At 47.6% G+C, this 57,671-nt stretch carries 48 protein-coding genes, 1 pseudogene and 1 riboswitch (2 of these 50 running past the window's edge); of the genes and pseudogenes, 30 read left to right on the forward strand and 19 right to left on the reverse strand.

Annotation, left to right across the window (positions count from 1 at the left end):
* From KDN34_RS06600 to KDN34_RS06650, 12 genes and pseudogenes are all read left to right on the forward strand, one after another.
* Nucleotides 1-1,723: the 3' portion of a molybdopterin-containing oxidoreductase family protein gene (locus tag KDN34_RS06600; RefSeq protein ID WP_212596099.1), read on the forward strand. The gene continues 962 nt to the left of window position 1, outside the view; the window shows 1,723 of its 2,685 coding nt (coding positions 963-2,685); the start codon falls outside the window, past its left edge; its stop codon occupies nt 1,721-1,723.
* Nucleotides 1,724-1,726: 3 nt separating this feature from the next.
* Nucleotides 1,727-2,371: a 4Fe-4S dicluster domain-containing protein gene (locus KDN34_RS06605; RefSeq protein ID WP_212596100.1), complete on the forward strand. Its 645-nt coding sequence runs from the start codon at nt 1,727-1,729 to the stop codon at nt 2,369-2,371.
* The gene (locus KDN34_RS06610; protein ID WP_212596101.1) at nt 2,364-3,197 is read left to right on the forward strand and encodes a dimethyl sulfoxide reductase anchor subunit family protein; all 834 of its coding nucleotides are present in this window, start codon (nt 2,364-2,366) and stop codon (nt 3,195-3,197) included. The genes KDN34_RS06605 and KDN34_RS06610 overlap by 8 nt, the downstream gene beginning before the upstream one ends.
* Nucleotides 3,198-3,275: 78 nt before the next feature.
* Nucleotides 3,276-4,492, forward strand: a protein-coding gene (locus KDN34_RS06615; protein WP_407695771.1) for an IS3 family transposase whose coding sequence is annotated in 2 segments (ribosomal slippage) — nt 3,276-3,591 and nt 3,591-4,492 — 1,218 coding nt in all. Because the reading frame shifts where the segments join, the coding sequence is not laid out codon by codon here.
* A gap of 101 nt (nt 4,493-4,593) precedes the next feature.
* Complete coding sequence (locus tag KDN34_RS06620; protein WP_212596102.1) at nt 4,594-5,307, forward strand: TorD/DmsD family molecular chaperone; 714 nt, start codon at nt 4,594-4,596, stop codon at nt 5,305-5,307.
* 150 nt (nt 5,308-5,457) lie between these two features.
* The gene (locus KDN34_RS06625; RefSeq protein ID WP_212596103.1) at nt 5,458-6,009 is read left to right on the forward strand and encodes a 4Fe-4S dicluster domain-containing protein; all 552 of its coding nucleotides are present in this window, start codon (nt 5,458-5,460) and stop codon (nt 6,007-6,009) included.
* Between the two features lie 163 nt (nt 6,010-6,172).
* A pseudogene (locus KDN34_RS17515) lies at nt 6,173-6,733 on the forward strand (4Fe-4S binding protein); the annotation flags it as partial.
* The gene (locus tag KDN34_RS06630) at nt 6,716-8,350 is read left to right on the forward strand and encodes an FAD-dependent oxidoreductase (protein WP_407695794.1); all 1,635 of its coding nucleotides are present in this window, start codon (nt 6,716-6,718) and stop codon (nt 8,348-8,350) included. The pseudogene KDN34_RS17515 and the gene KDN34_RS06630, both read left to right, overlap by 18 nt.
* 7 nt (nt 8,351-8,357) lie before the next feature.
* On the forward strand, nt 8,358-9,494 hold the full coding sequence (locus KDN34_RS06635; protein ID WP_212596105.1) for a 4Fe-4S binding protein: 1,137 nt from the start codon (nt 8,358-8,360) through the stop codon (nt 9,492-9,494).
* Nucleotides 9,495-10,156: 662 nt separating this feature from the next.
* Nucleotides 10,157-11,542, forward strand: coding sequence for an FAD-binding oxidoreductase (locus tag KDN34_RS06640; protein ID WP_212596106.1), 1,386 nt, complete (start codon nt 10,157-10,159; stop codon nt 11,540-11,542).
* A 410-nt stretch (nt 11,543-11,952) separates the two neighbouring features.
* Nucleotides 11,953-12,372 (forward strand): DMT family transporter, encoded by a 420-nt coding sequence (locus tag KDN34_RS06645; protein WP_228730475.1) that lies wholly within the window; start codon nt 11,953-11,955, stop codon nt 12,370-12,372.
* Nucleotides 12,373-12,599: 227 nt separating this feature from the next.
* Entirely contained in the window at nt 12,600-13,481 is an 882-nt protein-coding gene (locus tag KDN34_RS06650) for a DMT family transporter (protein ID WP_212596108.1), read from the forward strand.
* A gap of 121 nt (nt 13,482-13,602) precedes the next feature.
* On the opposite strand, the gene KDN34_RS06655 is transcribed toward KDN34_RS06650, so the two are convergent.
* Nucleotides 13,603-14,346 (reverse strand): class I SAM-dependent DNA methyltransferase, encoded by a 744-nt coding sequence (locus tag KDN34_RS06655; RefSeq protein ID WP_212596109.1) that lies wholly within the window; start codon nt 14,344-14,346, stop codon nt 13,603-13,605.
* A gap of 237 nt (nt 14,347-14,583) precedes the next feature.
* Complete coding sequence (locus KDN34_RS06660; protein ID WP_212596551.1) at nt 14,584-16,341, reverse strand: M61 family metallopeptidase; 1,758 nt, start codon at nt 16,339-16,341, stop codon at nt 14,584-14,586.
* Between the two features lie 275 nt (nt 16,342-16,616).
* On the opposite strand from KDN34_RS06660, the gene KDN34_RS06665 reads away from it, so the two are divergent.
* The 4 genes from KDN34_RS06665 to KDN34_RS06680 are packed head-to-tail and all read left to right on the forward strand — an operon-like array spanning nt 16,617 to nt 18,349.
* A complete protein-coding gene (locus KDN34_RS06665) occupies nt 16,617-16,991 on the forward strand; it encodes an HIT domain-containing protein (protein WP_212596110.1) in 375 nt (124 codons plus the stop codon).
* Nucleotides 16,988-17,482, forward strand: a complete 495-nt coding sequence (locus KDN34_RS06670) for a PaaI family thioesterase (protein ID WP_212596111.1) — start codon at nt 16,988-16,990, stop codon at nt 17,480-17,482. Before KDN34_RS06665 ends, KDN34_RS06670 begins: the two co-directional genes overlap by 4 nt.
* Before the next feature lie 5 nt (nt 17,483-17,487).
* Nucleotides 17,488-17,943, forward strand: a complete 456-nt coding sequence (locus tag KDN34_RS06675; protein WP_212596112.1) for a PaaI family thioesterase — start codon at nt 17,488-17,490, stop codon at nt 17,941-17,943.
* Between the two features lie 13 nt (nt 17,944-17,956).
* Entirely contained in the window at nt 17,957-18,349 is a 393-nt protein-coding gene (locus tag KDN34_RS06680) for a YcfL family protein (protein WP_212596113.1), read from the forward strand.
* Nucleotides 18,350-18,431: 82 nt separating this feature from the next.
* On the opposite strand, the gene KDN34_RS06685 is transcribed toward KDN34_RS06680, so the two are convergent.
* From KDN34_RS06685 to KDN34_RS06700, 4 genes are all read right to left on the reverse strand, one after another.
* Complete coding sequence (locus KDN34_RS06685) at nt 18,432-18,989, reverse strand: isochorismatase family protein (RefSeq protein WP_212596114.1); 558 nt, start codon at nt 18,987-18,989, stop codon at nt 18,432-18,434.
* 413 nt (nt 18,990-19,402) lie between these two features.
* The gene (locus tag KDN34_RS06690; RefSeq protein ID WP_212596115.1) at nt 19,403-19,690 is read right to left on the reverse strand and encodes a helix-hairpin-helix domain-containing protein; all 288 of its coding nucleotides are present in this window, start codon (nt 19,688-19,690) and stop codon (nt 19,403-19,405) included.
* Between the two features lie 46 nt (nt 19,691-19,736).
* Complete coding sequence (locus tag KDN34_RS06695) at nt 19,737-21,005, reverse strand: O-acetylhomoserine aminocarboxypropyltransferase/cysteine synthase family protein (RefSeq protein WP_212596116.1); 1,269 nt, start codon at nt 21,003-21,005, stop codon at nt 19,737-19,739.
* Nucleotides 21,006-21,117: 112 nt separating this feature from the next.
* Nucleotides 21,118-21,900: an AraC family transcriptional regulator gene (locus KDN34_RS06700; RefSeq protein ID WP_212596117.1), complete on the reverse strand. Its 783-nt coding sequence runs from the start codon at nt 21,898-21,900 to the stop codon at nt 21,118-21,120.
* Nucleotides 21,901-22,007: 107 nt separating this feature from the next.
* Here KDN34_RS06700 and KDN34_RS06705 point away from each other — a divergent pair, with 107 nt between their 5' ends.
* From KDN34_RS06705 to KDN34_RS06715, 3 genes are all read left to right on the forward strand, one after another.
* On the forward strand, nt 22,008-23,009 hold the full coding sequence (locus tag KDN34_RS06705) for a bile acid:sodium symporter family protein (RefSeq protein WP_212596118.1): 1,002 nt from the start codon (nt 22,008-22,010) through the stop codon (nt 23,007-23,009).
* A 135-nt stretch (nt 23,010-23,144) separates the two neighbouring features.
* Nucleotides 23,145-23,747: a glutathione transferase GstA gene (gene gstA, locus KDN34_RS06710; protein WP_212596119.1), complete on the forward strand. Its 603-nt coding sequence runs from the start codon at nt 23,145-23,147 to the stop codon at nt 23,745-23,747.
* A 187-nt stretch (nt 23,748-23,934) separates the two neighbouring features.
* Nucleotides 23,935-25,653, forward strand: coding sequence for a phospho-sugar mutase (locus KDN34_RS06715; RefSeq protein ID WP_212596120.1), 1,719 nt, complete (start codon nt 23,935-23,937; stop codon nt 25,651-25,653).
* Between the two features lie 59 nt (nt 25,654-25,712).
* Here the strand turns inward: KDN34_RS06715 and KDN34_RS06720 are convergent, their stop codons facing one another.
* The 11 genes from KDN34_RS06720 to KDN34_RS06770 all read right to left on the reverse strand — a co-directional run bounded on the left by KDN34_RS06720 (nt 25,713) and on the right by KDN34_RS06770 (nt 41,069).
* Nucleotides 25,713-25,895, reverse strand: a complete 183-nt coding sequence (locus KDN34_RS06720) for a YgaP family membrane protein (protein WP_212596121.1) — start codon at nt 25,893-25,895, stop codon at nt 25,713-25,715.
* 213 nt (nt 25,896-26,108) lie between these two features.
* Complete coding sequence (panP, locus tag KDN34_RS06725; protein ID WP_212596122.1) at nt 26,109-27,752, reverse strand: pyridoxal-dependent aspartate 1-decarboxylase PanP; 1,644 nt, start codon at nt 27,750-27,752, stop codon at nt 26,109-26,111.
* Nucleotides 27,753-27,939: 187 nt separating this feature from the next.
* Nucleotides 27,940-29,097, reverse strand: a complete 1,158-nt coding sequence (locus KDN34_RS06730) for a glycerate kinase (protein ID WP_212596123.1) — start codon at nt 29,095-29,097, stop codon at nt 27,940-27,942.
* A gap of 56 nt (nt 29,098-29,153) precedes the next feature.
* Nucleotides 29,154-30,512: a GntP family permease gene (locus KDN34_RS06735; protein WP_212596124.1), complete on the reverse strand. Its 1,359-nt coding sequence runs from the start codon at nt 30,510-30,512 to the stop codon at nt 29,154-29,156.
* A 172-nt stretch (nt 30,513-30,684) separates the two neighbouring features.
* Nucleotides 30,685-31,830, reverse strand: a complete 1,146-nt coding sequence (locus tag KDN34_RS06740) for a sugar diacid recognition domain-containing protein (protein ID WP_212596125.1) — start codon at nt 31,828-31,830, stop codon at nt 30,685-30,687.
* A 5-nt stretch (nt 31,831-31,835) separates the two neighbouring features.
* A complete protein-coding gene (locus KDN34_RS06745; protein ID WP_212596126.1) occupies nt 31,836-32,444 on the reverse strand; it encodes a uracil-DNA glycosylase family protein in 609 nt (202 codons plus the stop codon).
* A 10-nt stretch (nt 32,445-32,454) separates the two neighbouring features.
* Entirely contained in the window at nt 32,455-33,057 is a 603-nt protein-coding gene (locus tag KDN34_RS06750) for a hypothetical protein (protein WP_212596127.1), read from the reverse strand.
* Between the two features lie 347 nt (nt 33,058-33,404).
* Complete coding sequence (locus tag KDN34_RS06755; protein WP_212596128.1) at nt 33,405-35,489, reverse strand: MtrB/PioB family decaheme-associated outer membrane protein; 2,085 nt, start codon at nt 35,487-35,489, stop codon at nt 33,405-33,407.
* A gap of 12 nt (nt 35,490-35,501) precedes the next feature.
* A complete protein-coding gene (locus tag KDN34_RS06760; protein WP_407695795.1) occupies nt 35,502-36,461 on the reverse strand; it encodes a DmsE family decaheme c-type cytochrome in 960 nt (319 codons plus the stop codon).
* A gap of 99 nt (nt 36,462-36,560) precedes the next feature.
* On the reverse strand, nt 36,561-38,567 hold the full coding sequence (locus tag KDN34_RS06765; RefSeq protein WP_212596129.1) for an OmcA/MtrC family decaheme c-type cytochrome: 2,007 nt from the start codon (nt 38,565-38,567) through the stop codon (nt 36,561-36,563).
* A 318-nt stretch (nt 38,568-38,885) separates the two neighbouring features.
* Complete coding sequence (locus tag KDN34_RS06770; protein WP_212596130.1) at nt 38,886-41,069, reverse strand: OmcA/MtrC family decaheme c-type cytochrome; 2,184 nt, start codon at nt 41,067-41,069, stop codon at nt 38,886-38,888.
* Between the two features lie 631 nt (nt 41,070-41,700).
* Here KDN34_RS06770 and KDN34_RS06775 point away from each other — a divergent pair.
* From KDN34_RS06775 to glnS, 3 genes are all read left to right on the forward strand, one after another.
* Nucleotides 41,701-41,940 carry a FeoA family protein gene (locus KDN34_RS06775; protein ID WP_212596131.1) on the forward strand — a complete coding sequence of 80 codons (240 nt, stop codon included), beginning with the start codon at nt 41,701-41,703 and terminating at the stop codon, nt 41,938-41,940.
* Nucleotides 41,933-44,227, forward strand: a complete 2,295-nt coding sequence (gene feoB / locus KDN34_RS06780; RefSeq protein WP_212596132.1) for a Fe(2+) transporter permease subunit FeoB — start codon at nt 41,933-41,935, stop codon at nt 44,225-44,227. The genes KDN34_RS06775 and feoB overlap by 8 nt, the downstream gene beginning before the upstream one ends.
* Before the next feature lie 168 nt (nt 44,228-44,395).
* Nucleotides 44,396-46,066, forward strand: a complete 1,671-nt coding sequence (gene glnS / locus KDN34_RS06785; RefSeq protein WP_212596133.1) for a glutamine--tRNA ligase — start codon at nt 44,396-44,398, stop codon at nt 46,064-46,066.
* A 60-nt stretch (nt 46,067-46,126) separates the two neighbouring features.
* Here glnS and KDN34_RS06790 read toward each other — a convergent pair whose 3' ends face one another.
* Nucleotides 46,127-46,390: a hypothetical protein gene (locus KDN34_RS06790; protein ID WP_212596134.1), complete on the reverse strand. Its 264-nt coding sequence runs from the start codon at nt 46,388-46,390 to the stop codon at nt 46,127-46,129.
* An 84-nt stretch (nt 46,391-46,474) separates the two neighbouring features.
* Nucleotides 46,475-47,803: an MFS transporter gene (locus tag KDN34_RS06795; RefSeq protein WP_212596135.1), complete on the reverse strand. Its 1,329-nt coding sequence runs from the start codon at nt 47,801-47,803 to the stop codon at nt 46,475-46,477.
* A gap of 258 nt (nt 47,804-48,061) precedes the next feature.
* Between KDN34_RS06795 and KDN34_RS06800 the strand changes: the two genes are divergently transcribed.
* The 8 genes from KDN34_RS06800 to KDN34_RS06835 all read left to right on the forward strand — a co-directional run.
* Nucleotides 48,062-50,128, forward strand: coding sequence for a TonB-dependent receptor plug domain-containing protein (locus KDN34_RS06800; RefSeq protein ID WP_407695796.1), 2,067 nt, complete (start codon nt 48,062-48,064; stop codon nt 50,126-50,128).
* Nucleotides 50,129-50,167: 39 nt separating this feature from the next.
* On the forward strand, nt 50,168-51,250 hold the full coding sequence (locus KDN34_RS06805; RefSeq protein ID WP_212596136.1) for a sensor histidine kinase: 1,083 nt from the start codon (nt 50,168-50,170) through the stop codon (nt 51,248-51,250).
* A complete protein-coding gene (locus KDN34_RS06810; protein ID WP_212596137.1) occupies nt 51,225-51,749 on the forward strand; it encodes a response regulator transcription factor in 525 nt (174 codons plus the stop codon). Before KDN34_RS06805 ends, KDN34_RS06810 begins: the two co-directional genes overlap by 26 nt.
* A 267-nt stretch (nt 51,750-52,016) precedes the next feature.
* Entirely contained in the window at nt 52,017-54,092 is a 2,076-nt protein-coding gene (locus KDN34_RS06815) for a TonB-dependent receptor (protein ID WP_212596138.1), read from the forward strand.
* Nucleotides 54,093-54,379: 287 nt separating this feature from the next.
* Nucleotides 54,380-54,491: riboswitch (TPP riboswitch) on the forward strand.
* A gap of 58 nt (nt 54,492-54,549) precedes the next feature.
* Nucleotides 54,550-56,712 carry a TonB-dependent receptor gene (locus tag KDN34_RS06820; RefSeq protein ID WP_228730441.1) on the forward strand — a complete coding sequence of 721 codons (2,163 nt, stop codon included), beginning with the start codon at nt 54,550-54,552 and terminating at the stop codon, nt 56,710-56,712.
* 47 nt (nt 56,713-56,759) lie between these two features.
* Nucleotides 56,760-57,020, forward strand: coding sequence for a hypothetical protein (locus KDN34_RS06825; protein ID WP_212596140.1), 261 nt, complete (start codon nt 56,760-56,762; stop codon nt 57,018-57,020).
* 2 nt (nt 57,021-57,022) lie between these two features.
* Nucleotides 57,023-57,655, forward strand: coding sequence for a nicotinamide riboside transporter PnuC (gene pnuC / locus KDN34_RS06830; protein ID WP_212596141.1), 633 nt, complete (start codon nt 57,023-57,025; stop codon nt 57,653-57,655).
* Nucleotides 57,655-57,671, forward strand: partial view of a phosphotransferase gene (locus tag KDN34_RS06835; RefSeq protein WP_212596142.1) — the 5' portion only. The gene runs 1,003 nt beyond the window's last position; the window shows 17 of its 1,020 coding nt (coding positions 1-17); the start codon lies at nt 57,655-57,657; the stop codon falls past the right edge of the window. The genes pnuC and KDN34_RS06835 overlap by 1 nt, the downstream gene beginning before the upstream one ends.

Below are 57,671 nucleotides of genomic sequence, written 5' to 3' on the forward strand. Positions count from 1 at the left end.
TGAATTAGTATCAGATGGAGACAGCAATACATTTGTTATTTGGGATACTACATCTAAGTCTGCAAAGCCGTTGACTTATCCTTGGGATGAGAAGCTAATTCCTGCTTTGGAAGGCGAGTTTAATGTGGGCGGCGAAACTTATAAAACGGGCTTCCAGCTGCTAAAAGATCGTGTTGAACCATATACCCTAGAACATGCTGCTAAAATTTGTTGGCTTGAAAAAGATAAGATTGAACAAGCACTACAACTATATATTCAAGGCCCGTCTGGTATTTCTTTGGGGGTTGCAACAGATCAACATCCAAACTCCACTCAGGCAGCAATGTCTATTTGTATTCTTGACTCAATTATGGGGAACGTTGAAAAGCCCGGTGCACTGATGCAGCGGCGACCTCACAGCGGAACAATGGAACCTTCCACATATATTGTTCCAGAAGCCAGAAAACTATTAAGCGAAGAGCAACTCAATAAGCGTTTAGGTGCAATAGAACATAAAGGACTATTGCAATGGGGTGCAGCTCACATACCTACAGTTCTAAACGCAATTTTAACGGCCAAGCCATATCAACCACGGGTTTGGATTGAGCGTTCAGGGAATAAATTTGCTGTATTAGGAAATGCATCCTCTTGGCTTCCAGCAATAGATAAAGTTGATTTTATTGCACACATGTACATGTATCCAACGTCATTCTCCAGTTATGCAGACATGTTATTGCCAGCAGCCGAATGGCTTGAGACCAACATGTTGGTTGAATCATTAAATATGTTGTGTGGTCGCCAGGCTGTAACTCATACATGGGAAACCATGGATGAAACCTTGTTCTGGTCCAAATTGGCAAAACGGCTAGCAGATATGGGACATGAAAACTGCCAAAAGGCTTTTGATGCCGAGTTTATGGGACGAGATCTGCCTTACTGGAACACCATGGAAGAGCTGCTAGACGCGAGACTTAAGCCTTTGTCCATTACCTGGAAAGAGTTCATTAAGAAATCGCCGATGGAATTTATGCCGTATGACAAATGGCACCAGTATTATGTTTATAAACAAGTAGATCCAGAAACTGGTTTGCCTGTTGGATTTAGTACTCCATCCAAAAAACTTGAACTTTACGGTGAGCGCTTCATTGAGCTTGGTCGTACTGGACGCCCTTACGCTACCTATGACTTACCTCCGGCTTCGCAAGATTATGATGCTTTGCCGTATTACGCTGAACCTCATGAGAATCCGAATGCCGATGTTGGTAAAGAATTTCCATTGGTTATGACTAACGGGCGTTTGCCTATGTTCCATCACGGCACCTTGAGAAACGTTCCTTGGTTACGTGAAATCTACCCAGTCCCTGAGATTTGGATCAATCCGGTTGCTGCCAAAAAATATGGGGTTGAGCAATCCGATTGGGTTTGGGTTGAATCTCGGCGTGGCAAAACACAAGCCAAAGCTCGCGTGACAGAAGGGATAGCGCCCGGCACCGTTTATATGGAGCGTTTCTGGTTCCCTGAAACATTGAATACTGAAAGCCACGGCTGGAAAGAAATGAACGTCAACGTACTATCCAAAAACGATGCACCGTTTAATGACGTTTGTGGTACCTACACGTTGCGTGGGTATCAGGTGCGTGTCTACAAAGCAGATTCGGCACCTGAAGGTGTTTGGACAGAGCCGGAACAATTCGCTCCATGGCTACCAAATCCTTCAGACCCAACTCCAGAAGCGGAGGCTTAATCGATGGTACAAAAGACATTAGTGATCGATTTAGATCGCTGTATCGGTTGCTACTCCTGCGAAGTGGCATGCAAGCAAGAAAATAATGTGGCGCTCGGTGACTATTATGGGAAAGTGCTCACCGTTGGTCCCGTCGGAGAATTTCCTAACTTACAACAGTACTTTTTGCCAACAGTATGTCAGGAATGCCGCGACGCACCTTGCGTAAAAGTCTGCCCGACAGGTGCATCTTACAAGGCCGATGATGGAAGCATATTGATTGACAAGGAAAAATGTATTGGTTGCCGTTATTGCATGATGGCCTGCCCCTATGGCGCACGTTCTTTCAATGCTGAGGAAAAAGTGGTTGAGAAATGCACCATGTGTAAACACCTCACCGATGTAGGGGGCGAGCCCGCATGTGTCAAAGCGTGCCCGGCTCAGGCGAGGTTTTACGGTGACATCGACGATCCAAAGAGCATTGTTTCCCAAGTAGTTGCTAACGCAGGTGCTGAAAATGTGCACTCACTTCCTGATCGGGGAAATCACCCTACAGTGCGTTACATATTGCACAAAGAAAATGCTGAATGGCAGGCGATAGAACCAAAAGAAACCTGGCGGGAGTTTCACCAACCACCAAGAACTGAGGGAGAAAACAAAAATGGGTAATGAATGGGCATTAGTCTTTTTTACATCCTTTGTCGCATTAGGAGCTGGCACCTTTATGGCAGTAGGCTTTAACGAATGGCGGGGTTTTGATCCTAAAGTTCGTTGGTCAGGAGCCGTTGCAGCCATTATTCTGCTTTCACTTGGTGGTTTTTCGAGTGTGATGCATTTAGGCCATCCGGAACGGATCTTTGGTGCCTTGGGACACCCAACATCAGGGATTTTCATGGAATCTTCCATGATTGGACTGACGGCGTTATGCATTGTGGCCTACTTAGTGGCATTGAAACGTAACGCGGCTCTAGGCACTTTGAGATTTATTGCCTCCGTTGGTGTCGTGCTGGCCGCTATCCTCGCTTTTGCCGTGGGAGATTCCTATATCATGGGTGCTCGCCCGGCATGGGATACCTTGATTTTACCGTTGATATACCTAATGACAGCTGTGGTGGCTGCATGCTTTGCGTATAACATCATGCACAAGCCAAACCTGTCTGTTGGCGATTCTATTACTACTAAGTCACTGACCCTGTTAGCCTTATTAGTTATGGCGGTATTAATCATTGCTTATGTGGTTCATATTTCATCTGACGATTTCCCGGACTACAGTCGGTCTGCAACACGGATATTGTCAGGCGATCTGGCGCCATTGTTCTGGGCAGGTATCGTGCTAGTTGGCATTGTTATCCCCGCGATATTGGCATTGATTAAACCTGCAAACAATTCACGTTCAACCTTAGCCATAATTGCACTGGTGTGTGTGTTTATTGGCGCAATTTCATTCCGTCTGATGATGTTCAAGCTAGGTACATCTGTTTGGCAATTCTTCTAAGACATTGTAATAGCCCCCAATTAAAACGGACACTCATTAGTTAAGCGATAGGCTTAGACCTATCTTTAAGGAGTGTCTATGGAACGTATTGAAATTATTACTGGCGAACAACGTCGCCGTCGTTATACTCCGCAAGAAAAAGCAAAGTTCGTTGCCATGACTATGCAGCCGGGCTATTCGGTTTCGCTGGTTGCCAGGCAAAACGGCATAACCCCGAGTCTATTGTTTAAGTGGAAAAAGCTCATGCAAGATGGTGGTATGTCTGCTATCCAGTCTGGTGACGAAGTCGTCAGTGCTGCAGACCATAAGGCGCTTCAAAAGAAAGTGAAACAGCTTGAGCAGTTGCTCGGCCGTAAAACGATGGAAACCGAAATTCTAAAAGAGGCGCTGGAGATAGCCCAGTCAAAAAAGTTGATATCGCGCATGCCATTGCTACCACCGGACGATTCCCTGTCCTCCGAGTAGCTGCGGCTCTTGGCGTGTCGCGTTCGAACTTATACCAACGTTTGTCCGTGCGCCGAGAAGGCCGCTCAGTACGCTACAACAAGGCTGATGATGCGCTGTTATTGCCGTTAATAATCGACATCTGCGAGGAGCGTGAAAGCAACGGCTATCGCCGGATTACTGCGCATTTAAATCGCCAGTTGAAAGCAGAGCAGCATGTAATTACGCGAGTGAATCCAAAACGCGTCTATCGCCTGATGCAACAAAACAACTTGCTGTTACGCAAACATACCGGTCGTGTAAGTGAGCACCGCGCTCATGACGGTCAGGTTATTACGTTGCACCCAAACACTCGCTGGTGCTCAGATGGCTTTGAAATAACGTGCTGGAACAAAGAAAAAGTGCGCGTGGCATTTAGCTTAGATTGCTGTGATCGTGAAATTATGAGTTATGTAGCCACAACGACGGGTATCCGCGCTGACATGGTTCAAGACATTTTGGTTGAAAGCATGGAACAGCGCTTCGGAGATGTCCGAGAGTTGCCACATACCGTCGAATGGTTAACCGATAATGGCAGTTGTTATATCGCCGAAGAAACACGGCAGTTCGCCAAGTCACTCGGTTTTAAGGTGTGCACGACGCCAGTTAGAAGCCCGCAAAGCAATGGCATGGCAGAAGCTTTCGTGAAGACGTTTAAACGAGATTATGTATACCTGAACGACCGTCCAGACGCAGCCACGGTGCTTGCAAAGCTCGCTGAATGGTTTGACGATTACAACAATTACCACCCACACAGTGGATTGAAAATGATGTCACCTAGAGAGTATCGAGCTCTTAAAGTGGCGAGTTAAGCTGTCCGTTTTGGTGGGGGCAACTACAGACATTAACTATGTGGTAACTGATAGCAGGGAGTTATTCACTCCCTGCTATATAAAAAGAAAAGGAATATAAGATGGATCAGAATGCGGAATATGCAATGCTCATTGGTAATCGTGAAGAGCTATATCTATTGCTAGGGCGCTTATACAAGTTAGAAGTGGATGAATCATTACTAGAAAGACTGGCCGAAATGCAGTTTCCTAAAAATAGTGGTGACGCCGAGCTCAATGAGGGATATCAACTACTTACCAATTATCTAAAACATCAAAAAAACGAGACCGATCTGGCGGTTGACTATGCCAGAGTTTTTTTAGGTGCTGGCATCTATTCAGGTTTAGTGGCTCACCCCTATGAGTCAGTCTATACCAGCCCAGAAAGACTCGTTATGCAAGAGGCATGGGTAGATGTGGTAGCGACATACCATGCTAATGGATTAGATAAAGCAGCATCACTGGATATTCCAGAGGATCATATAGCATTGGAGTGTGAGTTTATGGCGTATCTTTGCCATAAAATTCAACAAGCGATGTCGAAGGATGACTGGTCAACAATTACCCGTGCCATTGATACCCAAAAAGAATTTTTGCAAAAACACTTACTCAATTGGGTTCCTAACTTCTGTGAAGATATTCAGCGATGTGCTTCCAGCGATTTTTATAAAGCTGTCGCTAAGATAACTGATCGGTTTTTAAAACTGGATCTGGATATCTTGGAAGAATTGAGCCCGAGCACAGCGGTCTTGGTAAACCCAGACTACCAGAACGAACAATTAAACGTTCGTATTTAGTCACCATTTCAGAGTAAGGAAACTCAGTACAAGCGCTTATCACGTGACGCTTTATTGCTGAGCAGTGCCAATATGAAAAGTCCGCAACAATCTGCACAAATGGGAGATGCTGCCAAATCATTTATCAGGCCCAGTAGGCGGAGATTTCTGATGGGGATCGCCGCCATCAGTAGCATGCTAGGACTGGGCTGGATAGCGACCTATCTTGCAAAGAAGTGGTTACTCCGCCCACCAGGTGGTCAGAACGAGGCTGAATTTCTCGCTAAATGCATAAAATGCGACCGCTGCCGTAGCGTATGCCCGACGTCAGTTATTGGAGTCGCTCATGTGGAAGACGGGCTGGCAGAAGCCCGTACTCCGATCATGAAATTTCATGATGGCTACTGCACCATGTGCGGTAAATGCACCGAAGTTTGTCCCACTGGAGCCCTACAACTTTTTGACGAAAGAACTGTAAAGATTGGGCTGGCAACCATTACAGATACCTGTATTGCCTGGAATGCCGACGGATGCACCGTATGCTTCGATGCCTGTCCTTATGGCGCAATTTATCTGGATGCTCACAATCGACCAGTGGTCGATGCTCAAAAATGTAACGGTTGTGGGAAATGCGAAAAAGTCTGTCCGGCGTTGGTGTTACGTTCCTACGTAGGTGGAAAAACTCGTGGCATTGAAGTCAGGCCCAGAGATGGAGAGGTTTAAGAGCATGAAATCACGTAACCCTTCTTTTTGGCGGGCATTTACTATCAGCTTATTTATTTTGATAGGGATTATTGGTCTGGCTTTTAAAACCGGCACCGGCACGATCTCTGCGTTTGGCTATCGAATGATTGATGCCATCTGTCCATTAGGTGGCTTAGAAGCGATGTTGGCAAGTCACAGCTTCCTGCCACGTGTAGTGATTGCCCTGACCGTATTGGTCATCATCGTAATATTCTTAGGCCGATTTTTTTGTGCTTGGGTTTGTCCAATGCCGCTGTTTCGCAGTTGGTTCCCTCGTCTACAGCAAAAACATCAAATTGTTGCATCGACCCGACCCACTACCGAGGTAGTCGAGCCTGCATTGCATTATCCTATGACTCAAAATCAGCCAACACACCCTGTAGCTGACAAAACGTCGGGCGCACAGTCATTACCCCATGCGGAAACGCCAAAAACAAAGTCAATATCCAATAACACCTCCTATTTTGTTTTAGGGGGAACATTACTATCAACAGCTATTTTCGGTTTTCCGGTATTTTGTCTGATATGTCCCATTGGTCTGACCTTTGGTTCGATTATCGTGATATGGCGGCTCATCGGATATAACGAGCCAACATGGTCACTGATTGCTTTTCCGTTAGCATTAATCATAGAGCTATTTTTATTACGCCACTGGTGTAAAAATATCTGCCCACTGGGAGCGTTGATGTCGCTGCTCAGTAAACTTAACCACTTCTGGCGTCCGACAGTTGATCAGCAAGCCTGTCTTCGCAGCAAAGGACTCGATTGCCAGTTGTGTACCCAAGCCTGTTATGAAGATATTGATTTACACCACCCTGAACAATCAGCCCCCCGAGCTCGATGCACAAAATGTTCGGAATGTTCTGCTGCTTGTCCAGTACACGCAATTTCTTTTCCTTTCTCCCGTTGGCTGAAAATATCGCCTAAGACCATTATTCCGACGATTACCTCAGAGACATCAACCATTGAGAGTGTCACGCCTAAAGCTTTACCGCTGTCTCCAAAACAACCGACGCAAAACTATGTGTTCAATCAGGCATTACGTTGTATCCAATGTGGTCTGTGCAAACAAGCTTGCCCCTTACACAACGAAATTCCTGCATGGATGGCATTGTTACGTGGCAACCATCTCATAGATGCAGTGGAAGTGATGCATAGCACTAACAGCTTGCCGGAAATTTGTGGTTTGGTCTGTCCACAGGAACGATTGTGCGAAGGGGCATGCAGTCTCGGAAAACTGGATGGTCCGGTAAAAGTAGGCACCGTTGAGCATTTTGTTACAACCGCAGCTATTGCTCAGGGCTGGAAACCTGACCTGAGTCGGGTGAAGCCTAAAAATAAACGTGTGGCAGTAATTGGCGCTGGACCAGCAGGACTTGCTTGTGCTGATGTTCTTATCCGTAATGGAATACAACCAGTGGTTTTTGACCGATATCCTGTTATTGGCGGTATGCTCTCATTTGGCATTCCCTCCTATAAACTGGACAAGCTAATTCTGCAACAACGCCAACAGCTGTTCAGCGAAATGGGAATAGAATTTCACCTCAATACCGAGGTAGGAAAAGACATATCCTTCAATGAATTACTAAAAACTTACGATGCAGTTTTCGTGGGAACCGGTACCTACAGATCCAAAACCGCAGGTCTTGAGCACGAAGATGCCTCAGGCGTGATCCAGGCATTACCTTATTTAATGGCCGTTAATCGTCATACTATGGGGTTCTCTGAAACTGAACAACAACCATATCTGAATGTCATGGGTAAACATGTTGTTGTCATCGGCGGCGGTGATACCGCGATGGATTGTGTCAGAACAGCACTGCGGAAAAATGCAGCGTCAGTTACCTGCCTATATCGTCGAGATGAGGCCAGCATGCCTGCATCGGTTAAAGAAGTGGCGCTTGCAAAGCAAGAAGGTGCGCAATTTAGATTTAATGTTCAACCAGTAGAGCTGCAGTTAGATAACTCGCTTCAAGTAACGGGGGTAATTGTCCAGTCAACAAAACTGGGGGCACTGGATGCCTGTGGCAGAAAAGCACCTGTTGTGATTGCTGGACCTAAAAGGGTTATTGCTGCCGAACGGGTTATTTTGGCGTTGGGCTTTGAGGCTCAGCATATGCCTTGGCTAGATGAAATCGGGGTGGAACTAGACAACAACGGTTATATCGTCACTCAACAATCCACTGAAAATGCATTGCAGACATCACTCGTTAAGGTGTACGCGGGGGGCGATATTGTTCACGGTTCAGATTTGGTTGTCACAGCTATTGCCGATGGACGAAGAGCGGCAATGTCAATGATTACAGCTATGGAACAGTGAGGATTATATGGCCGGGTTGCTGAATTTTGGACAAGATGAGGTTGGGAGCGTAGCACCTCAAATCCGAGTATCATCTCGCTGCGCCCGGCATTTACATCATTCGTCCAGTTGCCATCATTGTGTAGATGTATGTCCGACAAACGCCTTGGAATTATCAGATGGCAAGGTGGTGCAGAATACTAATATATGCACTGAATGCGGCGCGTGTGCAGCAAGTTGCCCGATGGGGGCCATTAAATTAAAAAACAATGATATCAATGCACTGCATAAATACATTAATACAGCAATCCACAAGAACTCAACAGCAATAATTGCCTGCCAAAATGTGGCCCACGATATAGATAATGCGCTATTTATTACCTGCTTGGTCGCTGCTGATAATTCTGCATTACTGCAAACATTTGCTCAGGGGGCGATCGATATTCAATTAGTGTGTGGCGACTGTCGGGAATGCCCATCTCATGAAGTTTTTCCACTCGTTATCCATCGCCAACAAGCGTTACAACAATTATTGTTTACTCTAAAACTATCAGTACACATCCGAGTTCTGCAGAGTTTTTCCCTAGAAGCAATTTCGTCCTCGTCAACACATAACCTTGGACTGTCCCGCTCGGGAGTTTCCCGGCGGAATTTTTTTTCGAGACTATGGAAACAGTCAAACATGGATGAATGTGCAACTATATCTGTCAAAGAGAACAGTCAACATGATGTATCAACTGTTACTATGCCGCCATCACCACGGATTCCCGATAATTGGCAACAGTTCATTTTCGCCTTAAAGCAGCTGCGACATCTTGATAATTCTGATGTTAAATTGCCAATATTTTATAGACCACAAATCTCAGACAAGTGCGTTGGATGTGGCATTTGTGCAAGCAGTTGTCCAACACAGGCGTTGCACCGGGATACCGGGGACAATCTGACAAAACTTCGTTTTACGCCAGCCCTATGTGTCGGCTGTGGTATTTGCCAAGATGTCTGTTATTGCAACGCTGTTAACCTGACACAACGGCATACTATTAGTCTGAACGAAAGTAATGTGCCTCAGACGCTTATAGAAATTTCACTACAAGTTGATGGCCTGGAAACTGACGGAGATAAACTTATTAAATTGCTTGGCTGTCCTCACATATTTCGTACCTAACACGGCAATGAAATAAAACGGTAGTGGTTTAGTGAATTTGCTAACGCTGTAGACGCTGCTCGTGCTTTTTAATGTCGAGCGATACTTAAGCTAATCCGCTAAGGACACAATGATTCATCAGACTGAGTCATTTATGTCGGCAATCATGTTAATAGTGAAATATCAGCCAACAGCAAATACTCCTCGTCGCGTTGTCTCTTTTCGCAACCTCGGGCGTTGTTAGGTTTCAAAAGGGAGAGGGATGATCATCGCTCTTCGGCTCTGGTGTGGAACGAGTAGTATCATGACTTGGTGATGCGGGACTGAATTTTAGGCTTCGTTCGGACGCGACATGGATAAACCTCAACCTCGAAAATTCACCTAGCAGGGCAAATACCAGACAAGTATTTTAATCGAATGGCTTAAATTTTACCGATACTGCCATTACTCAAGGGTTCTATTGCCTCCTCGTCGAGCCATGGCTCATCTCCCTGACTGATCGGAACACTTACATACGGCATGTCCCCGAGTGAGTTTCTGCTACGCTAAAAATGCCAACAGTTCTAGTTTCGTAGTAAGAACTATTCATCTTTAAAGTTTTACTATGAGTATGCTGAACGCCGTTCGAATTAATACGATTCCATGTTCGTCAGTGCTCATGTAAAGCATGAGAGGACAATCGTATGAAAAGCTTACAAAAAGCCGTCATCGACGATTTCAAAAAGCAATTCCACGGCGACGTTATTTTGCCAAATGACCCCACCTATGAAGAAGTTCGCAAGATTTGGAATGCCATGATCGACCGTAAACCCGGCATTATAGCCCGTTGCAAGTCAGTTGCTGATGTTGTTGAAGCGGTAAATTTCGCACGTGAAAATGGGTTGTTGATAGCCGTTCGCGGTGGCGGACACAATATTGCGGGTAATGCCATTTGCGATGACGGCATCATGATTGACCTGTCGCTGTTGAATCAGGTCAAGGTCGATCCGCAAACACAACGCGCTAAGGTTGAACCCGGTTGTACCCTGGCTGACGTCGATGCGGCGACCCAAAAGTACGGTTTAGCAACGCCTGTGGGCATCAACTCGACCACTGGCATTGCCGGCTTGACCCTGGGCGGAGGATTTGGGTGGTTAAGCCGAAAATATGGCATGACTGTCGACAATCTGCTGTCGGCGGAGGTTGTTACCGCCGATGGTCGTCAGTTACATGCAAGTGAGACTGAAAATGCAGATTTGTTTTGGGGCTTACGTGGCGGCGGCGGTAATTTCGGCATTGTCACGCAGTTTGAGTTTCAGCTGCATCCAGTTGGTCCGGATGTTCTCAGTGGCTTGATTGTTTTCCCGTTCGAGCAAGCAAAATCTGTTATCACTCAATTTGCGCGCTTTACCGAGACGGCACCGGAAGAACTGAGCGTCTGGATGGTAGCCCGAAAAGCACCGCCTTTACCTTTCTTACCGGAGGCGGTGCACGGCAAAGAGATGATTGCGCTTGCTTTATGTTATGCAGGTGATCCTGCCGAAGGTGAGAAACTCATCGCACCTTTACGGCAGTTTGGCACTGTTCTTGGCGAGCACGTAGGTGTACAACCATTCAGCGCATGGCAACAAGCCTTTGATCCGTTGCTTACCCCTGGGGCCAGAAACTACTGGAAATCGCATAATTTTACCCAACTCAGTGATGGGGTAATTGATGCTGCGATTGAATATGCCGCGACGCTACCTTCCGCGCAGTGCGAGATCTTTATTGCCTCAATTGGTTGTGCGACCAGTCGCCCAACGCCCGAGGCGATGGCCTATTCAAGTCGGGATGCCAACTACGTGATGAATGTGCATGGCCGATGGGATTTGGCTGAAGACGACCAGCATTGTATTGCATGGGCGCGTGAATTTTTTGCGAAGACCAAACCGTTTGCCAGTGGTGGTGCTTACGTTAACTTCCTGACACAGGACGAATCCGATCGTACTGAATCGGCTTATGGTCCAACCTATGCGCGACTGCAAGCGATCAAGAAGCAATTTGATCCGCACAACCTGTTCAGGATGAATCAGAACATCAAACCTGCTTGACCAAGACGCTAACCCATGGCGGCAATATGACAGATTGTCGCCAGTTGTTAGTTATCCAGTTTCCTTTGGGTATTTATAAGCTGATATTTATATGCCTAAGCTCTGAATGTTTGCAGAGTAATGGAAGGGTAATTTATATCAGACTTAAGGCACAAAGATTTCTTAAACATCACTACGAATTACATGCTCCGTCGCTGTTGGCTGTTCAACGACAGTTGCGGAAAAACAGCGCAATCAACAGTGAAATTTTGGTTAATTTGTACATTGGTTCTTATATAAGGCTAAAGTTAATTTACGATTCCCATTTCTATCCTAACGAAGTACATACACTACTTCCACGTCAAGCTATCTGCCCCTGAATGTACCGAGAGGACCCCAAAATGGCACACCAACTGTTTTTCGCTTGCCTCATGCTGGCTACCGGAATCGGTATCCCAGTGATGGCGGCATTAAGTGCGACTTTAGGCTCAACATCAGGAAGCCCCGCATTTGCAGCCTGTATTTTATTTTTCGTCGCCTTGTTAATTTCAATTATTTTCCTGTTTGTAGTCGAAGGCGGACTCAAACCAATACCAACCCTGTCACTCCCTTTTTATTTCTATTTAGGGGGCGCATTTGTCGCTTTTTATGTTCTGAGTGTTACTTGGGTTGCCCCTCAATTTGGTGTTGGTAATGCCGTGGCTTTTGTTCTGCTGGGTCAACTCATATCGATGGCCACCATAGATCAATTTGGCTTGTTAGGGGCGCCAATGCACACCATTACATTACAACGCGTCCTGGGCCTGATCTTGATGTCGATAGGCGTATTTTTGGCGGTAAGACGAGGTTAATGTTAATTTTCTCTGCCTAGAACATTACCGGAATGAACTCAAATATGTGCTGTTGCGAATGCTCCGATAATCGTCATTGGATCACTGTCGGATTTGAGCCGCTCCCTTAATCATGCGCGTCAGTGACGGCGATAACTGTCTCGACGCAATGACTTTGTCTCGCGATTAATGAACTATTATTTTTTCATTAAGCCATTTAACTAATCATTATTGCGTGAGGTCAGAACTTGCCCGAAAAGTTAAGTTTTGCCGTTCAGCAAGGCCCTAAGCAGATGGTTGTCTTTGTCGTCTTGCTGACGTGTTTGACTATGTTTGCGTTTGCGGCCAATTCGTTACTTGCGCGTCTGGCTTTTCAAACTACCGCCATTGACGCGGTATCTTATACCGTCATCCGCATCATCAGCGGGGCAATAGTGCTGAGTTTCATATTGATAATGCTGCGTCGCCGACCGGTTATTTCGTTAACTACCAGCTTCTCTGCAGTTTTTCTTTTTACATATGCGGCGGCGTTTGCTTTGGCATATCGTGAAATAAGTACCGGGGCTGGAGCATTGATACTGTTTGCGGCCGCGCAGTTGACGATGATTTCCTATGGTTTTGTGAAAGGCGAGCGCGCTAGTCTCATTGGATTGATCGTGGCTCTGGGGGGATTGGTCTTATTCTTGTTACCCAGCGCTTCGGCGCCACCTTATGGCGCAGCGGTGATGATGGCGATATCCGGTATGGCTTGGGGCTGCTTTTCTATCATAGGAAAATCGGATGACGCTCCTATCATCAACACCGCAAGTAGTTTTCTCATCGCTGTGCCCATGTCACTGATAATGCTGCTGCTATTTTATTCGCAAATACAATTAGACCAGCTTGGCGCGGGATACGCGATTATATCGGGTGGTTTAGCATCAGGTTTAGGTTATGCAGTCTGGTATTGGGTGAAGGTCCGCATCGCCACCATTAGTGCCGGTTCGGTGCAACTGTCAGTGCCAATAATTAGCGCGATACTCGGCGTGCTTATTCTTGATGAACCGATAAGGTTGATAAGTTCTCTGGCCGCAATATTGGTGTTAGCGGGGGTAGCGATTGTCACTTTAACCGCAAAACGGAAAAAGTGAATCCTACAATACGGCAATCTTTCATGAATTGTATTTTAATGTCATGTACTTACGAGTCTAACAACGCAAATGAGACGCCGTTTTCAACAGTGCCGGATTAATGTGTTGTTTTGTGAGGGTGTTAAATCTTCACACAAGTCACAATGGCATTGCCGGATTGCTGGTCCCAAGGGATGATTTTGTTGTAGTCGTGTTCAAACATATGCACTTCAAAGTAAGGTTGTAACAGTGCGATTAAGTCTGCAAAACTGAACGCGACCATGGGATGTTCGTCATGCCATATTTGGGTTTCGGTGGCATTGGTTTTTTCAATGCTGAGTTTTAGTGATTGCATTTCGCCTTCACCGCTATAATACCAACTGGACCGAAAGGAAAATAAATCGTCGTCTTGCTTGGCGCTATGTTTGACGAATAAAGCATTGTTTATTTTATCTTTTGCTACCACATTAAAGCAGAAAGTGCCGCCTGGCTTTAGTGCGTGGTAAACGTGGGCAATACATTCTTGCAGTTTGGTGATGCCGCCGTTGTAATGAATGGAATAAAGAAAACAGGTGATCAAATCCAGTGGTTCATCTACCTCAAAACTGCTCATATCTTGCAGGATAAAATCTGCTTCTGGACAACGAGAGGCCGCGATATCGAGCATGGGCTGATTGATATCCAGTCCACGACTTTGATAACCAAAATCGATGAAATGACGCACATGTGGGCCGGTGCCACAGGCTAAATCGAGATGTGTATTGCCACCATTGCCAAATATCTGGTGAAGTCTGCGGATGCAGTGGCTTTGGGCTTGATAGTCGATATCGACACACATCAAATCGTAATAGCCCGAAAGGTCGGTATAGAGTGCATTGGCAGACATATTGGCCTTTTCATTTTAATGAAACTCGACTGGGTGGCGCATAGTAAAGCAATCTGTGACATTTGCGAAGCAGATATACAGATCTCATGGCTTAAGTTGCTAAAGCGTCGATGATGTTTACAAATCGCAGAGGGTGTTAACTCACTTGTTTGCCTTATCGCGAGGATTTTGCCGCTGCATTCAAACGAAGAAAAGAGCGGTTGGCACCACTCTTTTCTAATCCGCATGCTAAAAGGTTTAGTCTAGCCACGCTTTGGCTTGCTGTTCATCTTTCAGGATAAGTGACACTGTGTCTTTGGCGGCAACCTCGATGGGTAACTCACCACTCATCAACACATCGTCACGGAACCAATGCAGAGTAATGGCTGCGCCTGCTGCATATCGTTGCAGTGCTTGCTCGAACTGCGCTCCGACTTGCAGTCCATCGGCGGCAATCAACAGGTCTTTGGCACTGAGTCCTGCTTTGTGCGCCGGAGAGCCATTGCTGACGCTGGTAATCCGAATCCCCAAGCCTTCCGCTTTATACTTAGCGCCAAAGCCGATAGCGAGTCCGTCAGCATCGCCGCCACCTTGATCGCTGTTGCCGCTACTGGCACGTAATTTTAGCTCAACGCCAAATTTAGCTAAAAGTTCTGCCAGTGGCAGATCGTCAACCTTGCTGAGCCAGGCAAATTCAGCACTGGCATCACGGCCGAGCAACTCACCGTAGAGCTGTTGATGGCTATCATCATCGGTGCCAACGGCTTTTTGACCAAAACGCTGCCAGAGTGCACGCATCAGGTCATCCAGAGATTTTTTACCGTTTGTCTCTAATCTCAACGTCAAATCAAGGAACAGGGCAAATAGCGCGCCTTTGGTGTAGTAACTGACGATGGCATTAACGGCGTTTTCATCCTGCTTGTAGAACTTGGTCCACGCATTAAAACTGGAATCAGTGAGACTTTGCAGTAAGCGACCATTGCCGCGGTAAACGCGGGTAAATGTCTGACTCAGTAGCTCCAGATAGCCTTGTTTGTCTACACGGCCGCTGCGATAGGTCATCAAGTCATCGTAGTAGGAGGTAATGCCCTCATAGGCCCACAACTGGCTGGTGTAGCTTTCTGACTCCAGTTGATAGGGCATAAATGCGGCGGGTTTGATGCGCTTGACGTTCCAGCTATGAAAATACTCATGGCTGCACAGCGTCAGATAGTTGCGATAGTCTTTATCCAGCGGTGCATCCAGTGACGTTGGCAGCTCATGGCGAGAGCAGTGCAGGGCGGTTGAGGCGCTGTGTTCCAGTCCACCAAAACCATCTTTCAATACTTGTGTCATGAACAGGTAACGTTCGAATGGTGCTGGCGTACCAAAAAGCTGGATCTGACTTTCACAGATCGCCGTTAAATCGGTCAGCAATCGCGGCATACAGCATTGATGGCGGCCGGTGAGAATCACGTCATGGCGCACGCCGCAGGCTTCGAAGGTTCCTACGGTAAAAGTGCCCATCTCCACCGGGTGATCGATAAGCTCGTCATAATCCTTGGCACGAAAACGGCCAAACTGCCAGTCCTCGCCGCTCATGCGCGGCAACATGGTCGCGAGTTGCCATCCGGCAATGCCTTTCGGCGGTAGAATTTCGACATCGTGCGCATGTTGTTCGCGGCCTGATACCGCCAGAAATACGCTACTGCCATTGAAGAAACCGTGGGTCTGGTCCAAATGTGCTGTTCGCACGGATAAGTCCCAGGCATAGACACGGTAACGCAGATGCAGAACTTCGGCAGTTGATGCAACCTGCCAGCGCTGCTTATCTAATTGCTGCAACGCTAGTGGTCGATTGATTTCATCGAAGGCGCGAATATCAATGAGATTTTTTGCAAAGTCGCGCACCATATAACTACCGGGCAGCCAGGCGGGTAACCACAGTTGTTGTACTGGGGCGGGTTTATCGATACGCAATGCAACTTCAAACAGATGAGCCACCGGATCGATAGCGGTAATCTGATAACGGATCATGGGACGAGAAAGTTTGGTGAGCTTAAGATGACGATCATGCTGCCAAAAATGACTGTTGACAGCAATCACAGATAACAATTTTCGACGATTTTATGCCGTGCCGTTATGCTGCCAGCATGGTGGTCAACTTGAAGGCTGTTGCTGCCGGTTTACAGCAAATTCGACATGGCATGATGGTTTGAACGCTCCATCTGTGATTGCTTCGGTTATAATGGCTAAATAGACAAAAAACTGTGATATTAAGGCGTTGAGAGTAATACACCGGAGAGTGGACTATGGCCGAAGAAACCCTATTCAGTAAAATTGTACGGCGCGAGATTGCAGCAGATATTGTATATCAGGACCATTTGGTAACAGCCTTCAGGGATATCACGCCCAAGGCACCAACCCACCTGTTGATTGTACCTAACCATGTAATCCCAACGGTTAATGATGTTAAGTCTTCTGACGAGCAGGCGTTGGGCAGGATGTTTACTGTGGCGGCCAAGCTGGCTGCAGAAGCCGGGATTGCCAAAGGCGGTTATCGGTTAATCGTCAATTGCAATGAAGATGGTGGTCAGGAAGTGTTCCATGTTCATATGCACCTGTTAGGTGGCGAACCTTTGGGGCCGATGCTGAGTCGCAAAAGCAGTAGCAAGAGCGATAAATGAAGACCAATCCCGAATTTTTCCCTATGACCGGGTTGGCAACCCGGTTTGTTAACCAGTTAGCTCAGTGTCGCCGTCTGGGATTGCAGGTGCATGAAGCTAGCGAACATCATGTGTTGTTGGAATTGCCATACAATGAAAAGCTGATTGGTTATCCTGATACCGGCGTATTGCATGGCGGCGTGATCACTACCCTGATGGATACCGCCAGTGGTTGTGCAGTTGTGTGTGCGATTAAGCAGAAATTTGATTCACTGGAAATCTCACCGACGCTGGATCTTCGTGTTGACTATATGAAACCGGCGCAACCACATAAACCCATATATGGATTTGCCGAGTGTTATCGATTGTCATCCACGGTGGCCTTTACTCGCGGTATTGCCTATCAGGACAGCATTGATGATCCACTTGCGCATGCCGTGGGGAGCTTTATGCGGATAAGCCCAGAGATGATCGGTGACGCATTTAGGCAAGCGTTAATGGGAGATGAGTAGCACGCATGAGCGACAACAAAACTCAGATAAGTGATGTTAAATCTCTGGTCGCTAAAGTCGCCGAGACCAATGATTTTAGCTATCTGCTGGAGCACGTGCCCTATGCCCGTTTTATTGGTATGGAGGTCAACCGCTTCGGTGATGAGTTGGTATTTTGCTTACCAGCCAAAGAAGACAATATCGGTAATCCGGTGCTGCCTGCGTTACATGGCGGGGTGATGGCTGGGTTTATGGAGATGTCGGCGATCATCCAACTGATGGTATTTATGCAAACGAGTAAAGTGCCTAAGGTGGTGGATTTCTCTATCGATTACCTGCGCGCTGGTTACTACAAGGACACTTATGCTGAATGCTATATCACTCGGCAAGGGCGGCGTGTCGCCAATGTGCATATCAATTGCTGGCAAACAAATCGCAAACAGTTGATTGCTACGGCGAGAGCGCATTTTCTGATCGATTGATGAAGGAGTATCTATGATGAAAACGGCTGTGCTAGCGATAATGGCATTATTCACTCTTGGGGCTTGTGTGACCAATACCGCTGGAATTTATGCGAATTCTCAAGGCGTTAATCGGGTTGACAATGGCAGCATGGGGCGCAAGCTCAGTGTTGAAGGTATACAAGCGTATCCGGGCGGCGGTCAGCTTAATGGCTATGCAACCTTGCAAAGCCATACGTCATATGATCAGAATTTGCAGTATCGCTTTACCTGGTACGATGCGAATAATATTGCCATCGATGCCGAAAATAAGAGTTGGGTGCCAGTGACACTGCATGGATTTCAGCAGGTGCAGGTTAAGTCCACCGCACCTAATGGTCGAGCTAGCTGGTTTGATTTTCAGGTGAGAAACATCATCCCAAACTAACCATACTCGTCAGCAATAAAAAACCGTGGCCAATCACCACGGTTTTTTATGGGCAGTCACTGATCGCTTCAGCAGCGGGCAATTAAAGCGCCAGGGTTGCCGCAACGGTTTCGGTGGCAGTTAACTGCGCAGTTGGTATCGCGCGGATAGTCGGGCCAAAACTGGTAATTGCGGGCAGCGTGCAGTTATGGTGGTGGCGAATGCATGCGGCATCAGCATGGGCCTTGTCCATAGTGGTGTGAGCATCTGCAACCAAATCTACGGAATATCCCAGGGCCGCGGCACGGCGCACAGTCGTATCTACACAGAATTCAGTGGCGAAGCCACAGATGATCAGGTGCTCGATACCATGCTGATCCAGTAATGGTTTCAAAATAGTGTTTTGGAAGGCATCTGGGGTGCTCTTCTGTACAAACTGATCACCATGACGAACTAACAAATCCAGCTGCAAATGCCAGCCGTCACTGCCGGGTTCCAACCCTGGTCGTTGGTGTTGAACATAGACAACCGGATAGCGTTGTGCTCTTGCCCATTCAGTTACTGAGTTAATGTTGTTGACAGTCGCGGAGGCTCTATATGGCAGAGGTTCCTGCTCGAAAAAAGCGCGCTGTACGTCTATAACCAAAACCGCTGTTTTCATGTGATGATTTCCTTACGATCTGCCAAAGTGACACCCTGTGCCGCATGACGGATCTGCTTTGCTGGGGAGATTTCAAGGCGATTTAATCACGCCCGGATGTTAAAAATACCCGGACGAGAACATAGAAATTGCGGTATTGGTCAAAAAAAAAGCTGATTAGATTTTGCTGATATCAGAATGTGAAGTTCGGCTAATTATGCAAAATTGAAAATGAGATCTATGCTGCAAAATTGAAGGCGTCAACAACGGTCTGTGCATACGTGCAGTGGATGTGTTTAAAAATCCGCATTCATTTCGGCGCGTACTTTTATCCGGCAAAGTTAAGGCAGTTTGTTGAAAATATGAAACAGCGGATGCCTCAGATTATCGCTGCACTGACTAATACTTAAGCTGAGGAAAACGACCGTCCGACATTATAAACGGTAGCGAGTTTTGCGCTCGGCAGTGTAATGCCACCAGGCTTTTGGCGGTTCACCGTCGGCAAACCGAGTAATTGAAATAAATACATCTAATACGCAGGGATCTTGACGTTGCCCCGTCAAGTCGCACAGAGCCAGATACAACTCATATGGATCTCGTCCACATAGCTGTTTGGGGGCAGAGATCCCCAGTTGCTCAAGATCTTTCGCCATCGCTTTGCCAATATTCGGCAAGTCAGTCAGTTGGTGAACTTGGTCACGTTCGACTTTGTCGGGATGCATAAACGTTCCTGAACAGGGGCAGCATAGCAACTGCCCCGTAGAGCCATTAAGCCTTCAACGCCTGATCCAGATCGGCGATGATGTCATCAATATGTTCAATACCGATGGACAAGCGGATCATCTCCGGTTTTACGCCAGCTTGCAGCTGCTCATGAGGCTCCATCTGACGATGGGTGGTTGACGCTGGATGGCATGCCAGGGTCTTGGCATCGCCAATGTTTACCAAGCGTTTAATCATCTTCAGTGCATCATAAAAACGTACGCCAGCTTCATAGCCGCCTTTCAGACCAAAAGACAGAATCGCAGAAGGTGTGCCGTTCATATATTTCTGCGCCAGTGCATAGTAGGGGGATTCTTCCAGTCCTGCGTAACTTACCCAACTGACTAAGTCATGCGCCTTGAGGAATTCGGCAACTTTGGCTGCGTTGTAGCAATGACGTTCCATACGTAGCGGCAAGGTTTCCAGTCCTTGCAACAACAGGAATGCGTTCATTGGCGACAGTGTTGAGCCGGTGTTACGCAGTGGCACTGTACGCGCTCTACCGATAAAGGCGGCAGGTCCAAAGGCTTCTGCATAGACAACACCATGATAAGAGGGTTCTGGTTGATTAAATACCGGGAACCGTTCTTTGTGTTCCGCCCAAGGGAATTTGCCTGAGTCGATAATGACACCACCAAGCGACGTCCCATGACCGCCAACATATTTGGTGATGGAATGCACCACGATATCGGCGCCAAAATTAATGGGTTTGCATAACACCGGACTGGCAACCGTGTTATCGACAATTACCGGTACGCCTTGCGCGTGGGCCAATTTGGCGATGTTTTCCAGATCGGCAATATTTCCTGCCGGGTTGCCGATAGATTCGCAATAGACCGCTTTCGTTTTATCGTCGATCAGTGCCGCGAGACTTTCTGGCTTATCATCTTTGGCAAATTTCACCTGAATGCCAAGGCTCGGCAGCATGTGGGCAAATAACGTATAGGTACCACCATATAGTTGCGGCGTAGAGACGATGTTATCGCCTGCCTGTGCCAATGTGAGGATGGCGTAGTTAATTGCCGCGGCACCGGCACTGACGACCAGGGCACCGACACCCCCTTCGAGTGCCGCCAGACGTTTTTCCAGCACGTCGTTTGTTGGATTCATCAATCGTGTGTAGATATTGCCGGGAACTGCCAGATTGAACAGATCAGCACCATGCTGGGCGTTATCAAATTCATACGCTACCGTTTGAAAAATCGGCACGGCAACAGATTTGGTGGTGGGGTCAGTCTGGTAGCCATAGTGGATGGCAATCGTTTCATCTTTCATTTCGTTGGTCCGTTAACAGTGATGCGGTTATAGAAGCACATAAGATTCAACGCGAAAAGAGTGCTGGCGCAAAAATTGGCGCGCTCGGTCACCATTAGTGCGTTGAGACGCTTCAGGTTTTGAAATATTGTCCTGGTGTTTTGCCAAATTGTTCGCGAAAAGCGGCCACAAAGGCTGAGACTGAATCATAGCCGCAATCGAGGGCGACCGTGGTGACTGATGTGCCATCACGCAGAGCTTCCAGCCCTTTGAATAAGCGTAATGAGCGGCGCCACTGGCGGAAGGTCATGCCGGTTTCTTCTTTAAATAACCGGCTGATACTGCGGTCACTTAATCCCTGTGACAGGGCAAGTTGTGCCAGCGGTACATTGTCATCTGTTTGCTGTAATTGCTGGCATAAGCGCTGGAGTCGTCGATCTTGTGGCATGGGTAATTGCAGTGGCGCGGATGGCAGCTCAGCCAGTTGATCCAGCAGCACTTGAGCCAGACGTGCAGCGGGGGTATCTGCCAGATATTCTGCTGGATTAGCGCTGAACCGGATAATCAGTTCTCGCATCAGTGGTGTAATTTCGCATACCAAAGGCTGTTGCCAACGGGGGTGGAGTAGTTGCGACGAATCCACATATAGACTGCGCATCACTGCGGCACCACCAGATACCACTTCATGTTGTTCTTGGGGCGGCAACCAGATGGCATATTGCGGTGGCGCTACATAGCGGCCACGGCGGGTGTTGACGATTAAGATACCCGACAATGCGTAAGACAGCTGACCCCAAGGATGGCAATGCCAATCTGTCTGGCTACCATTTTCGCTCCAGGATTCTGCCCGCGCATAAACCGGTCGCGGTAGGGCAGTCAATGACGGGATCAATCGCTTTTGTCTTATTTTCGACATTTTTTTGGTTTTTGCCGTTAGTCGGAAAATTCCTGAGGATTACTCTAGGGCAATTATCGGCACATTGCCAATGTGTAAATATACGCACCGCATTAATGGAAGAGAAAATGGCACTGTATACATCGTTAGTAAAAACCTTGAAAAAAGAGTGGTTCCTGTTAGGCATGGTATTGGCTATCGCTTTGGCCGCATTGTTTCCCGGGCCTGGCCATTCTGGTGGCGTGATGCATCTGGATAAAATTACCGGTATTGGTATCGGGATTATCTTTTTTTTACACGGGGTTGGTTTGTCGCCTGCGGCGATCCGCGCCGGACTAGGCAACTGGCGTTTGCACCTGCTGACCCAAAGCACCACCTTTGTGTTATATCCGCTGTTATGGCTTTGTTTTGCTTGGTTGTTCAATCTGTTATTGCCTGCGGCCTTGGCCCTGGGATTTTGTTATTTGCTAGTGTTGCCTAGCACTATCTCTTCATCAGTTGCCATGACTAGTGTGGCGCACGGTAATGTGCCAGGAGCCATATTTAATGCTTCGCTTTCCAATATCATCGGCATTTTTATCACGCCGTTGCTGGTGGGATGGTTTATGGGGGTTGCCGGTGGTGCTCTGGATCTGACACATACGATTGTCAGCATCGCCGAAATGTTGTTGTTACCGATGATTGCCGGGCAGTTACTGCGTCCGACACTGCTCGGCTGGGTACAACGGCATAAGTCATTGACTGGCAAAGTTGATAAATTGGTGATTTTGCTGATTATCTATAACGCTTTTTGTGATTCGGTCACGCAAGGGATTTGGCACGATTTCTCGGTGCCAATGTTGGCGACTGCAATCGCGTTGTGTGTGATTATCCTATTGCTGGTGGTGTACTTGTTACAGCGACTGACCCGAGGTTTAGGCTTCCCGGTAGAAGATGAGATTGCAGCACTATTTTGCGGAACTAAAAAAACGCTGGCGGCAGGCGTCCCCATGGCGAAAGTGATTTTTGGTGTTGATCCGCGCCTTGGCATGCTACTGCTGCCGATTATGTTGTACCACCCGTTGCAGATTTTTTACTGTGCGATCCTAGCCAATCGTTATGCAAAACGTCCGCAATTAGCTACGGCTTAAATGGGATGAATGTTATTCGCAGGCAGATACTTACTCCACAGTAAGTACTTGTCTGCCACAAATGTAACAGTAGACTGGTGTTTCTTCTCCGCGGTGTATATCACCCAGTTAACTTACAAAGGATGATTGCTCTTTATGAAACTGTATTTCACTCCGGGCGCTTGCTCATTGGTACCGCATATTTTGCTCGAAGAACTGGGACTGGCATTCGAGCTGGAACAGGTGGATCTAAAAACTAAAACCACCAAAAGCGGCGCAGACTTTTCTGCAATAAACAGCAAGGGATATGTCCCCGCGTTAGTTCTGGATAATGGTCATGTACTGACAGAGGTTTCTGTGCTGGCACAATATCTGTCTGATTTGAAACCTGAGGCCGGACTTATACCCGCCGCCGGTGAGGCACGTTACCAACTGTTGAGTTTACTCGTATATATCTCCACCGAAATCCATAAACCGATGGGTTCTTTATTTAATCCTAACGCGAGTGACGACGCCCGTGCAGCCGCTCAAACATTGTTAACTCGTCGCCTGAACTGGATTGCCGCTGAATTGGCCGGCAAGCCCTATTTGACCGGTGATAGTTACACCGCGGCAGATGCTTACCTGTTTACCGTGTTGGGGTGGGCGCGGTTGGTGAACTTTGATTTAAGCCCATGGCCAACATTGCAGGCATTGTGTGGCAAAGTTGCTGAGCGACCAGCGGTACAACGTGCCATGAAAGCCGAAGGTTTAATTTGATCGCTTAATGTTGGTTTGTGTTACACCACTGAGTGCAATAAACAACGTAAAAACATTAGCCGCCACCATTTATGGTGGCTTCTTTTTGGGACGGTGAGAAACTCGCCAATGATGGCAATGTGACTTGAGAAGCAAGGGCAATTTGCCTATGGTGAATGCCATTCAGTTGCCAAAATAGAGGATGAAAATGGATAGTCGATTGGCAATGCAACTTAATGCCTGGCTGGAAATGGATCCTGATCCCCAGACGCGTGAAGAATTGCAACAGTTAATGCAGCAACGCGATGACCAAGAATTGGTTAAGCGCTTTGCTGGACGCTTAGCCTTTGGTACCGCAGGACTTCGGGGCGAAGTTGGTGCTGGTCCCACTCGGATGAATCAATTAGTGATCCGACAGACTGCTGCCGGTCTGGGGCAGTATTTGCTACAGCAGCTCCCGGATGCCAAGAGTCGCGGAGTTATCATTGGTTATGATGGTCGGTTGGATTCGGCGCGATTTGCCACAGATACTGCCGCAGTGCTGACTGCTCAGGGAATTACCGTGCGAATTACCCGCCGTGTTTGTCCAACACCTCTGGTGGCTTATGGCGTTAAACATTTTGGTGCTGCGGCTGGCGTGGTGGTCACTGCCAGTCACAACCCGCCGCAATATAACGGCTTTAAAGTGTATTGGGGCAATGGTGCTCAGATTATTCCGCCGCACGACGCGGGTATCGCTGCTTGTATCACCGCAGCCGCCATTCACAAAGTGCCCGTGAAATCATTGGTTGATGCTGAAGAAGAAGGGCTGCTGCAATGGCTGGGGGATGCGTTTTATCTGAGTTATCGTAAGGCTGTTGGCGCGATGCCATTGTTACAAGCAAGCACTCGCAAGAAAGATATGGGTATTGCGTATACTGCGATGCACGGTGTGGGCGCTGAAATGGCCAAGGTGCTATTGGCTGATGCGGGCTTCACGCGGGTGTATTCAGTCGCTGCACAGGAACAACCTGATGGGCACTTCCCAACCGTCAATTTTCCTAATCCAGAAGAAGCCGGTGCAATGGATCTGGTGATCGCAGAAGCAAGCAAGTATCAAGCGTTACTCGCTTGTGCCAACGATCCAGACGCTGACCGTTTCGCCGTGGCTGTGCGTCGTGGTGATAATTATCAGATGTTATCAGGGGATCAAGTTGGCGCGTTGTTAGGCCATTATTTATTACAGAAGGCGCCAGCGCATCAACGGTTGGTGGGCACCACTATTGTGTCTTCTGCGTTGCTTTCGCAAATTGCCAAGGCTGCTGGTGGTGAATGTTATACCACCCTTACCGGATTTAAGTGGTTAGCCAATGTGGGAATGAAACAGCAGAGCGATAAGCAACAATTCCTGTTCGCTTATGAAGAGGCTCTGGGTTACACGGTTGGCAATTTGGTATGGGATAAAGATGGATTATCAGCCTTGTTGGCCTTTGTGCAGATGACGGCAGAAGTCATTGCAGCAGGTAAGAGTCTGTGGCAGCAACTGGAAGCGATATATCGTGAACACGGAATCTATCTCAATCGGCAAGTGAGTATAGCACTTAAGCCTGATACTCCTGATATTGGCGGTGGGTTGCGCCAGAATCCGCCGCAAACGATCGCCGGTATGAAAGTGTTATCTGTGGCTGATTTGAAGACCCATCAGCAAGTTTTTGCTGACGGGCATGTGGAGGTGATTAATCTCCCTGCTAGTGATGTGCTGATTTATCATTTGGAGAATGGTGGTAGGGTAGTGGTCCGTCCATCCGGCACCGAACCCAAAATTAAATGTTATTACCAGTTGGTGGAGCCATTGTTACCACAGGACAATCTTGAGGCGGCTGAATCAAGAGGTAATCTGCGGATGGATGTCTTAATAAAACAGCATCAGGCTTCTTTGCCGCAATAACATACAGTTGAAATGAAAAACGCCGACGTTCAATGTCGGCGTTTTAATCTGATAAGCCATTATTTCTTGCAGCTTGAAATGCCCAATGGCACGTATAGCGGACACCAGCCAAAGACGGCGGTAAGCAGCGGTATAATGCCGATAATGCCCCACCAAGACTGGTAATAATAGCCAGCGGCCATAATAGCGAGGCCAATAATGGCCCTGATGACTTTATCAGTAGTTCCCACATTACATTGCATAGCGATTCACCTCTTAGCACTAGGCTCATTCAAAGAATGGGCGAATTTTTGCGTCTGTGTAACACTGCAATTATGTGCCGTTTGGCAATGGTTATCTATCAGAAATTTAGGCCATTTCGGTAAAGACGATAACCACAGAATTGGACGACAATCTCATGTCGTACTCAACTTTTTTAGCTTTGTGCTTATCAAACCATGCCAGTACATATCCGATTATTCACAGGCGGCCTGTAACTTCATCAGTAGTCCATGTTGTTGGCTGGCGAGTAATTGTTCCTCTGCCAACACATCTTTGAGAATTTGTTCAGTGGTTAATGGGTTTGCCAGCACGACACGAAATACGGTGACCGTTTGTCGCTGATAACGTGCGGGTTGCAAACGCGTTCTTGAAACAAAGGAAATCCCTTGTTCGCGTTGAGTTTTTTGTACAACCTGCGTGAGTTCGTTCAGTAGCCCGTTGATACAATTAACTTTTTTCCAATCGTTAGCTGCAATTGCGGCGCTGAGTGCTTGCTGGACTTGTTGCGGCACATAGCGATAGGTGAGCAAACATAACTCGGGTTCACTGATCAGTTCAAAATCTGGATCTGCTTTGATGAGTCCCGCAAAAAAACGGGCTTTTTCCAATGAATTGTTGATAAGAATTTCGTAACCATGACGTCCGATAATATTCAAACATGCATGCACCAGCATGGCCATTCCGGGACGAGAACCTTCTAGCGTTTGTGACCCCAAATCCTTAGAACCGCGCCGCAGAATATATTCGGCATGATGCACAATCGCCCGTGCCAGTTTAGGATCACGGAATAACACCATGCCCGCTCCCATTGGTACATACAACTGTTTATGTGCATCAATCGTGACTGAGTCGGCGCGTTCAATACCGTCTAATAGATAACGATACTTCGATGACATCAAGCTGGCTCCCCCCCAAGCGCCATCGACGTGAAAGTGGCATTGGAATTCCGCTGCTAGATCGGCCAGTTGGGGGAGTGGGTCGATATTACCGGTTTCAGTGGTGCCAGCAACACCTACAATAGCCATCACGCGAATGCCGGCAGCCGTCAAGCGTTCCGCTTCGGCGCGCATCTTCGCAACATCAACCTTGTTATTGGCATCAGTAGGGATCGATACAATATTTTGCCGCCCAATCCCCAACAGATCGGCCGCTTTCCCCAAGGAATAGTGACCACGCTCAGAGACCAGAATGGCCAAATCCTGCCAGCCATAATGACGTAGTGCTGCCATCAATCCGGCACTGGTGACACCAGGAAAATCACCATCGGCTTTTAACAACTGATTTCGGGCAATCCACAATGCCGTGATATTGGCAATGGTACCACCGGAACAGAACGCGCCCAGCGAATGGTCCGCACTGTGCATCCAGCGGTCATAAAACGAGGCTTCATTTCCGAATACCAGATGATGCATCATGCCAAGAACCTGGCGTTCCAATGGTGTAAACGCTTTTGAGGTTTCGATTTTGACCAAGTTCTGGTTCAACCCCACCATGACTTTTGACAGTGGCAACACAAAATAGGGCATGGCGGAGGTCATATGACCGATAAAACTCGGTGCCGCGGTGTGCACTGAGTGCGCTACCAAATTTTGCATCATCTCTTCAGTGTAATCAGAGACAAATGTCGGTTCCATGGGAATGTCGTAAGCCTGAAAATCCTTTTCAATCTCACCCAATGGCTTTTCCAGCGCAACGATGCTCTGCGTCAAAAAGCCAGCCAGATCTTCAGACAATGCATGTTCGATTTTGCTGAGGGTAGACTCAGGCGCTTCTGGCACAGTGAAGATGCGCATCATGCTCTGCGTGGAGGCAGTTGCTTTGCGTGGCTTTTCAGTCATGTATGGTTTGGAACTCAGCTTACAAACGCCAGCCTAAGGCTCGGCGAAATTGGTTGGGGTGCTCACTTTACTGCAAGCCGTTTATGGCGACAAGTTCTGAAGAGTGGGAGTTGGATCACGTGGCTGAAGATAATGACCCGGAACCGCACGGAGCACGTTCCAGGTCATCGACAGTGGACAGGTACAATCAAGCTTTACTTTGTTGTCCTAATGCCCACATGGCGGCAATATTTCGGGCGGCTCTGTGCAGGTTGGGGCGGGCATGCTGCAATGCATGTTCGATATCAGTGGCCGCCGGGATCACATCAAAAATGGCGTCCATTCCTTTTTCCAGAACTTTTTCTGCTCCATCACCAAGACATCCAGCAATACCGATCACTGGGATCTGCTGAGCTTTGGCCAGTCGCAAAACGCCCATTGGGGTTTTGCCATAGATAGTCTGACCGTCAATACGCCCTTCACCGGTAATGACCAGATGTGCACCAATGAGCTTTTCTGCCAGTCCCACAGCTTCCATGACAATATCAATGCCAGGGCGCAATTTGCCCCCCAGAAAAGCCATCACTCCGAGGCCCATACCGCCAGCAGCTCCTGCCCCTGGTTGTTCACGTAGGTCGGCAAAACCGCTACGAGCAAGCACATCTGCATAATGCCCAAGTGCCTTATCCAGCAGTTGTACCATTTCGGGTGTCGCGCCTTTCTGTGGTCCAAATACCGCTGACGCACCGCGTTCACCACAGAGTGGATTATCAACATCGCAGGCAACTTCCACCGTACATTCTGACAACAGCGGTTGCAGTTGTGACAGGTCGACACTTGCCAGCTGTGACAATGCGCCACCGCCAACCGGCAATTCTTCACCAGCCTGATCCAATAATCTGACACCAAGCGCCTGTGCCATGCCTGCTCCACCGTCATTGGTTGCACTACCGCCTAGCCCCAGAATGATATGACGAATACCGCGAGACAATGCGTCATTAATCAGTTCACCGGTGCCATAAGTCGTCGTGAACAGTGGATTGCGGTCGGCCATTTTGACATGGTGCAGACCTGAGGCTGCCGCCATTTCAATCACCGCAGTTAGCGGTGCATCTGCGGTTTGACCAAGAATACCGTAGTGGGCACTGACTTTATTTCCTAACGGACCAGTCACTTGTATCTCAATGATGCTGCCATTAGTGGCATCTACCATTGATTGCACAGTACCTTCGCCACCATCGGCAACCGGGACTTTCAGATATTCAGCATGGGGTAAGTGAAGCTTAAAAGCTGCTTCTATCTCAGCCGCAACTTCCATAGCACTCAGACTTTCTTTAAATGAATCCGGCGCGATGACTATTTTCATTGATTGATCCTGTTACAGCAGGCTGCCGCCCAATGGGACGGCAGCAACACGGAATATTACAACAATACCAAACTCAGCAACCATACAAAGATAATGGTCACTATACCTTGAACTAACGTTGCCATGGTTTGAGCTTTATAGGCTTGTGACACACTCATGCGGCTGAACTGGGTAACCACCCAGAAGAAACTGTCATTTGCATGAGATACTGTCATTGCACCGGCACCGATAGCCATTACGGTCAACACATGGCCCATTTCAGAACCTAAACCTATTGACTCAAGCATAGGTGCTACCATGGCAGAGGTCGTTACTAACGCTACAGTTGAGGAACCTTGGGCGGATTTAAGTGCTGCTGCAACGATGAATGGCATAAAGATACCAATCCCCAGTGCTGACAGGGTAGTTCCCAGGTAATCACCAATGGGGGTGGCCTTGATCACTGCCCCAAATGCACCACCGGCACCGGTGATCAGCAAAATGGGCGCAGCGCTGGTTAAGCCTTCAGAAATGCGCTGAGAAAATTCATGCATGCGCTTTTCTGGTTTCAGTAACAGCAATGACAACAATAATCCTACCATCAACGCAATCAGCGGTTGACCCGCGAAATGCAGCAATGCAAACAGATTGCCTGTGCCGAGTGGTTTTGACGGGAAGTTAGCGATAGAACCAATACAGATCAGCAGAATCGGAACAAAGATTGGCGCGAAAGAGGCCATTGCGCCCGGCAGTTTACCGTATGCTGCTTTAACCTTTTCGAACTCTTCTGCCTGATGTACTAGTTCATCAGCACCTTCGCCTTCTGGCACATCCTTCATAAAGCGATTGGCCCACAATAAGCCACTTGCCGCAGCAATGATAGCGACGACCAGACCAACCCCAATCACTAGGCCTAAGCTATCTTCTAAGCCGAGGTTACCGGCTGCTGCAATAGGACCAGGTGTTGGTGGTACAAAGGTGTGAGTCGCATACAGACCGGTTGCCAGCGCCACACTCATGGCAACACTGGAAACTTTCATACGACTGGCCATGGATTGTTTCAGGCTGTTCAAAATGACAAAGCCGGAGTCGCAGAACACCGGAATTGACACAATATAACCAATGATGGACATGGTAAGTGTGGGGAAACGGTTACCCAGTAATTTAACCACTGAATCTGCCATGGTGATAGCAGCACCGCTTTTTTCCAGAATAGTTCCGATGATTGTCCCCAATACAATCACTAGACCGATATAACCCAGAATACCACCGAAACCGGTACTGACGGTTTTCGCAATATCCTTGAGCGGTAAGCCGAAGCAAAGTGCAGCGATAAACGTTGCCAGCAACAGCGTGAGAAACGGATGAAGCTTGAGTTTGGATGTGGCGATCACGATAAAGATGATCACTCCCAGTAATATCAATACCAGGTTCATGATGGTCCCTTAATTTTTTGTTATTTGGGTGTATCAATAGGCGTTTATATCCCGTATCTAATAGGTACAAGGACTCTGCCATTATGCGGGAGGGAGGGCTGGAATGGCTTTGGGGATGATCACGGAAATTGCGATTGGATATCACAATTTTTTGGAGGTTTGCACAAAAAATCTAGGAGCGCAGTCGTTCCAGCACTTCACCAAGATAAAGCTGTAGTAAGCCATCCAGCGAGTTCAGATCAATTCCGGTGATTTGGGTGATTTTTTCCAGCCGATAACGCAGTGTATTGCGGTGAATATATAAAGCATCAGCACAACGTTGCTGATCACCAAAATGTTGCAGATATACCTGCAGGGTTTTGGTCAGAACGCCGCGGCGATCGCGTTTTTGCAACAATTGAAATGGGGCTGCAAGTTCCTGACCGCGCCAATCGTCCCCAAGTCCTGACAGTAATACCGATAACACATGATCCTGATACAGGTATTTTGTCTGCTCTGGCGCGCGTTTCTTTCCTAGCGCTAAGGTTTCACAGGCGGTGCGGTAAGATTTCACGATACCGCCGGCACCCGGAAAATAATGCCCCAATGCAATCTTCAGTCGGCCTTTGGTATCTGTGGGTAAGCGTGCCAATAGTTTTTCAATTCGAATATCTTCGAGTGAGGGATCCCAGCTGCAACCATCAAGAAATGCTGGTTTGAGGATGACCAGTTGATCCATCGCTGTCAGCGCGACTAAGTTGTTACGCTGTGGATATTCCAGGAGCAATTGAATGTCTCGTAGACTCGTATGCTGTTGTTCCTGTGCCGGTAATTCAATAACTGCGGCGACTCGCGGTAGACTGAGATCAATCTGCAATTGCTTGGCCCAGGTTTGCATCTCTTCTGGATAGGTTCCTTCATGGCGTATCAACTGCAGAATGAATTCTTCCCGTTGTCGCTTCCGCCATTGTTCCACTTCCATGGAGTTTGCCTGCTCCACCATCATTTCAGCCGTCATTTTTAGCAATTCGCCATACTGGGCTAATTGCTCTGGGGCACCCGTAATACCCACCACGCCGATGATCTGCCCATGATAATGCAACGGCAGATTAATTCCGGGCTTCACACCATGCAAACTCTGAACACTGCCTTGATCAATCGTTACAGTGCGGTTTTGGCTGATGGCTAGCAGCGCCCCTTCATGAATAGTATTGATACGACTGCTGTCGCCGGAACCGAGAATAACTCCCTGACTATTCATGACATTAATGTTGTGGTCGATAATGCGCATGGTGCGATCGACAATCTGTTGGGCGGTGGCAGCGTCGAGAAAGTACATGATGGTTATCCGTTTATCAGCTCAGCGATACGCTGCTGCAATAAGGGCAACAATGTCTGTTCAAAGAGTGGATGTTGCTTTAACCACAGTCGATTACGTGGACTGGGGTGTGGCAGCACCAATAATTTGGGCCAGAGTGACTCCCAAGCGGCAACCGCCTGAGCCAGATTGGCTTTGGCAAATTCGGTGCCTGCTAAGTGCCACGCCATGGCATATTTTCCCAATAGTAAAGTCAATTGAATATTAGGTAAGGCATTCAATAGTTGCTGTCGCCATTGGCGGGCACATTCGGGCCTCGGCGGCAGATCGCCTTGGCGACGCCCCTGTTTTTCCTGAGTACCGGGATAACAAAATCCCATGGGGACGAGTGCGAACAGTTGTGGATCATAAAACTGTTCTCGACTGACCCCTAGCCATAGCCGAAGCCTGTCCCCACTGACATCATCAAAAGGCAGCCCACGCTCGTGAGTTACCCGACCGGGAGCCTGTCCGGCAATCAAGATTTTAGCGGGGGTGGCAGCCTGTAATATGGGCTTGGGCGGTAATGGCAAAAATTCCCGGCATAAACTACAGGCTCTTACCTGTTGTAACAGACTGTCTGACGGAAATTTCATTAGCACTAGACTAACTTCCCAGTAAGAGTTGCCAAATGTAATACAACTTATAAACACACCAGCCTGCAGGTAGTAATATTAACAACCAGCGGCAGCTTTTGAACAACCGGTTTTCCTGGGGTTGGCGATTGACGGTAAACCAAGCGAGAATTGCTGCAATGACAGATAACGGCCAGGCTAACAGGGATAATAAAGACAGTACTGCGGCGGCAGCTAACATTATCCAACCCGCATGCGGACCGCTTCTGCGGGGAGAGTTTTTTAGTTGAAGCGGCAATAATGCCAAGGCGGCTGCAATAATAATCAGCCCCAAATTTAGGGTGAGATATGCGGTAGAACTGTTATCCGCCAAGACCATCGCAGCGGCAATTAATGGCATCAGTAACGAAAGTGAGGTATGGGTAATGACAAACCGGCGACTGTTGTACTGACCGTTAAAATAAAATAGTAACTGCAACGCTAAATTCACAAGGGTGAAGCCACCTAACCCCAGGATCACAAAGACACTAGCGAGTACGCCATTAGTTTGATCAGCAAAAGCGGGCAGGGAACTGGTGAGTAAAATGGTTGCAAAAACTATGCGTATGCGAAGAAGAAAGGAACTGGAGTTCATACCGTTTGGGGCTTGTTATAAATAATCTGACATACCTTGTCGTAAACCGGCGCTAGTTGCAAGGCTTGTGTGCACCGAGAGTCACATTCCTTGTAAAAAATTGGGCGGGTCCCTCCGCCTGAGTATCACAAGGTAAAATTGTGACGGTTTGACAACCGGAATTCATGCTTATTTAACGAGGATAACATCTGTATGTTAAATAAATGTAATGCGATTCTATGTTAGGTTTTCACAGCTGGCAAGAGAAATATAGAATCTTTGTGATTCAACAGCTTAAATTAGACTAATGGATTATTCTGGCAAGAAAAAAGCCCGCGACATGCGGGCTTTCTAATCGTTTTTTTATATCAGAGCTTGTAGTTGACACTTAGCATCACTAAATGCGCGGTGTAATCGTGGCTGGTATCACCAAAACTGAGTACGTTCCAGATACTATCGACGGCCAGATCATTGGCATCGTCGTTGTCCAAATACTTGATCATTTTGTAATCCAGACGAAGTGCTACTTTTTCTGTGGCCTGATATTGAGCATAAGCATTGATATCATGTTCCTTGGAATAGTAATCACCATAATCACCGGTTACACCCTGACGTACTTTAGTGGTAGAGCTAGATTTTGAGTAAGTGTAATCCAGTCCCAGGCGCAGTTTTTTCTCCAACAAGTTGTCGTAGTATACTCCCGCACCCGCTACATCCACTTTGTCTTCGGTGTTAGCGAACCAATTAGGTGTGCTGTAGGTAGAACTACCAGCCTGTTCATTCTTGATATTCTCATAACTGTAGAACAGGTTTAAGTTCAGATCTTTAAGCAACTGGTAGTTGATATTGGCATCGTAATTCATGTCACGTGATTGTGTCAGACCGATTTCAGTATCGCTGTAGTCATCCAGTGCATATCGACCACCTACGTCAATGGTAAGATTTTCCAGTGGTGTATGAGTCACGTGGGCTTCCACCATCTTACGATAGCGATTTGCCAGATAGTATTTGCGCAACAGGGCATTGGATTCAGAAGAGGTCCATTGCGAGGCATCATAATTAGAACCATCGCGTTTGCCCCAACTACCTTTTACTGACATATTCCAGTGCTCAAAAGTACTGACCCCGAGGCGGGCCCACACTGTATTTTCGTCATTGATTTCACGGTCTGAGTAGTTACGTTCGGTACGATCGTAATCATAGCCACCGGTCAGTTTCACACCACTGATAATGCGATAGTCCGCTGTCAGCTTACCTCTCTGTTTAGTAGAGTCGTAAGGCGTGTTGTACACGGCATTGCCGGTAACGTTGTTGACACTGATCTGGGTCCACTCGTAAACATCGGTCTGATTATCACGGTCGTAATAGTCATAGCTGCCGGATATCCGCAGATCATTACTGATCTTATGCACCGCGCGAATATCCATATCGGTGATATCGACTTCTGCATCCAGATTACTTTCTGGTAAGGCGTAGCTGTAGCCGGAAGTTACAAAGTCTGAATCTTGTGACATACGGCCAATCATCAGCCGGCCACTAACCATACTGCCACCACCATGGTACTGACCACTCAGTGATACCGTGTGGGCATCATTGTCAGGATCTAGTGATTTATAGCCAGAAGTTGACCCATCCAAGGTAGTGAAGGCGCTATCAAAACCAAGGCTCTCATTATCATTGCGGAAGAATGAACCGTTATAAGACAGCTCAGTAAACCAGTGCTCACCGTTGAGTTTGACACCCGCCGCGACAGTGTCGGTGCTGTAGTCGACAGGCTCTGGCAACATGGTGGATTGATTATAGATGGTACCGGAAGTCGTTTTTACACCAGTTTTATCTTCACGCTGGTAATTGACAAATGTACTCCAGAGCTGATCTGCCCGGTACTCCAAGCCAATACCATAGCGTTTACGCTTAAGTGATTGTTCGAATGTAGTCAGGCTTGATTGTAACCCGGTCATGCTGTCACTGGAACCTGCGGTTATCCAACTATCTGGAAGAGACAGATAACTTGAGCCAATACCGGAATACGGTGTCATTCCGGTTTCGCTACCGTACGTGGCAATCTGACGGTAATTGGCAGTAACCTTGTACTTACCAATCTTACCTGAGCTCACTTCAGCGCGGCCGTTCTCCATGCCCAGATTAGTGGCTTTAATTTCAGCTTTGTAACCATCTTTTCCACGATAAGTCACATCTGCGTCGACTTTGCCAACAATTTTATTTTCTGCGGCCAGCGCGTTAGCTGAGTGGATATCATCACCGTTATTGTATCCGGCTCCGACACTAACGCTTCCAGTTGCGCCTGTTTCAATCTTACAGGCACTGCACTTCCAGTTTTTTGTATTGAGATGGGCAGTGTTGGCATCTGCGATGCCATAACCATCTGCTGCCATTGCTGCACTAGCGTTGGCCAGTAAAGCAATAGTGATCAAATTAAATTTAAATTTCATCTTCCTGCTCCCTTAACGCTGCAGCAATTTGCCGGATGGATTATTAGAACCATGTACCTGACTGTGGCAGTTCAGGCAGCTTCTACCACCGGTAAAGGCGCTACCATTCACAGTTGATCCTAATCCGGTATTACCCATATAGGCATTGCTGGTATGGCCGTCACTGGCATGACATTGTTGACACAGCATTGGTGCCCGAGCTTTTAACATGGCTTCATTAGCTGAGCCATGTGGGTTATGGCAACTGTCGCAGTTTTCAGTGACAGGGGCATGCTCCCATAATTTTGGACCACGTTTCTCGGCATGACAGCTGTAGCAGGTTTCGTTGATCGTTGGTTTTACCAAATCCGCTTCGGTACTGGTACCGTGAGGATTATGGCAATCGGTACAGGTCATCTGATTCCATTTCAGCGGGTGTGCAGAACGCTTGTTCATATCCGCTTTTTCTTTGGTATGGCAGCTGGTACAAACTTCTACTTCTGTAGCTTTCGACAGAACAGGATCTTGAGCCGCATGGATAGTGTGGCAAGAAGCACAAGCTACATCAGCATTGTCATGGTGACTGCCTTCCCAGTTCATGCGTTTATCATCTGTATGACAGCTAAGGCATACTGAGTTCTGCTTCTGTGGTGACAGCGTTGACCCTTTACCAAAGGTAATCATCGGCTCATTAGCGCCTTTGTGTTTACCTTGAGGACCATGACAAGCTTCACATTGTAATCCCGCCATCGGACTTTTACTGGAATCTATGGCGCCATGGACCCCTTTAAAAATTTCCATGACATTGCCGGTTCTGCGGTGACACATTAAACAGGTATCAGCACCTTTAGGTGAGTATTTACCTTCTTCAAATTTTTTATCGAGGGCAGATTCTACCTGCGCAGGAGTCATTTTTTTATCCCACGGTGCGGCATGCGCAGTATGGGCTAGCCCTAAAGACAATACTGCAGCCACTAACGTAGTATTCAGCATTGCTTGTATTTTTTGGTTTGTATTCATCATTTGGCATCCTTGATTTGTCCAAACTTCGGAGAAAGCAGGGAGGTGTTTCCTCCCTGCGGTTCGGGCAAATTACATATTCACCACTGTGTGGTCTGCAGCTGTTGGTTTGTGGCAGTAGAAACAAGTTTCTGACTGCGCGGCTTGGTTGGCAGCGGTGTAATCACCGTTGACTACCGCACCATAACTTTCAAGTGTTTCTTGAGAATGCAAACCATCAGATCCCAGTGCGTGACAGGAAGTACAAACGGCTGTGATCGGTGTGGTGTATTCACCAGCAGCAGTTGCCAGTGCGCCTTTGTTTTTAAATGAATCCAGATTGAAGCTGGTATGACACTGAGTACACTCAGTGATAACGCCCACTTCGTTGTGAACTACGTGGAGTTTCATTTCAAATGCGCCTTTGTTGGCACCGCTGGCGTATGTGCCATCTGGAGTATGGCAGGCAACACAACCGTCAAGACCAACAGTCATTTCACCATTCACTTCACGACCCAACTGATCACTCAGCACGAACCCAGTGTGATGGCCTTTATGCAGTTGGAAGCTATCTCCGTGACATTTCTGACAAGCGGCAAAACTAACAGAGTCAGTATGACGATAGGTTGGTGCATCGCCAGACTTAGTCCCAAAGGCCAGCTGTGCTTTCATACTGGTAGTATCACTGTCACTGGTACAAGCAATCAGATCTGCACCGCTAGTACACATTTCCAGACCGATGAAAGTAAATGCTGTGTCTGTATCACCGCTACCAAAGGGTAAGGCTGGTGTAGTGTAAACCAGTTTGCCATCGACAATACTGACATCACTCTGCAAGGTATTGTCGGTAATCAGGTCTTTAGTGACATGGGCCACACCTGAACCGGGGCTAACGTTGTAACCCATAATTGGGAATTCAGGGCCAACGTTGGTGATAGTTTCCAGGCGCTTAATTTTGCTCAGTTCAGAACTGGCGTCCAAAGCATTGCCATTAGCATCAATCAACGTAACGGTCAGTGTGGCGCTGTCATCATCATTAGCAACCAGAGTAGCTGTCATACCGCGTTTAGCGATCACGGCTTCTTTGTTTTGATAGTCTGTGGAGTGAACTTCTTCAGTCCATTCGCTGTTGTGACAAGCCACACAGTTAGAGTTGTCAGACTGCTGGCTGTGACCTTGGCCAGTAGCAAAATCGATATCGCTATGGCAGCTACCACAGGCCTGAGCGGTTGGTACCTTAGACCAGTTACCCCAATCAGGAGTTAAATCCCCCTGATCGTTGTGACATGTGCTACAGGTTTTAAGTGCTTCGCTTTCATATACCGGTTGCGGTACACCATCAGCATCGACGGTAAAATGTTTAGCATGGATCAACATGCTGAACTGATCATCAGAGTTACTCAAACGATTAGGTGTATGGCAGCTAGCACACATGTTGACGTCGTTATAAGAACCGCTGTGATGTGCAGTGCTCACATCTCCGTGACATTTGTTACAGCTAGCCGTGGCCACAATCTTGCGGGAATAACCGGGCTCGTTACCGGAAACGGTGAAGTCAACAATGGCATTAGAGTTAGGTACTGCGGTGCCATCAGGTAACGGTGTGTTATAAGCACGGATCATGAAACGCTGTGCGAGCTCTGCATTAAAAGTGGTTCTGGTAGCAGAGGTGTCAGCGAAATTAGTGGAGAAGGTATAGGTATATACACCGTTTTTCTTGTCTACAAAGGTACCTGGACAAGTGCTAGCAAGGTCACAGGTTTCATCGACAATATACTGCCATTGTGTGGCGTTACCGACACCAGTTGCTCCCTGAGGTAACAGCTGCAATGCATAGAAACGCATTTTTTGCAGCCCGACCACAGCTTGATCATCCTGGTTGGTTACCTGGAAACGAAGACTGGCAACACCATCGGTGATAGTTTCATCATAAAAGGTAAAGTTTAAAGCATCGATCGTCATGGCGGGGCTGCCACCAGCCGAACCGTCAGAACCGGCTGCACCATCTGCTCCATCGCTGCCGCCACAACCCGTTAAGGTCATGGATAACGCACCGGCAGCAAGCAGTAGTGCGAATTTTGAGTTACTTGCGTTCATCATTATTTTTCCCTGCAATATGGAAGCACTCGGTCAACATCCTGCCGTTTTTGTCCGGTAGATTGGTGTTGTAATCAGCTTGTTGACCCCATGCTGGATAAAGTATCTCCCACGGAAAGGCTAACGCAGAATATCAATAAATGCTTCTAAACAGGCGTTAATGTGTGACTTGGATCTTTCTATTTTGAAAGAGATAGTTAACTAATGAAACTTGTACTACAGCTTTTACTAAATAACTTGATACACTATCTAACTTATTGTTTACAAAAAATGAAGGAGGCACTAGGCCTCCTTCATTTTTTCGTGGTAGCGCTTACTTAGTTAGTTGCCATGAGCTTCCATCAGCTGTGATGGTGTGTGACAAGTCTTACAGGTTTCTGCCGCACGTTGCTTAACATCATCGGCGCTGATACCGTCGAGAATACCGCCGTTAGTTTCAATGTGAGACTTAGCCGCATCGGTCAGGTATTGTTGGTGACAGCTCAGGCAAGCCCCGGCATCGGAAGATACCCAAATTTCGGCTCCGCCATTGTCAGTGTCACCGTAACGCCACGCGCGATCCGGATCTCGGCCCAAGGTAATTCCGTCATCAGTGTGACAGGTAGAACAGTCAGTTTTCAGCACTGTTCCTGACCCTAACCCAGCATATTTCAGGTAATGGCCTTCCTGTTCATGTACCTTGAATGCAAAACTAGTCGGTACTTTGCCACCTGGATAAGTTGAATCTGATTTCAATGTTTTATCAGGTGTATGACAAGCCTGACAGTTCACACCATTAGCGTTGTGAACAATTTCCTGGCCATGACAGCCCAGACATTTGTTTGCATCAATGATGTTACGACGAGTGGCTACTGTTGCGGTGTCGTCTTCGCCGGTAGTTCCCCAAACAAACTTGTAAGGATCTTGTTTGATATAAACTTTACGAACGTTGTCTGCACTGCAATCAGTTAACTGAATATCATCAACGCCATAACCGCCGTTGTTGAAGCAGGCTTGCAGCGTAGACCAAATTTCAAAAGTCTTGCCGCTGGCATCTGCTGGCATATTCATACTGGTAATTGTCACAGTGTAAGTCTTGGTAGCGGCATCATATGTTCCGGCGCTTAAACTAGCGCGGCGGTTGCTATATGACGCTTCACTGTATGCTGGGAAGTCTTTGTCGATGTCCCAGCCCACAACCATACGACTGCTTTGGTTGATATAAGTCTGATCGACAGCATTACCATCCGCATCCAGTACCTGTACACCGAAGGTCAGCTTACCATTGGCATCAAGGCCGATATTGGACACTTTTACACTCATCTCTTGTGCCAATGTGTAAGCTTTCAGCACATCGCCATGACGTTTAACTGCGCTGCCAGTGCCTGGATATGGTGATTCGGCATTGTGGCAAGACATACAGTCGGTGCTGCTGTGGTGAGCAGAAGGTTTTTCTGAATGACAGGCAATACAAGCAGTATTGCTTTTCTCTTCAGTAAACAGTGCCGCATCGCTTGGCGCGCTAGTTCCTTGTACGTGACAAACCGCGCAATTTGCGGCAGGTGTCTGCGGGAAGTTGACTTCCCCAAAGTTTTCAACGCTGCCACCGTAGCCAACGATCTTGTATGGGTCAGCAACTTCATTACCATCCGCATCGTAAGTAACGCGAGCGGAACCGCGGTGAATTGCATGGATCATGTAAGTGAAGTCAATGCTATTGCCTGATTCTGGGTCACCGGAAGTTGCCGTATGGCAAGCTTCACAGTTTGCCAGATCCAGACGACGGCCGCCGTGAGCTTTCAGACTGTCTGGTTGGTGACAGGTATAACAAGCATCAATCGATACGACGTTGCGGGTCTGTATACCAGAGGTCATGCCACTGGACGGCTGCCAGTCAAAATGCGCATTGACCGCGAGAGTGTCAGTTTTGAGTTCCAGTGTGACACGTTGAGTATCATCGGCGTCATAAGTCACTGAGACTGGCGTTGTCACGTTAGCGATATTGTTTTGGTAGGTATAGGTATAGGTACCATCACCATTATCCACCAGGCAATTGTCGCAATTTGATACAGACTCAACAGTTGCTTGAGTTTGAGTGGATGGATTGAGGTTGTCTACGTCAGTCGGTACGTTAGAAGGCGCTTTGGTGACGTTAATGTACGACTGCCATTGGTAACCGTGATCAAAACCGGTGGAGCCATCAGAATTTGTGTCAACTACGTGGGTTAATTGGGCGATGCCAAAGCGTAGATCATAATCCTTGGTAAGACCGACAACCGCCACACCATTGGCATTAGTTAAAGAGAAGGTAACGCTAACGCTGCCGTTGGAAATAGAAGCATCAGTAAAATCGGCTTTTAGCGTAGTAGCGTTGTCGATGCTGAGCGTAGTTAATCCGGGTTCACCGGGGGCTCCGTCTTGGCCGTCTGTGCCATCGCTTCCGCCGCAGCCGGCGAGCACCAAAGACAACAGCCCGGCTCCCAACAGCGCTTTGCTCGCGGCATTGAAATTAAACCGTTTCATCATTATGTATCCCTGCAAGGTTTATAGTTCTCTCTGTAACGGGCATTAGTTTTGGAGTTGTCGCTACAGTGAGTGGAGTGAGATTTCCATACATAAGGCTATCCAAATGTAAGTCAATTCGCAGTTATTTTAGCCAGGTTATGTGATTGAGATCTGACTATTTATAAACGACTAGTAAGGTTTCTGGACAAATTTACAAAGTGGTTATTAAAAGACTGATGAATAGGGAATTCATCTTAAAAATGAATCATTTTTCATTTTGAGCAAAGCTACAGACAGAGCCGCTGCAATGCTTGCCGTAGTATCTGGCAGCGTCTGGGCAACAATTTTTTTGCGTTGTAGACGACGCGCACTGTAAAACCGCATTACAATACCTGCCGCAGCGCTGAGTGATAAACCTTGATGTATATCTCCTTTTTGTGACGCAAAAATTAGCCTGTTCCCTAATTTTCTGACCAAGCACACAAAGTTGCCACAAACAGCAGTTTATTTTCATTTGACCGTTTATTCCTGCGTAGATTTGACACATAATACAGACACAATTGAAAATTATTATCGTTTACAGTTAGCGTTAATAATGACTCTTGCAGTTGCCTCACGGTAGTGCAGAGCTAGCAGTTAAGTGGTAGAGGCTATGAAGTTAAGTGAATTGAACCCCGGCGATCGCGCAAAAATTTCTGATATCGGGCGTTTGGAACTGCCATCCGCAGTTAAACGCAAGCTTTTGTCTCTGGGGATTACACCCAATACGCATTTCTCACTTATTCGTCGCGCACCGATGGGGTCGGGTCTTGAACTCGAAATCCGTGGCAGTAAATTGTGTGTGCGCCAAGAGCTGGCACAGATAGTTGAAGTGGAGAGGGCAGATGATTAAGCAGTTTCATTGTGTCACTGTTGGGAACCCTAATGCTGGTAAGTCAACGCTGTTTAACGCTTTGACTGGAGCTAACCAACAGGTTGGTAACTGGGCAGGGGTGACGGTTGAGAAAAAAACCGGCCGTTTCACGCTACATGGCGTTGATGTATTCCTGACAGATCTGCCGGGCATATACGATATTCTGCCATCAGAAAGCGACTGCGACTGTTCTTTGGACGAACAGATTGCCCAGCAGTTTCTCGCCACTCAGAAAATGGATGGCATTATCAATATGGTCGATGCCACCAATATTGAGCGCCATCTGTATTTAACGGTTCAACTTAGGGAACTGGGTATCCCTATGGTTGTAGTGCTGAACAAAATCGATGCTGCCACCAAGCGTGGGATCAACATTGATGCAGCAGCCATGAGTAAAAAACTTGGCTGTCCTGTGATTGGTGTGACCTCTCGCGATGCTAAAGATGTCGAAAAAGTGAAAGCGCTGGTGGTGCAGTTTTTTGAAGGCCATGTGTCATCTGCACCTTTATTATTGGATTACGGCCCTGAAATTGAAGCCAGCGTTGCCGCATTACGTGAAGCTGAGCCCAACCTTAGCCGTGGCCGTGCATTGGCAAAGCTCGCTAACGCAAAAGGGTGTAATGCCTGTCAACATGGCGCTAATAATCAAGAAGTTGAACAATGCGCAGAATCCTTTGCTCGAGATGGTAAAGATATTGAGATCCATGCGGCGGCAACTCGGTTCGATTTTGTTGAAGCCCTTTATCAAGCAGCAATTCATGCGGAAGACAAACCAACGTTTAGCGATCGGCTTGACCAGATAGTGCTGCATCCAATATGGGGTGTTCCCATCTTCCTGCTGGTTATGTACCTCACCTTCATGTTCGCCATCAATATCGGCAGTGCTTTTATCGACTTTTTTGATATCTCTGCCGGTGCGTTGTTTGTTGACCATCTCGGTGCTTGGCTACAGAGTGCACATGCCCCTGAGTGGCTGATTACTATTCTTGCTGGTGGTGTCGGTCAAGGTATCCAAACCGTTTGTACCTTTATTCCAGTAATTGCAGCGTTATTCTTGGCATTGTCAGTACTGGAAGGTTCTGGCTACATGGCAAGGGCTGCATTTGTCGTTGATGGTCTGATGCGCCGTATCGGTCTTCCCGGTAAAGCCTTTGTGCCGATGATTGTAGGTTTCGGGTGTTCTGTTCCTGCAATCATGGCGACTCGGACCTTAGGGAGTGAACGTGAGCGTATCGTCACAGGTATGATGGCCCCGTTTATGTCCTGTGGTGCGCGGTTACCTGTATATGCATTGTTTGCTGCGGCTTTCTTCCCAGAATCCGGACAGAATTTGGTATTTATGCTTTACGTCATCGGGATCTTTGCCGCTATCGGCACTGGTTTGATGTTGCGCAAAACCTTGTTACCGGGCAACAGTACTGCGGTAGTGATGGAGCTGCCAACGTATGAATTACCTAAACCGCGGATGGTCTTAGGCCGTACCGGCAAGCGAACTAAAAGTTTTATTTTGGGTGCGGGTAAAACCATCGTGTTAGTCGTAACTGTACTGAACTTTATTAACTCTATCAGTACCGATGGCACCTTTGGTCACCAGGACAGTAAAGAGTCTTTACTAAGTGTGGCAAGCCAGAAGATCACGCCGGTGTTTGCCCCTATGGGATTACAGTCGGATAACTGGCAGGCAACCGTTGGGATTGTTACGGGCATCTTCGCCAAAGAGGCGGTAGTCGGTACACTCAACAATCTGTATAGCAGCCAGTCCCAGACTCAAGGTGAATTAACCCCTCTGAGTGATAGCTTTAAACAGGCACTGAGCACCATTCCGCAAAATTTATTAGGGATTAATCTTGGTGATCCGCTGTCGTTGTCCGTTGGCCATGTTGATAATGTCGATGAGGCAGCAGCAGAGCAGGGGGTAGAACAAACCACATTTAGTGCATTACAGACAGGATTTAGTGGTCAGCTATCTGCCTTTACTTACCTGTTGTTTATCCTGCTTTACACACCTTGTGTCGCCGCAATGGGAGCCTTAGTGAATGAGTTTGGACCGCGTTGGGCCAGTTTTGCCGCAAGCTGGACGCTGGCTTTAGCTTATGGCACTTCAACCGTGGTGTACCAAGCGGCAACCATTCCTCAGCATCCGGTGCAATCATGTTCCTGGATCGCATTTTTCGCTGCGGCGTTGGTCAGTTTTTATCTGTGGTTGAAACGTAAAGCCAAACGGACTCAGCAAATCATTCCCGGAATAAAAATTATTACTGAGTAATTTCCGGACATTAGATTGAAAAAGCAGCGCTATTTGCTGCTTTTTTCTTTTTGAAGGAACGTTGACGGGCGTTGTTACAGTTTTTATCCTAGAAGCATTGTCAGCGGGCATGATCTGTAGGATCATGCCCGTTTTATAAAGATTGCAAGGTTCGCAAAGAGGAATTACATGAGTCAGCTGGACACTGAAGTACGTCCGAGTAACTTCATTCGCAATATCATTGATGAGGATTTAGCCAGTGGCAAGCACACCAGTGTGCATACCCGGTTTCCGCCGGAGCCTAACGGTTTCCTCCATATCGGTCATGCAAAATCTATTTGCCTGAACTTCGGTATTGCCCGCGACTACCAGGGACAATGTAATCTGCGTTTTGATGATACCAATCCGGAAAAGGAGAATATTGATTACGTCAATTCTATCAAGGAGGACGTGCGCTGGCTCGGCTTCCAGTGGAGTGGCAATATTCATTATTCATCCGATTATTTTGATGCGCTACATGGTTATGCTGTAGAGCTGATCAAAAAAGGCTTAGCGTATGTCTGTTTCCTGAATGGCGAACAGATGCGCGAATATCGCGGTACGCTTAAGGAGCCGGGTAAAAATAGTCCCTACCGCGACACCTCAATTGAAGAAAACTTGGCGTTATTTGAGAAAATGCGTGCGGGTGAGTACAAGGAAGGTGAGTGTAGTCTGCGTGCCAAAATTGATATGGCATCGCCATTCATGTGCATGCGTGATCCGGTCCTGTATCGCATCAAGTTTGCTCATCACCATCAGACTGGGGATAAGTGGTGCATCTATCCAATGTACGACTTTACCCATTGTATCTCTGATGCGTTGGAACATATTACGCATAGTTTATGTACGCTGGAGTTCCAGGATAACCGTCGTCTGTATGACTGGGTGTTGGATCACCTGGACGATTTTAACTATGAAGGTCGTACCCGTCAGTATGAGTTTTCACGGTTAAATCTTGAGTATACCGTGATGTCTAAACGCAAGCTGAATGAGCTGGTAACGCGTAAATTAGTTAACGGTTGGGATGATCCGCGGATGCCGACGATTGCCGGTTTGCGACGTCGCGGTTTTACCCCATCGTCTATCCGGGAATTCTGTGAGCGTATTGGTATTACCAAACAAGATAACCTGGTGGAAATCGGTATGCTCGAGGCGTGTATTCGTGAAGAGCTGAACGAAAATGCTCCACGTGCAATGGCAGTGATCAACCCCATTCGGATGGTGATTGAAAATTACCCGCAAGGTCAGACTGAAATTATCAGTTCTCCGGTCCATCCAAATAAACCAGAGCTGGGTGAACGTGAGTTACCTTTCAGCGCTGAACTGTATATTGATGCCGAAGATTTCCGCGAGGAAGCCAATAAGCAATACAAACGTCTGGTATTGGGTAAGGAAGTTCGTCTGCGTAACGCATACATTGTAAAAGCTGAACGTTGTGATAAAGATGAACAGGGTAATGTCACCACAGTATATTGTAGCTATGATGCTGATACTAAAGGGACTAATCCTGCCGACGGTCGTAAGGTTAAGGGCGTCATTCACTGGGTGGATAAAGCTACAGCGCTGCCTGCTGAGTTCCGCTTGTATGATCGTTTGTTCAGTACTGCGAATCCGGCTGGCGCTGATACCTTGGACGAAGCATTAAACCCAGATTCACTGGTTGTGCGTCATGGTTTTGTGGAAGCAGGTTTGGTAGATGCTGTTGCTGAGAAAGCTTATCAGTTTGAGCGGGAAGGCTATTTCTGTGCTGACTGCAAGGATTCCAGTGCTGATCATCTGGTGTTCAATCGTACGGTTGCACTGCGTGATTCTTTCGCATAATACTGAGAGACATAACTAAGCCAAAGGCGCCTTAAGGCGCCTTTTTCGTCACAGAGCCTATTAGGGCTGCTTTTTATTGCCATTGCTTTCATCAAGTTGCTGTTGAATTTGCGCCTGCTGTTGAGCAGCAGAATCTGTGACGAGTTTATTTACCTGAGATGCAAATGTGTTGAGATCTTTTGGCGAAGTTGGCACCAGGGGCACACCACTGTTGGTTGTGGTGACATCACTCGCGCTCGAAACTGAGTGATTGAGCCCCTCTAGCTGCTTATAAAGCATCAGACCAATAATCAGTAATGCCAATAGCAGCGTGATAAATTTCAAGGCTACCTCCAGCGATTTTTTATCGAGTTCATCGTTTAAGCATACAGCAGCTTATTGTTTTCTCTCGTATCCACATCATCAATGTTATGGTTCACTGACTTCTGGCAGCGTGCGCAGATAAAACACGGCCCCGAGTGCCGCTAATGCGAGTAGTAATACCACGGCCACGGCACCAAACCAGTCTCCGAGAAGCCCGACAAAGCCACCGCTTAACATCAGTACGCCGACAACAGTATTGGAAACGGCAACATAAGCTGCTCGAGTCTCCTGGTTTGCCATATCGACCAGATAAACTTTGCGTCCTAGGCGCACTCCGCCGTGCATGATATTCAGCACAAAAAACAATACGGCGATTCCGTATGGGTTGATAAGCCAAGCCCAATGCCAAGTGACGCCCACAAAGGTGATAATACCTAACAGCGCAGCGCCCGATGCGGCGATCATCATCACCCGTTTGCTGGAGTGGTCGCCCAGATATCCCCAAAATGGTGAGGCAAGACTCGTCCCAAGCCCATTAGCAATGATCAAAATGCCTAGCCCCGTCAGCTGCGTCCCCGCTACCGCCTGGGCGAGTAACACGTAGAACGGTGGTGCCAGCGCCACGGAAAGGAGCAATGTTCTGGCAATAACAAAGTGACGAAACGGTTTATCAGTCTTCAGCAGCTTTAATTGTTGTAATGCTGCGAAAATGGTACTGCCCTCTGACGCTGTGTTCCCTGCAGGTTCTTTAATTGCGGCAAATATAGTGATAGCCAGCAACCATAATATTCCCCCGGCCAACAATAGGCCTGCAAATAGGCTGACACTGGCGTCTTTAAGGTTTATGGTTCCCAGCCAAATGCCTACTGATAACACGGCAACGCCTGAAATGCCGCTGCTCAGTCCCATTAGCCGTCCCCGCCGACTTTTGGCAATGGTCTTTCCCAGCACGTCTTTAGCGGAGACAGAACATAGTCCGCGTGCCAGACTGAAAACTAGCAGCATCAAAATGATCAATATACCTGCGGTGTGACCATGGTGACTGATGGCCACCCATGCCATACCAAATAGGCTCACTGCGCTAAGCAACGCCCCCACCAGCCACACATATTTGCGGTAAGCCAGGCGCCGCACTGCTGCGGCAACGGCTAATTGAGGAATTAACACGCCGGCTTCTCGCAGTGGCACTAATAAGCCAGTATAAAATGCTGGCACCCCAAGTAAGCCAAACAACCAAGGTAAAATTAAGCGCGCACTGCTGATCTCATCGGCAATTTTTCCCATGCAGTTAGCGGTAAGATAACTGAAGAAGTTATGCGGTTGATCTTTGGCAGCCCGTTCATCAATGTCCTTGCTGACGCGCTCACCATGTTCACCGGTAAGCAAATCATACAATTTATCCAGCAACGTACTGTCAGTCTGGTGATGGGACATAGGGTTATATCATCTCTTGGCAGGTTAGGTTCAATCCGCGTTAGCCTACCACTCCTTTGTGACGCAATAAATCGCGCCACAAATCACGCGCCAATTTATCTTTGGTCGGGGTGCGACAATATGCCGCGCCTTATGTGATCAAGCTCTCGTTATAATGCGCACAATTTTTACAGGTGACTGACGTTTAAGGTGATTATTGTGAGTGACTACACGAATTTTTATGTACAACATTCTGGTTGGAAAGCCAGCACAATGCTGATGGCCATGACTGCTGCTTTTAGTCTTTCGGCATGGGCGGACGAAGCCGACAGTATGGCGTCTGTTGAACGTTTCGAGGTGATAGGTCAGCAGCCAGCGCATCATGGCACATTAGGCGCGGTTGATTCGCTATTAAAACAACAAGGGGTAGATTTTTCTGAAGCCGGAGGTGTATCGGCGCTCCCCATACTCAATGGCATGATGGGGGATCGTGTTAAGGTGCTGATAGACGGTAATGATGTTACTGCATCCTGTGCTAATCAGATGAATCCACCACTGTCTTATATCTCAGCCAGTCAAGTAGCCGATGCGAATGTGGTTGCCGGTGTCTCACCTGTCAGTGCCGGAGGTGACAATATTGCCGGTGTGATTGAAATCAGTAGTCTCAATCCCAAGTTTTCAGAAAGTGACTCACTTCAATGGAATAGTGGCTATATATCAGCAGGTTATCACAGTATCAATGATGCTTTGTTGTTGGGTGTCGGTGCGGAGTTAGCCAGTCACAATTTCAGTCTGAATTATCAGGGGGCATATGAAGATGCTAATAGCTATAAGGATGGTAACGGCGATAAGGTCTTGGATACGTTGTACCGTTCGCAAAACCATGTGCTGACTGCTGCTTGGCGCGATGCCACACAGCAATTTGCCTTGAAACTAACCCATCAATATATCCCGTTTCAAGGGTTTGCCAATCAATACATGGATATGACGGATAACCGCAGTTATGGCGTGTTAGCTCGTTATCTAAAACAACTTAATCATGATGGTGAGTTTAGTGCGCAAACAAACTGGCACACTGTCACCCATAAGATGGGATTCTTCACCCCGGAGAAAACCGGGATGATGCCGATGAACACTGATGGTGATGATTATAGCTACCAGCTGCACTGGCGTTTACCCATGAGTAGTAGCAGCATGTTGCTGCTGGGGCAGGAAACGTACGATTACCACCTGGATGATGACTGGCCCGCAGTGACTGGCTCATCCATGATGGGGCCGAATGACTACGTCAATATCAATAATGGGCGGCGTTTACGAGCTGCGCTATATGGTGAATGGCAGCAACATCTAAATCCAAATTGGTGGTGGTCACTGGGCGGCCGCTACGAGTATGTCATGACCAATGCTGGTGAAGTGCAAGCCTATAATTCAATGTCGATGATGGGCATGACCAACGTTGACGCCACCGCCGCCTCAGCTTTTAACAACAGCAACCATAAACGCAGTGATAACTTGTTGGATATCACGCTGATGACCCGCTATCAGCTCTCTGCAGCTCAACAACTGGAGTTTGGATTAGCTCAGAAAAATCGGGCGCCTAATCTTTATGAGCGTTATAGCTGGGGCCAGGGCGTGATGGCATCCACGATGATCGGTTGGTTCGGTGATGGAAATGGCTATGTGGGTGATATCAATCTGAAGCCTGAAACGGCTAGAACGCTGAGTATTGCTTACAAAGCCAATACCGAGAGTTGGCAATTTTCCGCGACCAGTTGGTATACCAAGGTACAGGATTATATCGATGCTCAAGTTATTGGAACCTTTAATAAAAGCGGCCTGCCGGCTGGACAGCGTAACCTGCTGCAGTTTATCAATCTGGATGCCACACTTTACGGCGCACGCATTAATGCCGGTTACCGGCTGGCGGATAATCTGTCTGGATCATGGCAGTTAGATGCCAGTATCAGTGCCACGCATGGTGAACGAGATAACAGCAACGAACCGCTTTATCAGATTAAGCCATTGCAGACGGCACTGGCGTTGCAGCAACAATTGGGTAGCTGGCAAAACAGCGTCGTGTGGCAATGGGTGGCGGCAAAGGACCGCGTCGATCCGAGACGCCTGGAAAATGATACGGCTGCTTATTCGCTGATTAATTTCACTAGTCGCATGAAGTGGCAGCAGGTCACACTGAGTCTGGCTTTAAATAACCTGTTGGATCATTACTACGAATTGCCATTAGGTGGTGTCAGTATTGCAGATTACAAAGCTGACAGCAGTGTAGGCTTCAATCAAATGGTAGGTTCTGGGCGTTCGCTTGAATTTGGCGTCAGCTACTCGTTTTAAGGTATGCTGTGGTAACCACGTATAACGGAATAATACGTAATGATACTGTTGCTGGTGATGTTGTTGTGGCAACGCCCGTCACCGCGTTGGATGTTGCTGCTGTTGTTAACAGAAGTGCTGTTGGCTAATGGCATTATTGCGGCCAACGGTGCTGCCAGTAATCCATTTAATGCCGTGTTATTGTTGCCGGTGGTTTTGGCTTTTATGCTGCTGCCCTGGTTGTCAGCGGCAACGGTATTGGCGGTGAGTCTTGCCTCTCAAATCAGTCAGTTATGGCTATTGCCGCGGCATGGTGAACATGCTGGAGTCATGACAAGTCACTATTACGGTATGGTGATAGGTTTTGTGCTGACCGCCATACTCGTTGCCGCTGTCGTTTGGTACCTGCGTGAGCAGCTCGCGGTACGAGAACAAGCCATTCATCGACTGCGAGAGCGGCAATTGCGAAATGAACAGTTACTTGCCATTGGTACTGCAGCAGCCCAATTAACTCACGATGTAGCAACGCCGGTGCAGTCGATGCGGTTATTGATTGAGGAGTTACTGGAACAGCAAACGCCAGGCTCTGTTCTCACAGAACTGGATCAGCAGTTACACCGCATCGAATATCAATTACGCAATTGGCGTTCTATTGCTGATGAAGTGCGAGCTGCTCGATTGCGACCATACGAGTTAAAACATCTGTGGCAGTCATTACAACATCTGCTGTTATTAGCCAGACCGGAAACACCAATAAACTGGTATTGGCAAGATATGGCGCCTTATGGGGAAATTCGGGCGGACGGCACGCTGCTCCCGGCGTTGACCAATATTATTATCAATGCCTGTGAAGCCGCACAGACACAATCGCATTGCCAAGTCGATGTTTACGCAGCAGCGACTGCGGATTATTGGACGTTGAAAATTGAAAATTCTGCGGTCGGCGTGTCACAAGCGTTGTTAACGCAGTTAGGTTTCCGCTTATTGCCCAGTGAAAAAGGGCATGGCGTGGGCGCGGTGCTGACGAATGCGACCATTGAAAAATTTCATGGAAAGGTCAATTGGTATCGCCGCGACGATAAGATAGTCACTTATGTTGAATTGCCGCTGGAGCCTCATGCAAAAAATCATAGTGATCGATGACGATCGTACGTATCTGCAAGTGCTGCAACGACGTCTGCAGCAGACTGGGAACTATGAGGTTGCTGTTTACGCCTCAGTGGCTACTGCACTGCAACAGCCCGCACAACAGGTGAATGCGATTTTATTGGATATGATGCTAGAGCAAGAGTCCGGTTTAGACGGCATTCCGCTGTTGAAGGCACATTTCAATCCCACCCAGCTCATTATGCTTACCGGTTATGCCAGCATCGCTACTACCGTAGAAGCAATGCGGCGAGGTGCTACTGATTACTTGGCAAAGCCAGTGGGATTGCATGAAATCATCCAACGGTTATCGGGGTCTACAACCGGCCTCGTCACCGAATCGCCTAAACCCATGACGCCAGCTCAGGTGGAATGGGAACATATCCAGCGCACTTTGCTGGCGCATGATGGCAATGTTACTGCCACAGCTAAAGCTTTGGGATTGCATCGTCGGACGTTGCAGCGCAAATTGCAAAAGCATTCCCCTGGGAGATAAACCGGTTCTCGGATAGGGGGAATAAATCATCTCATTGCCACTAAACTCATCCGCAATAAAAATAAAATATTACTATTTTTAAAATAATCATATCGTAATTTTTAATACGCTGATTAATAAAACTAAAATAAAACACAGGCTATTTTTTGTATAAATAGTATTACAAAAAATATAAAAATCATACCAAGTATGACTTTGATCAATTTTAGTAATACTCGTCATCATTAAACTGCTTCCTACACGCTAACTGCTAAACAAAAATATTTTATGAAATTGTTGTCACCCATCGTTTGTGGACTACCACTGCTGTGTGGCGCTGTCACCGCTCATGCCGATGATGCCGGACAATCCCAAAGCGCCAAAGCCAATCAACAACCTATTGAACGTGTTGCGGTATTTGGAAGGCAAGTTAATCTGCTCGGACAGAGTAGTTCAGCCTCAGAGGGAATTGTCGGCGCTGGGGAGATTGAATCCCGGCCATTACTGCGCACGGGGGAAGTGTTGGAATTTGTACCGGGGATGCTGGTGACTCAGCACAGCGGTTCGGGAAAGGCCAACCAGTACTTTTTACGGGGATTCAACTTAGATCACGGCACCGATTTTGCGACAACGGTTGATGGTATGCCTATCAACATGCGCAGCCACGGTCATGGACAAGGGTATACCGATCTTAATTTCCTTATTCCGGAGCTAATCGGCCAGATCCACTATTACAAAGGGGCATATTATCCAGAAATTGGGGATTTCTCCGGCGCGGGTTCGGCAGACATTGCTTTAACAGATGATCTGCCTTATCGACAGGTACAGCTGACGTTGGGTCAATATGGATACCAGCGACTGCTAGCAACCGGACAACAGCAGTGGCAAGACAATAAGTTTATTTATGGCACTGAATTACAAGGATATAAAGGCCCTTGGACAGACGTTGAGGAAGATGTCCGTAAAGTGAACGCTGTTGGCCGTTATCTGACACACGTGGGTAATGGACAACTGGCGGTCACCGCGATGGCATATAGTAACGACTGGAACTCAGCCGATCAGATCCCTGAACGTGCGGTCACTGCTGGTATCATTGATGAGTACGGTTCATTAGACACTGATTTGGGCGGGGATTCGAGCCGTTATAGTTTGTCGTCACAATATGTCGATGCTAACTGGCGCGCCAGCGCTTATGTTATCCGCTCACGTTTGAACCTGTTTTCCAATTTCACTTATTTTCTCGATAATCCACAGGATGGTGATGAGTTTCAGCAAGTGGATAACCGGGAGATCTGGGGCGGTAAGTTGGCACGAGATTGGGCCGTTTCACCCCTTGGCATTAACACCAATGTGACGGCGGGAGCTGAAACCCGCTATGACCACATTGGCAAGGTCGCGTTGTATCACACACAGCAGCGTCAGCGTATCGGCACCGTGCGCGACGATGCGGTGGATGAGTTTTCTAGCGGCCTGTTTGGCAAGCTGGAAGCCGAGTTAACCGATGACCTCAAACTGCGTCTTGGCGCCCGTTATGATTACTACAACGCCGATGTTGACAGTGACAATACGCTAAACAGTGGTAATGCTAACGATGGCATCTGGAGTCTGAAAGGCGGGCTATCCTACCTGGTTAGCGATGATCTGGAATTGTATGCCAGTGCCGGGCAGGGATTTCACTCTAACGATGCGCGAGGCGCCACTATCAAGGTGGATCCGGTTACCGGTGAGCCTCAGGACAAAGTGGATCTACTGGTCCGTTCCACTGGTGCTGAACTTGGTTTTCGTTATTTTGATCGAGAATACATCAATATTTCCGCAGCATTCTGGTATTTAGATTTGGATTCAGAACTGCTTTATGTTGGTGATGCCGGTACGACTGAACCCAGTAGAGCATCCAGACGCTACGGTACCGAGATTTCTGCATATTATTGGCTCAATGATGCACTCAGCGTAGACGCAGAAATTGCCGTTACCCGTGCCCGATTTACTGAAGATGCAACGCTGGAAGGTAAATACGTCGATGGTACTGTCCCTTGGGTAGCCAGTGCTGGCATAAACTATCAGCCTGCAGCAGCGGGCATACACACCGCTATACGATTACGATATCTCGGTAAAAGAGTACTAGACAGCTTAAAAGCACATCAAGCGGACGCAACAACCTTAGTCAACTTGTCTCTGGGGTACGGTTATCGTGATTGGGATTTCAAAGTGGAAGTACTCAATCTATTTAATAGCCATGAGCATGATATTGACTACTGGTATACCTCGCGTTTGTCCGGTGAGGATGACAGCGGTGTGGAAGATTTGCACTATCATCCGGTAGAACCACGGATGCTGCGTTGCAGTGTCAGTTACCGCTACTAATATATGTGATGTGTGTCCAAGCCTGCTGTGGTTAGCTGCCCGGCAGGCTTTTTTATTTTTTAGCACACTATACGGCCCCTTTGTGACTCAGAGATGTTTGTCCTGGTTGTTGAACATATCTTATGAGATTCATGAAGCCGAGCAGTTTGAATCGGTTGTCGCATGCCAAATCTACCCAGTCCATAAGGCTCAATATTCGATAGATTGCAATTGAATCATCGAAAGAAAACTGAGGTGACAAATATCACAATAATGGCTCTTCTTTGTTAACAAATTTATGTATACTTGCTCGCGCCAAGGGGTGTTCGCCTGTTTTTTTAGGGAACTGAGATGTCTTACGACGAACCCTTAGAACCTGATCCGGCTAGTACCGGCGTAGGAATGGGCCACAATCCGTGTACTTATCACTTCGCTTATCCAAAGCCGGATCTCAAACATGCAAATATTTGAGGTCCAAATGTCTAAAATTTTTTACCCCTGTGTTATCGCTGCTGCGGTGCACTTAGCGTTAAGCCCAGCAGCCTTCGCCGCCGACAATACTAAAGATACGACTGACAAATCCTCCGATGAACAGCCAATAGAAGTGATGGTGGTGAGTGCGGATTTTCGTGGTACAACGGTAGACAACACTCCTTCAAGTGTCACTGTTATCGATCAGCAGCGTATTGAAGATCAGGGTGCTGAACACTTCGAAGATATGCTCAATAACGTCGCCAATTTCAACTGGTCAGGGGCAACTGCCAGGCCTCGTTATTTTCAGATCCGTGGTGTTGGTGAGCAGGAAGATTACAAAGGTGCTCCCAATTCTTCCGTAGGTTTCATTGTTGATGATATCGATCTGTCAGGTTTGGGTATGGTAGCGAGCATGTATGACCTGCAGCAGTTTGAAGTGCTGCGTGGTCCGCAAGGCACTCGCTATGGTGCGAATGCACTAGCCGGATTGATTTATCTGAAGAGTAATGACCCAACGCAAGTCGCGGAACATGGGCTGGAGTTGTCACTGGGTGAGGATAACTTGCGTACACTCAGCGGTTACAGTTCCGGACCCCTAACCGATTCCGGCAAATTGCTCTATCGGGTGGCACTACAGCAACATAAACAAAATGGATACATGAATAACCTGTATCTGAACCGTGATGACACCAATCAACGTGATGAATTTACCGGGCATCTTAAACTGCGTTGGTATGCCACCGATAATCTGCAAGCGGATCTCACCGTATTGCATGCCGATTATAAAGACGGTTATGACGCCTGGACGCTGGATAACAATGGTAAAAATACCCTTACAGATCAACCAGGTCTTGATAACCAGCGCACTACCGGCTCCAGTTTAAAACTCACCTACAGCGGTTTTGATCAGTTTGAGCTGATCTCACTGAGTAGCTGGGCTAAAACGCATTTTGATAACGGCTATGATGGTGATTGGGCGAACCCGGACTACTGGGCTGCATTGGATTGCGATGGTGAAGCCTGCGAGTATAACTATTGGTGGGATAAGAAAGGCAACCGCCGCACATTGACCCAGGAATTCCGCATCACCTCTAATGATGCCGGTAAGATTTTCGGTGGCACCACCGACTGGCTCGCCGGAATTTATTTGATGGATTTGGCTGAAGATAACGACCTGTACTCTGAATATAACGGCTCGCCGGATGAAGTGCTGCAGTCCAAATACAGTGCCAATAACTATGCCGTATTTGGACAGCTAGATTCTGATCTGGGGGAAGGTTATCGCTTATCGGTGGGATTGCGACTCGAACAGCGTAGTAGCGATTACAGTGATAGCAACAATGATAACTTCAGCCCATCTGAAAACATGTGGGGTGGCCATGTTGCGCTCTCAAAACAGCTTGCCCAAGGACAGGAGGCTTATTTACGGGTTGCCCGAGGCTACAAAGCTGGTGGCTTCAATATGACGTTACCCACATCTCTGTCTGATAAGAAGCAGTTTGATACTGAAATTCTTTACAACTACGAACTGGGCTTAAAATCACAGTGGTTTGATGGCGTAGCTGGCAGCCGCCTCGCACTGTTTTATATGGACCGTCAACATCAGCAGGTCTCGGCATCAATTCAGGATCCTGTCGATCCGCAGCGCTTTATTCTGTTCACCGATAACGCCGGTAGTTCAAGTAACTATGGTGCAGAACTGGAAGCTAACTGGTACGCCACCGACACATTGGAGTTATACAGCAGTGTCGGGTACCTGAAAACCAAGTACGGCACTTATATCTATGAGGATTCATACGGTAATCCGGTCGATTTAAGTGGTCGCGAGTTGGCGAATTCGCCTCGTTGGACTTACAGCCTAGGTGCCAGTTGGCACGCTGATAACGGTTGGTTTGCCAACGTTAATGCCAGCGGTAAGAGTAAGTTCTACTATTCTGACAGCAACGATTCGCAGTCCAAGCCTTACGCCATCGTCAACGCCAAAGTGGGTTATGATGCGGATAGCTGGGCGTTGTATTTCTGGGGCCGGAATCTGTTTGATAAGCAGTATGGGGTTCGTGGCTTTTATTTCGGCAATGAACCGGATCAAGATTGGGCAGATAAGCAGTACATCCGCTATGGCGACCCACGTCAGTTAGGTGTCACGTTCAAGCTGAAATTCATGTAATTGCACCGTCCCGGTGTTAGCGCCGGGACTTTCTCAAGGAGTAAGGTATGAAACTGACCGTTGATATCAGCATGTATCCGTTACATGACAATTACAAAGATCCCATTCGTTGGCTGATCAAACGACTGGACAGTTATCCCGGAGTAGAAAGGGTCACCAATTCGTTATCAACTCAGGTCAGTGGTGAGTTTGATGAGGTGATGCGGATGCTTTCTATTGAGATGAAAGCCGCCTATGAGCAGTTTGGTAAAGCCATATTTGTCTGCAAATTTCTTGAAGGTGAATTTGATCTGACGCGTAGGACCTGAAGATGACTGAGGTATGGCAGATAATCAATCAGGCGGTGGCTGAAGCAGAAGGTATGAATCTGTGGGAAGGGCTGGCGGTGTTGCTGGCATTGGCCTATCTGCTGTTGGCAATGAAAGCTAACGCTTGGTGTTGGGGCGCTGCACTGGCGAGTACGGCTATCTACACTGTACTGTTCTGGAAAGTGTCACTGCTGATGGAGTCGATTCTGAATGTGTATTACATGGTGATGGCGCTTTATGGCTACTGGATGTGGCGTCGCGGTGGTGATGAGCAGCAGGAGCTTGCCGTTTGCACCTGGTCGTGGCCACGACATCTGCTATTGATTGTCTGCACGGCATTATTATCACTCCCGGTGGGATGGTTTATGGCAAATCATACCCACGCCTCATTTCCTTACCTGGATTCTGCCACCACCTGTTTTGCGGTGATGGCCACATGGTTAGTTGCCCAAAAAGTGCTGGAAAACTGGCTTTATTGGGTGGTGATTGATTCCGTTTCCATCTACCTCTATGTCAGCAAAGGATTAATGCTGACCTCGTTGTTGTTTGTGCTGTACGTGGTACTGGCCGTGGCGGGCTATTTTATGTGGCGGGCGAATTGGCGTGAGCAGCGTCCATTGCTGGAAAATCATTGATGAAGTTGCACGAGAT

The sequence above is a fragment of the Shewanella yunxiaonensis genome, assembly GCF_018223345.1.
GTDB lineage: Bacteria > Pseudomonadota > Gammaproteobacteria > Enterobacterales > Shewanellaceae > Shewanella > Shewanella yunxiaonensis.

Coding starts and splice junctions, on each gene's coding strand:
- KDN34_RS06605 (WP_212596100.1), top strand. CDS start 1,727: ATGGTACAAAAGACATTAGTGATCGATTTAGATCGCTGTATCGGTTGC.
- KDN34_RS06610 (WP_212596101.1), top strand. CDS start 2,364: ATGGGTAATGAATGGGCATTAGTCTTTTTTACATCCTTTGTCGCATTA.
- KDN34_RS06620 (WP_212596102.1), top strand. CDS start 4,594: ATGGATCAGAATGCGGAATATGCAATGCTCATTGGTAATCGTGAAGAG.
- KDN34_RS06625 (WP_212596103.1), top strand. CDS start 5,458: ATGGGGATCGCCGCCATCAGTAGCATGCTAGGACTGGGCTGGATAGCG.
- KDN34_RS06630 (WP_407695794.1), top strand. CDS start 6,716: ATGTCGCTGCTCAGTAAACTTAACCACTTCTGGCGTCCGACAGTTGAT.
- KDN34_RS06635 (WP_212596105.1), top strand. CDS start 8,358: ATGGCCGGGTTGCTGAATTTTGGACAAGATGAGGTTGGGAGCGTAGCA.
- KDN34_RS06640 (WP_212596106.1), top strand. CDS start 10,157: ATGAAAAGCTTACAAAAAGCCGTCATCGACGATTTCAAAAAGCAATTC.
- KDN34_RS06645 (WP_228730475.1), top strand. CDS start 11,953: ATGCTGGCTACCGGAATCGGTATCCCAGTGATGGCGGCATTAAGTGCG.
- KDN34_RS06655 (WP_212596109.1), bottom strand. CDS start 14,346: ATGTCTGCCAATGCACTCTATACCGACCTTTCGGGCTATTACGATTTG.
- KDN34_RS06660 (WP_212596551.1), bottom strand. CDS start 16,341: ATGATCCGTTATCAGATTACCGCTATCGATCCGGTGGCTCATCTGTTT.
- KDN34_RS06665 (WP_212596110.1), top strand. CDS start 16,617: ATGGCCGAAGAAACCCTATTCAGTAAAATTGTACGGCGCGAGATTGCA.
- KDN34_RS06670 (WP_212596111.1), top strand. CDS start 16,988: ATGAAGACCAATCCCGAATTTTTCCCTATGACCGGGTTGGCAACCCGG.
- KDN34_RS06675 (WP_212596112.1), top strand. CDS start 17,488: ATGAGCGACAACAAAACTCAGATAAGTGATGTTAAATCTCTGGTCGCT.
- KDN34_RS06680 (WP_212596113.1), top strand. CDS start 17,957: ATGATGAAAACGGCTGTGCTAGCGATAATGGCATTATTCACTCTTGGG.
- KDN34_RS06685 (WP_212596114.1), bottom strand. CDS start 18,989: ATGAAAACAGCGGTTTTGGTTATAGACGTACAGCGCGCTTTTTTCGAG.
- KDN34_RS06690 (WP_212596115.1), bottom strand. CDS start 19,690: ATGCATCCCGACAAAGTCGAACGTGACCAAGTTCACCAACTGACTGAC.
- KDN34_RS06695 (WP_212596116.1), bottom strand. CDS start 21,005: ATGAAAGATGAAACGATTGCCATCCACTATGGCTACCAGACTGACCCC.
- KDN34_RS06700 (WP_212596117.1), bottom strand. CDS start 21,900: ATGTCGAAAATAAGACAAAAGCGATTGATCCCGTCATTGACTGCCCTA.
- KDN34_RS06705 (WP_212596118.1), top strand. CDS start 22,008: ATGGCACTGTATACATCGTTAGTAAAAACCTTGAAAAAAGAGTGGTTC.
- gstA (WP_212596119.1), top strand. CDS start 23,145: ATGAAACTGTATTTCACTCCGGGCGCTTGCTCATTGGTACCGCATATT.
- KDN34_RS06715 (WP_212596120.1), top strand. CDS start 23,935: ATGGATAGTCGATTGGCAATGCAACTTAATGCCTGGCTGGAAATGGAT.
- KDN34_RS06720 (WP_212596121.1), bottom strand. CDS start 25,895: ATGCAATGTAATGTGGGAACTACTGATAAAGTCATCAGGGCCATTATT.
- panP (WP_212596122.1), bottom strand. CDS start 27,752: ATGACTGAAAAGCCACGCAAAGCAACTGCCTCCACGCAGAGCATGATG.
- KDN34_RS06730 (WP_212596123.1), bottom strand. CDS start 29,097: ATGAAAATAGTCATCGCGCCGGATTCATTTAAAGAAAGTCTGAGTGCT.
- KDN34_RS06735 (WP_212596124.1), bottom strand. CDS start 30,512: ATGAACCTGGTATTGATATTACTGGGAGTGATCATCTTTATCGTGATC.
- KDN34_RS06740 (WP_212596125.1), bottom strand. CDS start 31,830: ATGTACTTTCTCGACGCTGCCACCGCCCAACAGATTGTCGATCGCACC.
- KDN34_RS06745 (WP_212596126.1), bottom strand. CDS start 32,444: ATGAAATTTCCGTCAGACAGTCTGTTACAACAGGTAAGAGCCTGTAGT.
- KDN34_RS06750 (WP_212596127.1), bottom strand. CDS start 33,057: ATGAACTCCAGTTCCTTTCTTCTTCGCATACGCATAGTTTTTGCAACC.
- KDN34_RS06755 (WP_212596128.1), bottom strand. CDS start 35,489: ATGAAATTTAAATTTAATTTGATCACTATTGCTTTACTGGCCAACGCT.
- KDN34_RS06760 (WP_407695795.1), bottom strand. CDS start 36,461: ATGCTGAATACTACGTTAGTGGCTGCAGTATTGTCTTTAGGGCTAGCC.
- KDN34_RS06765 (WP_212596129.1), bottom strand. CDS start 38,567: ATGATGAACGCAAGTAACTCAAAATTCGCACTACTGCTTGCTGCCGGT.
- KDN34_RS06770 (WP_212596130.1), bottom strand. CDS start 41,069: ATGATGAAACGGTTTAATTTCAATGCCGCGAGCAAAGCGCTGTTGGGA.
- KDN34_RS06775 (WP_212596131.1), top strand. CDS start 41,701: ATGAAGTTAAGTGAATTGAACCCCGGCGATCGCGCAAAAATTTCTGAT.
- feoB (WP_212596132.1), top strand. CDS start 41,933: ATGATTAAGCAGTTTCATTGTGTCACTGTTGGGAACCCTAATGCTGGT.
- glnS (WP_212596133.1), top strand. CDS start 44,396: ATGAGTCAGCTGGACACTGAAGTACGTCCGAGTAACTTCATTCGCAAT.
- KDN34_RS06795 (WP_212596135.1), bottom strand. CDS start 47,803: ATGTCCCATCACCAGACTGACAGTACGTTGCTGGATAAATTGTATGAT.
- KDN34_RS06800 (WP_407695796.1), top strand. CDS start 48,062: ATGGCCATGACTGCTGCTTTTAGTCTTTCGGCATGGGCGGACGAAGCC.
- KDN34_RS06805 (WP_212596136.1), top strand. CDS start 50,168: ATGATACTGTTGCTGGTGATGTTGTTGTGGCAACGCCCGTCACCGCGT.
- KDN34_RS06810 (WP_212596137.1), top strand. CDS start 51,225: ATGCAAAAAATCATAGTGATCGATGACGATCGTACGTATCTGCAAGTG.
- KDN34_RS06815 (WP_212596138.1), top strand. CDS start 52,017: ATGAAATTGTTGTCACCCATCGTTTGTGGACTACCACTGCTGTGTGGC.
- KDN34_RS06820 (WP_228730441.1), top strand. CDS start 54,550: ATGTCTAAAATTTTTTACCCCTGTGTTATCGCTGCTGCGGTGCACTTA.
- KDN34_RS06825 (WP_212596140.1), top strand. CDS start 56,760: ATGAAACTGACCGTTGATATCAGCATGTATCCGTTACATGACAATTAC.
- pnuC (WP_212596141.1), top strand. CDS start 57,023: ATGACTGAGGTATGGCAGATAATCAATCAGGCGGTGGCTGAAGCAGAA.